Origin of the sequence: Streptomyces sp. NBC_00210 (assembly GCF_045160975.1) — a bacterium.
Classification (GTDB): Bacteria; Actinomycetota; Actinomycetes; order Streptomycetales; family Streptomycetaceae; genus Streptomyces.
This window is the reverse complement of sequence record NZ_CP108120.1, coordinates 5,976,013-6,031,820: the sequence shown is the minus strand read 5'-3', so window position 1 is coordinate 6,031,820 and position 55,808 is coordinate 5,976,013. Positions and strand designations below refer to the sequence as shown.

General features: G+C 69.6%; 54 protein-coding genes, 3 tRNA genes and 4 pseudogenes (2 of these 61 only partly in view). 36 read left to right on the top strand and 25 right to left on the bottom strand.

Annotation, left to right across the window (positions count from 1 at the left end; all coding sequences use genetic code 11):
* From OG729_RS27235 to fabF, 4 genes are all read left to right on the top strand, one after another.
* Nucleotides 1-728 carry the 3' portion of an ACP S-malonyltransferase gene (locus OG729_RS27235; protein WP_405811305.1) on the top strand. 184 nt of this gene lie to the left of the window's left edge, so 728 of the gene's 912 nt are visible here — the last part of the coding sequence; its start codon lies beyond the left edge, outside the window; its stop codon occupies nt 726-728.
* Between the two features lie 16 nt (nt 729-744).
* Nucleotides 745-1,746, top strand: a complete 1,002-nt coding sequence (locus OG729_RS27230) for a ketoacyl-ACP synthase III (RefSeq protein ID WP_360884723.1) — start codon at nt 745-747, stop codon at nt 1,744-1,746.
* A gap of 55 nt (nt 1,747-1,801) precedes the next feature.
* Nucleotides 1,802-2,050, top strand: a complete 249-nt coding sequence (locus OG729_RS27225; RefSeq protein ID WP_023542032.1) for an acyl carrier protein — start codon at nt 1,802-1,804, stop codon at nt 2,048-2,050.
* 78 nt (nt 2,051-2,128) lie between these two features.
* Nucleotides 2,129-3,391 (top strand): beta-ketoacyl-ACP synthase II, encoded by a 1,263-nt coding sequence (gene fabF, locus OG729_RS27220; RefSeq protein ID WP_360884718.1) that lies wholly within the window; start codon nt 2,129-2,131, stop codon nt 3,389-3,391.
* Nucleotides 3,392-3,493: 102 nt separating this feature from the next.
* On the opposite strand, the gene OG729_RS27215 is transcribed toward fabF, so the two are convergent.
* A complete protein-coding gene (locus OG729_RS27215; RefSeq protein WP_360884715.1) occupies nt 3,494-3,988 on the bottom strand; it encodes a DUF3145 domain-containing protein in 495 nt (164 codons plus the stop codon).
* Nucleotides 3,989-4,248: 260 nt separating this feature from the next.
* On the opposite strand from OG729_RS27215, the gene OG729_RS27210 reads away from it, so the two are divergent.
* From OG729_RS27210 to OG729_RS27200, 3 genes are all read left to right on the top strand, one after another.
* Entirely contained in the window at nt 4,249-5,166 is a 918-nt protein-coding gene (locus OG729_RS27210; RefSeq protein WP_405808439.1) for an SGNH/GDSL hydrolase family protein, read from the top strand.
* Between the two features lie 151 nt (nt 5,167-5,317).
* Nucleotides 5,318-6,595: a pyroglutamyl peptidase gene (locus OG729_RS27205; RefSeq protein WP_405808437.1), complete on the top strand. Its 1,278-nt coding sequence runs from the start codon at nt 5,318-5,320 to the stop codon at nt 6,593-6,595.
* Between the two features lie 204 nt (nt 6,596-6,799).
* The gene (locus OG729_RS27200) at nt 6,800-8,269 is read left to right on the top strand and encodes a hydrolase (RefSeq protein ID WP_360884707.1); all 1,470 of its coding nucleotides are present in this window, start codon (nt 6,800-6,802) and stop codon (nt 8,267-8,269) included.
* A 69-nt stretch (nt 8,270-8,338) separates the two neighbouring features.
* On the opposite strand, the gene OG729_RS27195 is transcribed toward OG729_RS27200, so the two are convergent.
* Nucleotides 8,339-9,124 carry an EI24 domain-containing protein gene (locus tag OG729_RS27195; RefSeq protein WP_360884704.1) on the bottom strand — a complete coding sequence of 262 codons (786 nt, stop codon included), beginning with the start codon at nt 9,122-9,124 and terminating at the stop codon, nt 8,339-8,341.
* A 172-nt stretch (nt 9,125-9,296) separates the two neighbouring features.
* Between OG729_RS27195 and OG729_RS27190 the strand changes: the two genes are divergently transcribed.
* Nucleotides 9,297-11,837 (top strand): M14 family zinc carboxypeptidase, encoded by a 2,541-nt coding sequence (locus OG729_RS27190; RefSeq protein ID WP_405808435.1) that lies wholly within the window; start codon nt 9,297-9,299, stop codon nt 11,835-11,837.
* A 112-nt stretch (nt 11,838-11,949) separates the two neighbouring features.
* Here OG729_RS27190 and OG729_RS27185 read toward each other — a convergent pair whose 3' ends face one another.
* A complete protein-coding gene (locus tag OG729_RS27185) occupies nt 11,950-12,372 on the bottom strand; it encodes an organic hydroperoxide resistance protein (RefSeq protein WP_360884698.1) in 423 nt (140 codons plus the stop codon).
* A 64-nt stretch (nt 12,373-12,436) separates the two neighbouring features.
* A complete protein-coding gene (locus OG729_RS27180; RefSeq protein ID WP_360884695.1) occupies nt 12,437-13,456 on the bottom strand; it encodes an NADP-dependent oxidoreductase in 1,020 nt (339 codons plus the stop codon).
* 89 nt (nt 13,457-13,545) lie between these two features.
* Here OG729_RS27180 and OG729_RS27175 point away from each other — a divergent pair, with 89 nt between their 5' ends.
* Nucleotides 13,546-13,980 carry a MarR family transcriptional regulator gene (locus tag OG729_RS27175; RefSeq protein ID WP_360884692.1) on the top strand — a complete coding sequence of 145 codons (435 nt, stop codon included), beginning with the start codon at nt 13,546-13,548 and terminating at the stop codon, nt 13,978-13,980.
* Between the two features lie 232 nt (nt 13,981-14,212).
* Here the strand turns inward: OG729_RS27175 and OG729_RS27170 are convergent, their stop codons facing one another.
* On the bottom strand, nt 14,213-14,914 hold the full coding sequence (locus OG729_RS27170) for a hypothetical protein (RefSeq protein WP_405808432.1): 702 nt from the start codon (nt 14,912-14,914) through the stop codon (nt 14,213-14,215).
* A gap of 142 nt (nt 14,915-15,056) precedes the next feature.
* Here OG729_RS27170 and OG729_RS27165 point away from each other — a divergent pair, with 142 nt between their 5' ends.
* Both OG729_RS27165 and OG729_RS27160 read left to right on the top strand, forming a co-directional pair.
* Nucleotides 15,057-15,617 (top strand): hypothetical protein, encoded by a 561-nt coding sequence (locus OG729_RS27165; protein WP_360884686.1) that lies wholly within the window; start codon nt 15,057-15,059, stop codon nt 15,615-15,617.
* A 281-nt stretch (nt 15,618-15,898) separates the two neighbouring features.
* The gene (locus OG729_RS27160) at nt 15,899-16,945 is read left to right on the top strand and encodes a rod shape-determining protein (RefSeq protein WP_360884683.1); all 1,047 of its coding nucleotides are present in this window, start codon (nt 15,899-15,901) and stop codon (nt 16,943-16,945) included.
* Between the two features lie 26 nt (nt 16,946-16,971).
* Here the strand turns inward: OG729_RS27160 and OG729_RS27155 are convergent, their stop codons facing one another.
* Nucleotides 16,972-17,412 carry an Lrp/AsnC family transcriptional regulator gene (locus OG729_RS27155; RefSeq protein ID WP_405808430.1) on the bottom strand — a complete coding sequence of 147 codons (441 nt, stop codon included), beginning with the start codon at nt 17,410-17,412 and terminating at the stop codon, nt 16,972-16,974.
* 70 nt (nt 17,413-17,482) lie between these two features.
* Between OG729_RS27155 and OG729_RS27150 the strand changes: the two genes are divergently transcribed.
* A complete protein-coding gene (locus OG729_RS27150; protein WP_405808428.1) occupies nt 17,483-18,103 on the top strand; it encodes a hypothetical protein in 621 nt (206 codons plus the stop codon).
* An 84-nt stretch (nt 18,104-18,187) separates the two neighbouring features.
* Here the strand turns inward: OG729_RS27150 and OG729_RS27145 are convergent, their stop codons facing one another.
* Nucleotides 18,188-19,435: an MFS transporter gene (locus tag OG729_RS27145; RefSeq protein ID WP_405808426.1), complete on the bottom strand. Its 1,248-nt coding sequence runs from the start codon at nt 19,433-19,435 to the stop codon at nt 18,188-18,190.
* Between the two features lie 130 nt (nt 19,436-19,565).
* Between OG729_RS27145 and OG729_RS27140 the strand changes: the two genes are divergently transcribed.
* Nucleotides 19,566-20,357 carry a VOC family protein gene (locus OG729_RS27140; RefSeq protein WP_405808424.1) on the top strand — a complete coding sequence of 264 codons (792 nt, stop codon included), beginning with the start codon at nt 19,566-19,568 and terminating at the stop codon, nt 20,355-20,357.
* A 194-nt stretch (nt 20,358-20,551) separates the two neighbouring features.
* Here OG729_RS27140 and OG729_RS27135 read toward each other — a convergent pair whose 3' ends face one another.
* The 3 genes and pseudogenes from OG729_RS27135 to OG729_RS27125 all read right to left on the bottom strand — a co-directional run bounded on the left by OG729_RS27135 (nt 20,552) and on the right by OG729_RS27125 (nt 23,630).
* Entirely contained in the window at nt 20,552-22,543 is a 1,992-nt protein-coding gene (locus tag OG729_RS27135) for an RICIN domain-containing protein (protein ID WP_405808422.1), read from the bottom strand.
* 465 nt (nt 22,544-23,008) lie between these two features.
* Nucleotides 23,009-23,191 (bottom strand): annotated as a pseudogene (locus OG729_RS27130) (hypothetical protein); the annotation flags it as partial.
* Nucleotides 23,192-23,234: 43 nt separating this feature from the next.
* Nucleotides 23,235-23,630 (bottom strand): molybdopterin-binding protein, encoded by a 396-nt coding sequence (locus OG729_RS27125; RefSeq protein WP_405808420.1) that lies wholly within the window; start codon nt 23,628-23,630, stop codon nt 23,235-23,237.
* Nucleotides 23,631-23,979: 349 nt separating this feature from the next.
* On the opposite strand from OG729_RS27125, the gene OG729_RS27120 reads away from it, so the two are divergent.
* From OG729_RS27120 to OG729_RS27100, 5 genes are all read left to right on the top strand, one after another.
* On the top strand, nt 23,980-25,293 hold the full coding sequence (locus OG729_RS27120) for a S8 family peptidase (RefSeq protein WP_405808418.1): 1,314 nt from the start codon (nt 23,980-23,982) through the stop codon (nt 25,291-25,293).
* A 238-nt stretch (nt 25,294-25,531) separates the two neighbouring features.
* Entirely contained in the window at nt 25,532-26,077 is a 546-nt protein-coding gene (locus OG729_RS27115) for a DUF5994 family protein (RefSeq protein ID WP_405808416.1), read from the top strand.
* 246 nt (nt 26,078-26,323) lie between these two features.
* Nucleotides 26,324-26,755, top strand: a complete 432-nt coding sequence (locus OG729_RS27110) for an STAS domain-containing protein (protein WP_405808414.1) — start codon at nt 26,324-26,326, stop codon at nt 26,753-26,755.
* Nucleotides 26,756-26,924: 169 nt separating this feature from the next.
* Entirely contained in the window at nt 26,925-27,584 is a 660-nt protein-coding gene (locus OG729_RS27105; protein WP_405808412.1) for an ANTAR domain-containing protein, read from the top strand.
* Nucleotides 27,585-27,610: 26 nt separating this feature from the next.
* Complete coding sequence (locus OG729_RS27100; protein WP_405808410.1) at nt 27,611-28,327, top strand: GAF and ANTAR domain-containing protein; 717 nt, start codon at nt 27,611-27,613, stop codon at nt 28,325-28,327.
* A gap of 45 nt (nt 28,328-28,372) precedes the next feature.
* Here the strand turns inward: OG729_RS27100 and OG729_RS27095 are convergent, their stop codons facing one another.
* Together OG729_RS27095 and OG729_RS27090 are read right to left on the bottom strand one after the other, a co-directional pair.
* Nucleotides 28,373-29,209: a DUF1206 domain-containing protein gene (locus OG729_RS27095; RefSeq protein WP_405808408.1), complete on the bottom strand. Its 837-nt coding sequence runs from the start codon at nt 29,207-29,209 to the stop codon at nt 28,373-28,375.
* A gap of 163 nt (nt 29,210-29,372) precedes the next feature.
* Nucleotides 29,373-29,642 carry a hypothetical protein gene (locus tag OG729_RS27090; protein ID WP_360884343.1) on the bottom strand — a complete coding sequence of 90 codons (270 nt, stop codon included), beginning with the start codon at nt 29,640-29,642 and terminating at the stop codon, nt 29,373-29,375.
* Nucleotides 29,643-29,839: 197 nt separating this feature from the next.
* Between OG729_RS27090 and OG729_RS27085 the strand changes: the two genes are divergently transcribed.
* The 4 genes from OG729_RS27085 (at nt 29,840) to OG729_RS27070 (ending at nt 32,940) form a co-directional block, all read left to right on the top strand.
* On the top strand, nt 29,840-30,316 hold the full coding sequence (locus OG729_RS27085; RefSeq protein ID WP_405811303.1) for a hypothetical protein: 477 nt from the start codon (nt 29,840-29,842) through the stop codon (nt 30,314-30,316).
* On the top strand, nt 30,313-31,824 hold the full coding sequence (locus tag OG729_RS27080; protein ID WP_405808406.1) for a hypothetical protein: 1,512 nt from the start codon (nt 30,313-30,315) through the stop codon (nt 31,822-31,824). The genes OG729_RS27085 and OG729_RS27080 overlap by 4 nt, the downstream gene beginning before the upstream one ends.
* A 214-nt stretch (nt 31,825-32,038) precedes the next feature.
* Nucleotides 32,039-32,185 carry a hypothetical protein gene (locus OG729_RS27075; RefSeq protein ID WP_360884340.1) on the top strand — a complete coding sequence of 49 codons (147 nt, stop codon included), beginning with the start codon at nt 32,039-32,041 and terminating at the stop codon, nt 32,183-32,185.
* A gap of 356 nt (nt 32,186-32,541) precedes the next feature.
* On the top strand, nt 32,542-32,940 hold the full coding sequence (locus tag OG729_RS27070; protein WP_405808405.1) for a hypothetical protein: 399 nt from the start codon (nt 32,542-32,544) through the stop codon (nt 32,938-32,940).
* A 360-nt stretch (nt 32,941-33,300) separates the two neighbouring features.
* Here the strand turns inward: OG729_RS27070 and OG729_RS27065 are convergent.
* Nucleotides 33,301-33,939: pseudogene (locus tag OG729_RS27065) on the bottom strand (3-hydroxybutyryl-CoA dehydrogenase); the annotation flags it as partial.
* 64 nt (nt 33,940-34,003) lie between these two features.
* On the opposite strand from OG729_RS27065, the gene OG729_RS27060 reads away from it, so the two are divergent.
* Nucleotides 34,004-35,911 (top strand): bifunctional serine/threonine-protein kinase/ABC transporter substrate-binding protein, encoded by a 1,908-nt coding sequence (locus tag OG729_RS27060; protein ID WP_405808404.1) that lies wholly within the window; start codon nt 34,004-34,006, stop codon nt 35,909-35,911.
* A gap of 63 nt (nt 35,912-35,974) precedes the next feature.
* On the opposite strand, the gene OG729_RS27055 is transcribed toward OG729_RS27060, so the two are convergent.
* Nucleotides 35,975-36,526 (bottom strand): hypothetical protein, encoded by a 552-nt coding sequence (locus OG729_RS27055; RefSeq protein WP_405808403.1) that lies wholly within the window; start codon nt 36,524-36,526, stop codon nt 35,975-35,977.
* Nucleotides 36,527-37,201: 675 nt separating this feature from the next.
* Between OG729_RS27055 and OG729_RS27050 the strand changes: the two genes are divergently transcribed.
* Entirely contained in the window at nt 37,202-38,722 is a 1,521-nt protein-coding gene (locus OG729_RS27050) for a SpoIIE family protein phosphatase (protein ID WP_360884317.1), read from the top strand.
* Between the two features lie 167 nt (nt 38,723-38,889).
* Here OG729_RS27050 and OG729_RS27045 read toward each other — a convergent pair whose 3' ends face one another.
* The 3 genes from OG729_RS27045 to OG729_RS27035 form a co-directional block, all read right to left on the bottom strand.
* Complete coding sequence (locus tag OG729_RS27045) at nt 38,890-40,035, bottom strand: NAD(P)/FAD-dependent oxidoreductase (protein WP_360884315.1); 1,146 nt, start codon at nt 40,033-40,035, stop codon at nt 38,890-38,892.
* Nucleotides 40,036-40,115: 80 nt separating this feature from the next.
* Nucleotides 40,116-40,808, bottom strand: coding sequence for a TetR/AcrR family transcriptional regulator (locus OG729_RS27040; protein ID WP_405808402.1), 693 nt, complete (start codon nt 40,806-40,808; stop codon nt 40,116-40,118).
* Between the two features lie 387 nt (nt 40,809-41,195).
* Nucleotides 41,196-41,924, bottom strand: coding sequence for a hypothetical protein (locus OG729_RS27035; protein WP_360884308.1), 729 nt, complete (start codon nt 41,922-41,924; stop codon nt 41,196-41,198).
* Nucleotides 41,925-42,005: 81 nt separating this feature from the next.
* On the opposite strand from OG729_RS27035, the gene OG729_RS27030 reads away from it, so the two are divergent.
* Nucleotides 42,006-42,131 (top strand): hypothetical protein, encoded by a 126-nt coding sequence (locus tag OG729_RS27030; RefSeq protein WP_360884305.1) that lies wholly within the window; start codon nt 42,006-42,008, stop codon nt 42,129-42,131.
* Nucleotides 42,132-42,142: 11 nt separating this feature from the next.
* Nucleotides 42,143-42,767 (top strand): annotated as a pseudogene (locus OG729_RS27025) (HAD-IC family P-type ATPase); the annotation flags it as partial.
* 360 nt (nt 42,768-43,127) lie between these two features.
* On the opposite strand, the gene OG729_RS27020 reads toward OG729_RS27025, so the two are convergent.
* Entirely contained in the window at nt 43,128-43,271 is a 144-nt protein-coding gene (locus tag OG729_RS27020; protein ID WP_405808401.1) for a hypothetical protein, read from the bottom strand.
* A gap of 46 nt (nt 43,272-43,317) precedes the next feature.
* On the bottom strand, nt 43,318-43,674 hold the full coding sequence (locus tag OG729_RS27015) for a PRC-barrel domain-containing protein (protein ID WP_360879648.1): 357 nt from the start codon (nt 43,672-43,674) through the stop codon (nt 43,318-43,320).
* Nucleotides 43,675-44,657: 983 nt separating this feature from the next.
* On the opposite strand from OG729_RS27015, the gene OG729_RS27010 reads away from it, so the two are divergent.
* The 6 genes from OG729_RS27010 (at nt 44,658) to OG729_RS26985 (ending at nt 47,056) form a co-directional block, all read left to right on the top strand.
* Nucleotides 44,658-44,831 (top strand): hydrophobic protein, encoded by a 174-nt coding sequence (locus OG729_RS27010; RefSeq protein WP_405808400.1) that lies wholly within the window; start codon nt 44,658-44,660, stop codon nt 44,829-44,831.
* Between the two features lie 118 nt (nt 44,832-44,949).
* Complete coding sequence (locus OG729_RS27005; RefSeq protein WP_175256302.1) at nt 44,950-45,123, top strand: CsbD family protein; 174 nt, start codon at nt 44,950-44,952, stop codon at nt 45,121-45,123.
* Nucleotides 45,124-45,253: 130 nt separating this feature from the next.
* Complete coding sequence (locus tag OG729_RS27000) at nt 45,254-45,874, top strand: hypothetical protein (protein ID WP_360879653.1); 621 nt, start codon at nt 45,254-45,256, stop codon at nt 45,872-45,874.
* The gene (locus tag OG729_RS26995) at nt 45,871-46,296 is read left to right on the top strand and encodes a hypothetical protein (RefSeq protein ID WP_405808399.1); all 426 of its coding nucleotides are present in this window, start codon (nt 45,871-45,873) and stop codon (nt 46,294-46,296) included. The genes OG729_RS27000 and OG729_RS26995 overlap by 4 nt, the downstream gene beginning before the upstream one ends.
* Before the next feature lie 178 nt (nt 46,297-46,474).
* A complete protein-coding gene (locus OG729_RS26990; RefSeq protein WP_360879659.1) occupies nt 46,475-46,627 on the top strand; it encodes a hydrophobic protein in 153 nt (50 codons plus the stop codon).
* Nucleotides 46,628-46,873: 246 nt separating this feature from the next.
* The gene (locus OG729_RS26985; protein WP_360879662.1) at nt 46,874-47,056 is read left to right on the top strand and encodes a hypothetical protein; all 183 of its coding nucleotides are present in this window, start codon (nt 46,874-46,876) and stop codon (nt 47,054-47,056) included.
* 516 nt (nt 47,057-47,572) lie between these two features.
* On the opposite strand, the pseudogene cas5e reads toward OG729_RS26985, so the two are convergent.
* From cas5e to OG729_RS26960, 5 genes and pseudogenes are all read right to left on the bottom strand, one after another.
* A pseudogene (gene cas5e / locus OG729_RS26980) lies at nt 47,573-47,975 on the bottom strand (type I-E CRISPR-associated protein Cas5/CasD); the annotation flags it as partial.
* Entirely contained in the window at nt 47,972-48,250 is a 279-nt protein-coding gene (locus OG729_RS26975; RefSeq protein WP_405808398.1) for a hypothetical protein, read from the bottom strand. The gene OG729_RS26975 and the pseudogene cas5e, both read right to left, overlap by 4 nt.
* 541 nt (nt 48,251-48,791) lie before the next feature.
* Nucleotides 48,792-48,865: transfer RNA gene (locus OG729_RS26970), tRNA-Ile, on the bottom strand.
* Between the two features lie 201 nt (nt 48,866-49,066).
* A tRNA-Asn gene (locus tag OG729_RS26965) sits at nt 49,067-49,139 on the bottom strand.
* A 5-nt stretch (nt 49,140-49,144) separates the two neighbouring features.
* Nucleotides 49,145-49,217 (bottom strand) — tRNA-Asn (locus OG729_RS26960).
* A 173-nt stretch (nt 49,218-49,390) separates the two neighbouring features.
* On the opposite strand from OG729_RS26960, the gene OG729_RS26955 reads away from it, so the two are divergent.
* The 4 genes from OG729_RS26955 to OG729_RS26940 all read left to right on the top strand — a co-directional run bounded on the left by OG729_RS26955 (nt 49,391) and on the right by OG729_RS26940 (nt 54,927).
* Nucleotides 49,391-49,690 carry a YtxH domain-containing protein gene (locus tag OG729_RS26955; RefSeq protein WP_360879718.1) on the top strand — a complete coding sequence of 100 codons (300 nt, stop codon included), beginning with the start codon at nt 49,391-49,393 and terminating at the stop codon, nt 49,688-49,690.
* A 35-nt stretch (nt 49,691-49,725) separates the two neighbouring features.
* A complete protein-coding gene (locus tag OG729_RS26950; protein WP_360879721.1) occupies nt 49,726-51,171 on the top strand; it encodes an FGGY family carbohydrate kinase in 1,446 nt (481 codons plus the stop codon).
* A gap of 103 nt (nt 51,172-51,274) precedes the next feature.
* On the top strand, nt 51,275-53,008 hold the full coding sequence (locus OG729_RS26945) for an ABC transporter ATP-binding protein (RefSeq protein WP_405811301.1): 1,734 nt from the start codon (nt 51,275-51,277) through the stop codon (nt 53,006-53,008).
* Nucleotides 53,005-54,927, top strand: coding sequence for an ABC transporter ATP-binding protein (locus OG729_RS26940; protein ID WP_405808397.1), 1,923 nt, complete (start codon nt 53,005-53,007; stop codon nt 54,925-54,927). The genes OG729_RS26945 and OG729_RS26940 overlap by 4 nt, the downstream gene beginning before the upstream one ends.
* Before the next feature lie 247 nt (nt 54,928-55,174).
* Here the strand turns inward: OG729_RS26940 and OG729_RS26935 are convergent, their stop codons facing one another.
* Nucleotides 55,175-55,808, bottom strand: the 3' portion of a protein-coding gene (locus tag OG729_RS26935) for a sigma-70 family RNA polymerase sigma factor (RefSeq protein ID WP_405808396.1). It continues 620 nt past the right edge of the window; the window shows 634 of its 1,254 coding nt (coding positions 621-1,254); its start codon lies beyond the right edge, outside the window — the gene reads right to left on this strand; the stop codon is at nt 55,175-55,177.

The following is a 55,808-nucleotide window of genomic DNA, read 5'->3' as shown; positions in this document are numbered from 1 at the left end:
TCCTCGTGGCCGCCGGCCTGCTGTCGGCCGCCGCGCTGGGTGACATCACGCCCGGGGCCGTCGCAGGTCACAGCGTCGGCGAAATCACCGCGGCCGCGTTCGCGGGTGTCATCGACGACGCCGCCGCGCTCGGCCTCGTACGCACCCGGGGCCTGGCGATGGCCGAGGCCGCCGCGGTCACCGAGACCGGCATGTCGGCCGTCCTCGGCGGCGACCCCGAGCACGTCGTCGCCCATCTCGAGGGCCTCGGTCTGACCGCGGCGAACGTCAACGGCGCCGGCCAGATCGTCGCCGCCGGCACCGCCGAGCAGCTCGCCGCACTCGCCGAGAACAAGCCGGAGAAGGCCCGCGTCATCGCGCTGAAGGTGGCCGGCGCGTTCCACACGCACCACATGGCGCCCGCGGTCACGACGCTCCAGGAGGCCGCGACGAAGCTCACGCCCGCCGACCCGGCCGTCCCGTACGTCTCGAACAAGGACGGGCAGACCGTCGCCACAGGCGACGAGGTCATCGCCCGGCTGGTCGGCCAGGTCGCCAACCCGGTCCGCTGGGACCTGTGCATGGAGACCTTCAAGGCGCAGGGCGTCACCGCCCTGATCGAGGTCTGCCCCGGCGGCACGCTGACGGGCCTCGCCAAGCGCGCGCTGCCCGGCGTGCAGACGCTCGCGCTGAAGACCCCTGACGACCTCGACGCGGCCCGCACGCTCGTCGCCGAGCACTCTGCCTGACAAGGAGCCGTAGAGCATGTCGAAGATCAAACCCAGCCAGGGTGCTCCGTACGCACGGATCATGGGTGTCGGCGGCTACCGCCCGACCCGGGTCGTGCCCAACGAGGTGATCCTCGAGACGATCGACTCCTCCGACGAGTGGATCCGCTCCCGCTCGGGCATTGCCACGCGCCACTGGGCCTCTCCCGAGGAGACCGTGTGCGCGATGTCCGTCGAGGCATCCGGCAAGGCGATCGCCGACGCGGGGATCACCCCGCAGCAGATCGGCGCGGTGATCGTCTCCACCGTCTCGCACTTCAAGCAGACCCCGGCCGTCGCCACCGAGATCGCGGACAAGATCGGCGCGATCAAGCCGGCCGCGTTCGACATCTCGGCGGGCTGCGCGGGCTTCGGCTACGGCCTGACCCTCGCCAAGGGAATGGTCGTCGAGGGCTCGGCGGAGTACGTGCTCGTCATCGGCGTCGAGCGGCTGAGTGACCTGACCGACCTGGAGGACCGTGCGACGGCCTTCCTGTTCGGCGACGGCGCCGGCGCGGTCGTCGTGGGCCCCGCCAAGGAGCCGAAGATCGGCCCGACCGTGTGGGGTTCGGAGGGCGACAAGTCCGACACCATCAAGCAGACCGTGCCGTGGGACGAGTACCGCAACGGCACCGTCGAGAAGTTCCCGGCGATCACGCAGGAGGGCCAGGCGGTCTTCCGCTGGGCCGTGTTCGAGATGGCGAAGGTCGCCCAGCAGGCGCTGGACGCGGCCGGAATCACCGCGGACGACCTGGACGTCTTCATTCCGCACCAGGCAAATATGCGAATCATCGACTCGATGGTGAAGACTCTGAAGCTGCCGGAGCACGTCACGGTCGCCCGTGACGTGGAAACCACCGGCAACACCTCGGCCGCCTCGATCCCGCTCGCGATGGAGCGGCTTCTGGCGACCGGTCAGGCCAAAAGCGGCGACACCGCACTCGTCATCGGCTTCGGGGCGGGTCTCGTCTACGCAGCCACGGTAGTTACCCTCCCCTAGGCAACCGGATCTTCCGGACGCCACACCCTCTGAAACAACACCGAAGGAGCGCCACATGGCCGCCACTCAGGAAGAGATCGTTTCCGGTCTCGCGGAGATCGTCAACGAGATCGCCGGTATCCCGGTCGAGGACGTCCAGCTGGACAAGTCCTTCACCGACGACCTGGACGTCGACTCGCTGTCCATGGTCGAGGTCGTCGTCGCCGCCGAAGAGCGCTTCGACGTCAAGATCCCGGACGACGACGTCAAGAACCTGAAGACCGTCGGCGACGCCGCGGACTACATCGCGAAGCACCAGGCCTGAGCCTGAGACGCGCTTGTCGCCACCTGACGGTGGCGTCGTGAATATTCAGCACCCTCTACACGTGGAGAAAGAATTCCTGTGAGCTCGACCAATCGCACCGTGGTCGTCACCGGTATCGGCGCAACCACACCGTTGGGTGGCGACAGCGCATCGACCTGGGAGGGTCTGCTCGCCGGACGCTCCGGAGTCAAGCCCCTGGAGGGCGAACGGTTCGCCGACCTCCCGGTCCGGATCGCCGCGCCCGCGGCGGTCGACCCGGGCGAGGTGCTGCCGCGCCCGCTGGCCCGCAAGCTCGACCGCTCGGCGCAGTTCGCGCTGATCGCGGCGCGCGAGGCGTGGGCCGACGCCGGCTACACCGCGCCCGCCGGCGAGGACGACAAGATCCAGCCCGGCCGCCTCGGCACGGTCATCGCCTCCGGCATCGGCGGCGTGACGACGCTGCTCGACCAGTACGACGTGCTCAAGGAGAAGGGCGTACGCCGCGTCTCCCCGCACACCGTGCCCATGCTGATGCCGAACGGCCCCTCCGCCAACGTCGGCCTGGAGGTGAACGCCCAGGCGGGCGTGCACACTCCGGTCTCCGCCTGTGCGTCCGGCGCCGAGGCGATCGGTTACGCCGTCGAGATGATCCGCACCGGCCGTGCCGATGTGGTCGTCGCCGGTGGCACGGAGGCGGCCATCCACCCACTGCCGATCGCGGCGTTCGCCAACATGATGGCGATGTCCAAGAACAACGACGAGCCCGAGAAGGCTTCCCGGCCGTACGACAAGGGCCGTGACGGCTTTGTCCTCGGCGAGGGCGCGGGCGTCGTCGTCCTCGAGTCGGCCGAACATGCCGCGCGGCGCGGCGCGAAGGTCTACTGCGAGGTGCTGGGCCAGGGCCTGTCCGCGGACAGCCACCACATCGCGCAGCCCGAGCCGACGGGTCGGGGCATCGCGACCGCGCTGCAGAACCTGCTGGACTCGACGGACCTCAAGGCGACCGAGGTCGTACACCTGAACGCGCATGCGACGTCCACGCCGCAGGGTGACGTCGCCGAGATCAAGGCCCTGCGCAAGGTCCTGGGCGACGAGCTCGACCATGTCGCGGTCTCCGCCACGAAGTCGATGACGGGCCATCTGCTGGGCGGCGCGGGCGGCATCGAGACGGTCGCGACGGTGCTCGCGCTGTACCACCGCACGGCCCCGCCGACCATCAACGTCGAGGACCTCGACGAGGAGGTCGACGCGGACATCGTGCGCGGCGAGCCCCGCAAGCTGCCTCAGGGCACGATCGCGGCGATCAACAACTCGTTCGGCTTCGGCGGCCACAACGTGGTGCTGGCGTTCCGGACGGTCTGAGTCCGCCTACGCGTGAGGCCCGCTCCCTTTCCCGGGGGGCGGGCCTTTTTCGTCCAGCCTGGCGGCGCGCGGCGGGCCGGCTGCGGGTCAGACCACCTGCTGTCAGACCACCTGGTGGAGCCAGCGGACCGGCGCGCCCTCGCCCGCGTAGCGGAACGGCTCCAGTTCGTCGTCCCACGGCTTTCCCAGCAGCTTCGCGATCTCCGCCTCCAGCTCCGTCTCCCCCTGCGCCGAGCGCGCCAGCGCGGCGCGCAGCCGGTCCTCGGGAACCAGGATGTCGCCGTGGATCCCGGTGACCGCGTGGAAGATGCCGAGCTCGGGCGTGGCGCTGTACCGCTCGCCCTCCGCCGTGGGGCAGGGCTCCGCGGTCACCTCGAAGCGCAGCATCTGCCACCCCCGCAGGGCAGAGGCGAGCTTGGAGGCCGTGCCCACCTCGCCCCGCCAGGAGAACTCGGCTCTCCACGTGCCGGGCGACGCCGGCTGGCGGATCCAGTCCAGCTGGACCCGCACGCCGAGCACGCCCGCGACCGCCCATTCGACGTGCGGGCACAGCGCGCGCGGTGCGGAGTGAACGTACAGAACGCCACGTGTCGTCACCGGGACCTCCAGTGTGGGACGAGGATCGTCTTCCCAGCGGCCTCAGTAAACAGCATCGGGAGTGAAACTCCGCAAAAGGGACAGCATGTGACGTGATGTAATTTACCGGAGCCGATGGGCACGCTGCCTCTGGGTCGACGGGGAAAAGCTACCGTGAGCAGGCGCCCGACGGGTGACGTAATGTCGGTCCCGGGACCCGTACGCACCAAGCTTTCACTCGGCAGGACGTCACGGACCGGTGATACGGAGGGGAACTGGGGATGCGGGAGACGAGTCGGACGCGCCGCTCGCGCGGTGCGGCGGCAGCCCTGATGGCGGCACTCCTCCTGTTGACCGGCACGCTCGCGGGATGTGACTCCTCGTCGGACGCGAGAGGGAACGGCGCCCCCGCCACTCGGCGGCCGTCCCCGAAGCCCACCCCCCTCTGGGACCGCAGCCCGGACTCGATCGCCGCGGTCGGCGACTCCATCACCCGCGGGTTCGACGCGTGTGTCGTGCTCTCCGACTGCCCGGAGGTGTCCTGGGCGACCGGCACGGACACGACGGTACGCAGCCTGGCGCTGCGGCTGATCGGCGCGCCCGCGGTGGCCGAGCGCAGCTGGAACTACGCGCGCTCCGGCGCGGACGTGGCCGATCTGGCCGAGCAGATGACGCAGGCGGCGGCGAAGAAGCCCGAGTTGGTGACCGTGATGGTCGGCGCGAATGACGCCTGCGCGGACTCGGAGGAGCGCATGACGCCCGTCGACGCCTTCCGCCGGTCCTTCGAGGGCGCCCTGAAGGAGTTACGGCGTACCGCGCCGAAGGCCCAGGTGTACGTGTCGAGCGTGCCGGATCTCAAGCGGCTCTGGTCGACCGGCCGCGGCGATCCGCTGGGCAGGCAGATCTGGAAGCTGGGCATCTGCGCGTCGATGCTGGGCAACGCGGACGACGAGAGCCCGAAGGCCGAGCTGCGGCGGACCCGGGTGCATGAGCGGGTGGTGGCGTACAACGAGGTGCTGAAGGATGTCTGCGGGAAGGACATGCGCTGCCGGTACGACGGGGGTGCGGTCTTCGACTTCCGGTTCAGCGGCGACCAGTTGAGCCGCTGGGACTGGTTCCACCCGAGCAAGAACGGCCAGGGCCGACTGGCGGAGATCGCCTACCGCAACATCACGGCGGCGACCGCGCCGCGTGCATGACCCACCGGGAGGGTGACCGCGCCGCCCGGGGAGAGCGGTACGAGCACCTGGCCGTCCTCCTCGGCTGCTGGGGCTGCTGTGTCTCAAGTGGCACGGTAGCCACGGCCGTTGTCCCAAGGTGATACTTCCGCCACCCGACGGAAGGATTCACGTGTCCCGGATACGCGCTCGCCTGGACGTAGTTGGCGTCGCCCTCGTCGCCCTTGCCTTCGCGGCACCGCCGCTCGCCGCCGCGGATCCGGCGCCGCCCTCGGGGGCGGCGTCGACGTCGGGGGCGGCGTCGACGTCGGCTCCCGCGGTCACCGTCGAGGAGGCGCGGCTCGACAAGGCCGTGCCCCAGGAGATCCTGCGGCGCAGTGGATTCGACACGGTGGTACCTCGGTTCGCGGAGGCGCTCCAGGGGGCGTCGTCGTACCGGCAGGCCGAGCGGGCCGTCTTACGCCATGGCTCACGGCTGTGGGACCGGGCCGTCGACCGGGCCCAGGGCCGCGGGCCCGCGCGGGGCGATCTGAGCCGGGACGACGACCGGCCGCTGTACTGGGCACGGCTCGGCATGACCCGTGAACTGCATGCCTGGCAGCCCGAGTTCGGACTGACGGGAACGGAGCGTGCGCGACTGCTCGACCGGCTTGAGCGTTCTTCGCGCGGCCAGGACTCGATGAACCTTCCGGCGGGGAAGGGCATCAAGCGCATTGTGATGACGGGCTTCGACCCCTTCACGCTGGACCGTGACATCCGCATCAGCAATCCGTCCGGGGCGACGGCGCTGGCGCTGGACGGTACGTGGATCCGTACGGCGGACGGACCGGCGAGGATCGAGACGGCGGTCTTCCCCGTGCGCTGGCAGGACTTCGCGGACGGCACGGTCGAGCGGACCCTGCGTACGCAGCTGCCGAAGGCGGATCTGTTCACGACGGTGAGCCAGGGGCGGGTGGGCCGGATCGACATCGAGCGCACGAATGGTGCGTGGCGGGGCGGGTTCGGAGACAACGAGAACGTCTCGCGTACGGAGACGGTGCCGGTCAGCGACCCGGCGTCGCAGCCGCAGTGGACGACGACAACGCTTCCGTACCGGGCGATTGCGGCAGCGAGCACAGGGCGCTTCCCGGTGTACGACAACACGACGGTGACGGAGATCCCGGCGGGCGGAGCGGACCCGGTGGTCCGCCCCGACGGCCCGACGGCAGGCTCGACGGCGCGCGCCGGTGGCGGAGGCGACTACCTCTCGAACGAGATCGCGTACCGGGCGACGCTGCTGCGTGACCGGCTGGGGCTGACGATCCCGGGGGGTCATGTGCATACGCCGGTACTGCAGTTCGGCGCGGGGAACACGACTGGGATCACGGACCCGGAGTTCGTCCAGAACCGCCTGGACATCATCGCGCAGGTGCGGGAGATCATCCGGGTGGCGGCGGAGTCGACTGCCTGACGGCCCTGAACGGGGGTCGTCCCACCTGCCGTTGAGGTGCGACGACCCTCGGCGCGCGACCGCGTCGCCCGAGCATTGCCCGGCCTCCAGCCTGCCATGTACCGTTCAAGCGCGCGTTGCCCGGTAGTACGACGGGCGAAGTTCTACGCGCGCAGAATCGGCGCCCGCACCGCCTCTCCCCCACCCCTCATGGAGGTATGCCGGATGCTCGGATCCAGAGAGCCCAGAAGAAACAGACGTGCGCTCAGCACCGCCATCGCCGTGTTCGGCGCCCTGATCGCCGGAACCGCCGTCCAGACCGGCACCGCCGCTTCCGCGACCCCTGCCGCCACCGCCGCGCCCGCCGCCACTCCCCACCGCATCCTCTTCGACAACACCAAGGCCGAGACCGCAGGCAACGCCGACTGGATCATCGGTACCAGTCAGCCCGACCCGCTCGCGCAGGACTCGACACCCACCGCCGAGACCGACTGGACCGGTGCCCTCTCCGCCTGGGGGGTAGCGCTCCAGAAGACCGGCAACCACCAGCTCAAGACGCTGCCTTCGGGCAACACCATCACCTATGGCACCACCGCCGCACTCGATCTGCAGAACTTCGACACCTTCGTGCTGCCAGAGCCGAACGTCCTGCTCAGCGCCGCCGAGAAGACCGCCGTCATGAAGTTCGTACAGAACGGCGGCGGGCTCTTCCTGGTCTCCGACCACACCGGCGCCGACCGGAACAACGACGGCTACGACGCCGTCGAGGTCATCAACGACCTGATGAGCAACAACAGCGTCGACAGCACCGATCCGTTCGGCTTCTCCGTGGACACGCTCAGCGTCGGCACGGACAACCCGCGCGCCATCAGCGACACCACCAACCCGGTACTGAACGGCTCCTTCGGCAAGGTCACCGGCAGCATCATCCGCAGCGGTACGACCGTCACCCTCAAGCCGGCCGACAACCCGGCCGTCAAGGGCCTGGTCTACCGCACCGGCTACTCCGGCAACACCGGCGCCTTCTTCGCCACCAGCACCTTCGGCAGCGGCCGGGTCGCGGTCTGGGGCGACAGCTCGCCCATCGACGACGGCACCGGCCAGTCCGGCAACACCCTCTACGACGGCTGGAACGACACCGCGGGCACCAACGCGGCCCTCGCCCTCAACGCCACCGAGTGGCTCTCCGGCGGCACAGGCGGAGGAGGCGGGGGCGGCACCTGCACCGCCGCCCAGCTGATCGCCAACCCCGGCTTCGAATCCGGCAGCGCCTCATGGACCGCCAGCAGCGGCGTCATCACCAACGACACCGGCGAGGCGGCCCGTACCGGCTCCTACAAGGCCTGGCTCAGCGGCTACGGCTCCGCCCACACCGACACCCTGTCCCAGTCGGTGACCATCCCCGCCGGCTGCGCCGCCGCCACGCTCAGCTTCTATCTGCACATCGACACGGCCGAGACCACCACGAGCACGGCCTACGACACCCTCAAGGTCCAGGTCCTGAACAGCGGCGGCACGGTCCTGTCCACACTCGCCACGTACTCCAACCTCAATGCGGCGAGTGGCTACACCCAGCGCAGCTTCAGTCTCGGCGCGTACGCCGGACAGACCATCACCCTCAAGTTCACGGGCACGGAGGGCTCGCAGCTCCAGACGTCGTTCGTCATCGACGACACCGCGCTCAGCGTGAGCTGAGCCCGGCCACGGTCTGCCTCACCCTGAGGAACGCCTCGGGACCGAGGCCTGGCGGTCGCCGGTATTTGGTCAGTCTTTGGTCAAGCTGTACGGGGCCGGGTGGCCGTCGTCGCTCTCAGGCGGCGCCACCAGGTCCCGCACCATCAGCGTCGCCCCCGCCACCGCGCCCGGCATCAAGAAGACCGCGACGAACGGCACCAGGAAGGCGAGCGTCAGCGGGATGCCGAAACCGAGCGTGAGCATTCTGCGGCCCCGCAGCAGCCCAAGACGCTCCTTCAGCTCGACACCGCGCCGCTGAAGGGCGACCGCGGTGAGCTCTTCGGCCAGGAAGAAGCCCGAGACGCAGAAGCCGAGCGCCGGGACGACGGTCTGGCCGACGACCGGGATGAAGCCGAGCGCGAAGAGCAGCACTCCGTACAGCACCACGCGCAGCACGACCCGCAGGGAGTCGCGTGCGGAGATCCACAGCTCCCGCCAGAGCGGCAGCCCCGACTCGGGGACCTCGCCGCCCTCGCTGCGGTCGACCTGCTCGGACAGTGACTCGTAGAAGGGCTGGCCCACCAGCAGGGTCACCGCCGTGAAGGTGATCACCGCGAGGAACAGCCCGAAGGCGAAGACCAGCACGGTCAGAGTGCCGCGGACCAGCCCCTGCCAGGGCGAGGACCAGTCGTCGGCGAACGGTGTCGCCCAGGTGGTCAGGTCGTCGGCGCCGTAGGCGAGGGAGAGGAGCGCGGCGGTGTACAGCACCAGGGTCACCAGCCCCGGCAGCAGCCCGAAGCCGAACCACCGGCCGTGCCCGGCCACCCACCGCTGGCCCTTCACCAAATAGCCGAAGCCCACCCCGAGATCACGCATACGGACCACCCTATCGGGGGTGGCCTGATCCGCAGCCATGAGGCCGGTGGCGGCGGCTCGCCGAACCGGGTGTCACGTTCAAGCCCCCCTTGTTGTTCTGGAGTTGAACCGGTAGACCCCTGCGTACTGATCGTTGTGCTGATCGACTACGACACTCCGGAGGCACGTACGCATGGGTACCCCCAGACCCGTCCTGGCCGTCACCGCCGCGCTCGTCGGTGCGCTGCTGCTCGCGCCGGGACCCGCGACCGCGGTTCCCGGCGCGCCCGGTCGCGACGTGCCGCATCCCGTACGCGAAGGCGGCGGGCGCGACACCACGGCTGCCCGGGCTCCGCTCTCGGCCACGGCCGATGCACTGCGGACCAGGGCGCCCGAGCTCACCAGGAGCGGCGGCTATCCGCGCCGTACCGTCCTCGATGCGCCGCCCGTGAACCCGGCCGACAAGTCGATCAAGCTGGGGCTCGCGCCGTACCACTCGCTCGCTCCTCGGCTGAACGCCCTGCAGAAGCTCGGCGACCGCGTCAGCGTCGAGGTCGCCGGGCACTCCGCCGGCGGGCACGAGCTGTATCTCGTCACCGTCACCGCGCCCGAGAGCTCGCGCCAGGCGCGTGAGCAGGAGCGGATGCGGGAGCGGATCGAGAACGTTCCGGCCGCCGCCGCCAAGGACCGGCGGATCAAGTCCTCGTACAAGACACCGGTGTTCATCAACAACAACATCCACGGCAATGAGTGGGAGGGCACGGACGCAGCGCTCAGGCTCATCGAGCAGCTGGCGAAGGCGAAGGACCGCACGACGGCCGAGCTGCTGTCGAAGAACCGCATCTATCTCAATGTGACGGCGAACCCGGACGGCCGTATCGCCGGAACGCGCGTCAATGCCAACGGCTTCGACCTGAACCGTGACTTCATCACCGGCTCCCAGCCCGAGGCGCGTGCCATCCGGCAGATCGCCATCGACAAGCAGCCCGCCGTCATGCTCGATCTGCACGGGTACGTCAACGGCACGCTGATCGAGCCGACGACTCCGCCGCACGGCGAGAACTACGAGTACGACCTCTTCCTGAAGAACGCCTACGCCAATGCCCTGGGCATGGAGAAGGCCGTCAACGGGCTGGGGTACACCCCGGCGAAGGACGGCGTCGAGCCCGCCGTCATCCCCTTCCGGGACCAGAAGGAGGGCTGGGACGACTGGCCGCCCATCTTCACCCCGCAGTACATGCCGTTCCAGGGCGCGGTGGCCGCGCACACCATCGAGTTCCCGATGGCGGTCAACAACGAGGAGTACGACTCCCTGCCGGTCGCCGAGCTGCGCCGCCGGGCCGCGATCAACACGGGCATCGCGGGCGCGGCGATGCGCGCGACGCTCGACTACACGCGCACGCACCGCACTTCGGTGATCGCCGACCAGATCGAGACCTTCCGGCGGGGCGCGGCGGGCGAGGCGCAGCGGCCGGTCTCCGAGAAGACCGTGCCGGGGGTGCCGGGCATCGGTCCCGAGGACGTGTACACCACGACCTTCCCGCGCGCGTACGTCATCCCGGCCGGTCGCGGGCAGAGGTCGGCGACCGCGGCGGCCCGTCTGGTGGACCATCTGGTCGTCAACGACGTGCGGGTCGAGCGGGCGGTGCTGCCCTTCCGGCTCGCGGGCCGCAGCTATCCGGCGGGGTCGTACGTCGTCGACATGCACCAGTCCAAGCGCGGCATCGCCAATGTGATCCTGGCCGACGGCCGGGACATCAGCGCGGACGTCTCCACGATGTACGACATCTCGGGCTGGAGCCTGGGCCTGCTGTGGGGCGCGACGGTGGAGAAGGCCGCCGGGGGCGAGCTCCATGTGGTGAGCCGTCCGGTCCATGCCGCGTCGCCCACCGGCCATGTGTCCCCGTTCGGGGATCTGCGGCTGCGGCTCGACGACCCGAAGGAGCTCGCTGCCGTCAACTCCCTACTCGCGCAGGGGGTTTCGGTACGGCGTGCGGCGGACGGGTCCGCCATCGTGCCGGCGTCGGCGCGGGAGCGGGCAACCGTGCTCGCGGACCGTTTCGGGGTCCGGTTCACGGCCACGAAGGAGCGCGGTGTCGCGCCGCTGAAGCGGACCCGGGTCGCCGCCGCGGTGACGGCGGGCGAGCAGTTCGCGCTGCGCGAGATGGGCTTCGAGGTGCTGCCGGTGTCGACGGAGGCCCTCAACGCGGGCTTCGACTGGTCGAAGGCGGATGTGCTGTATGTGTCGGCCGGTCTTGAGTACGGAAAGCTGACGCCCGCCGCCCGCAAGGCCTTCCTCGGCAGCGGTGTCGGCGTGGTCGGACTCGGCTCGGACGGTGCCGCGTTCAACGCGGCTGCCGGGCTGCTCGCGGCCAAGGCGGTCGTCGGCAACGGCGACGCCAACGGTGTGGTGCGCGTGGCCAACGCCGGCGGTGCGATCACCGGCGGCGCCCCGGCGCACACCTTCGTGTACTCGCCGCTGTGGTTCACGGACCTCGGCCCGGGTGTGCGCGCCGACCAGTCGTACGGCGCGGGCAACCCGCTGGTCGCGGGCCACTGGCGGGCGCTGGACGACGGGACGGGCGGCCCGAAGGACGCGGCGGGCCGTGCGTCGATCGTCAGCGGCAGGACGGCGAAGGGCGCGCCGGTGGTGCTGTTCGGCACCGAACCGCTGTTCCGTGACCATCCGAAGGGCGTGTTCGCGCAGGTGGGCCGGGCGCTGCTGACGCACTGAGGACGCGCTGATCACACACTGAGTTCACGCTGATCACGCGCTGAGGGCCGCACCCCGGGCGGGGTGCGGCCCTCTCGTACGCAGTGCCGGTCGGACTCCTGCGCCGTGCCGGTCAGACCGCGAGGTCGACCGTGATGTTGCCGCGGGTCGCCTTGGAGTAAGGGCAGACCTGGTGGGCCTTCTCGATCAGGTCCTTGGCGGTGGCGGCGTCCACGTTCGGGATGTCCGCGGAGATCTTGACGATGATCCCGAAGCCCTCGTCGTTCTTGCCGATGCCGACCTCGGCGGTGACCGTCGAGCCGGATATGTCGGCCTTCTCCTGGCGGGCGACGACACCCAGCGCACCCTGGAAGCAGGCACTGAAACCGGCGGCGAAGAGCTGCTCCGGGTTGGTGCCCGCACCGGAACCGCCCAACTCCTTCGGCGGGTTGACGACGACATCGAGCTGACCGTCATGGGTGGCGACGCGGCCGTCACGGCCGTTCTGCGCGGTGGCCACGGCGGTGTACAGGACGTCGGACTGCTGGATGGACATGAAGAGATTTCCTTCTGTGGTTCACCGCGGCTCGCGCCCACGACCGCGGTGGCTGGGGACGAGACTACTGGGTGAGCGAAACGATCATCTTCCCGGTGTTCTCGCCCCGCAGCAGACCGGCGAAGGCCTCGTAGCCGTTCTCGATGCCCTCGACGACGGTCTCGTTGTACTTGAGCTCGCCGGAGGCGATCCAGCCCGCGACATCCTGGACGAACTGCGGCTGGAGGGCGGCGTGGTCGCCCACGAGCACGCCCTGCAGGCGCAGCCGCTTGCCGATGACCATGGCGAGGTTGCGCGGTCCCGGGGTGGGCTCGGTGTTGTTGTACTGGGCGATCATGCCGCAGATGGTGGCACGGCCGTGCACGTTGAGCGAGGAGATCGCGGCCTCGAGGTGGTCCCCGCCGACGTTGTCGAAGTAGACGTCGATGCCGTCCGGGGCGGCTTCCTTCAGCTGCTCCCCGACCGGGCCGTTCTTGTAGTTGAAGGCCGCGTCGAAGCCGTACTCCTCGACGAGGAGCTTGACCTTCTCGTCCGAGCCCGCCGAGCCGATGACGCGGGACGCGCCCTTGAGCTTCGCCATCTGGCCGACCTGGCTGCCGACCGCGCCGGCCGCGCCGGAGACGAAGACCGCGTCCCCCTCCTTGAAGGAGGCGACGTCGAAGAGACCGGCGTAGGCGGTGAGGCCCGTCATGCCCAGCACGCCGAGATAGGCGGAGAGCGGGGCGAGGGAGGCGTCGACCTTGGTGGCGTGCTTGGCGGGCACATCGGCGTACTCGCGCCAGCCGAGGCCGTGCAGGACGTGGTCGCCGACGGCGAAGCCCTCGGCGTTGGATGCGATGACCTCACCGACCGCGCCGCCGTCCATGGGCTGGTCGAGCTGGAACGGCGGGACGTACGACTTCACGTCGTTCATCCGGCCGCGCATGTAGGGGTCGACCGAGAAGTGCAGATTGCGTACGAGGATGCGGCCCTCGGCCGGCTCGGACACCGGCGCCTCACGCAGAGCAAAGTCCTCCGCCGTGGGCCAGCCATGCGGACGGGCGACGAGGTGCCATTCACGGCCGGATGCGGGAAGTGCGGACATGCTCGTTCCTCCTAGAAAAGCTTCACTAACTGAAACAACCATGCTCCTAGATATTTCATGTTGTCAAGTATCCGGGTATCCTGGTACCCATGGCCACACCACGAACTGATCCACTGACCGTCGAAGTAGTCGAACTCATCGGCACCGTCGTGGCCCGCTACCACACGGAGTACGAGCAGGCGGCGGCCAAGCACTCACTGACCGGGGCGCAGGCGCGGGTACTCGGCCTGCTGACTCTGGAGCCGATGCCCATGCGCCGGGTCGCGCAGCAGCTGAAGTGCGAGCCGTCGAACGTCACCGGCATCGTGGACCGGCTGGAGGCACACGGCCTGGTGGAGCGGCGGCCCGATCCGAACGACCGCAGGGTGAAGCTGGCCGCGCCTACGGAGGAGGGAGCCGAGACCGCACGGAAACTGCGGGAATCGCTGGACTTCGCGCGCGAGCCGCTGGCGGAACTGTCCAAGGAGGAGCGGACGGTGCTGCGGGACCTGCTCAGACGGATGCTGGGCGAGCAGACGTCGTAGCCTCTCGGCCCCTTCTGCTCGTCGTATGCACCACCGGTTAGGTCCTGTCCGGTCGATCAGGCCGGATCAGTGAGTGGGGGTCCCCCCACGCCCCCAGGGCGTAGGGGGAGGGTCTGGTGCGTGCAGATGCAAGGCGGAGGAAGGAGCCCACGCGGAGCGTAGGCGACTGACGACAACGCAGCAGATGCGCGTGCCAGGGCACGCGAGCCCGGCAAGATCGGCCGGACAGGGCCTAGATGCACCAGAAGAGGAACTGATTGCAGGTCTCTGTGGGGGTGGGGGTCGGCGCCGGCTGCGAGGGCGGCTGCGAAGGGTCCGCCGTGCCCGTCGCGCTCGGCTGCCCGGTGGTCGACGGTTCCGCGCTGCCCGAGGGCCCGCCCCCGGAGGGGCCGGCGGACGGGCCGCCACCGGCCGGTCCGCCGGCCCTCGGCTTCCCGGAACCGCTGCCGCCCGGGCCCTTGCCGGTCCCGGTGCGCGTGGGGCGCGCGGAACTCGACGACGTGACGGCCGGTTCGGTCACCTCGTCGGGACCCGGAGGAGTCACATCGTCGTCCGTCGGCTCCGGGGCGGGCTCCGTCTCGACGCTCGGGTCCTCTTTCACGGCGGTGGCCGCGCCCTCGTCGCCCGGATTCTCCAAGGCCAGTTCGGCCAGGCTCAACGCGCCCGCCGCGAGCACCAGGCCGACCGTGCCGAACAGCACCTTGCGGCCACGCCGCTTACGGCCCCGGCGTCCGGCCGGGGGCTTGCGGCGCGACGGGGGCTGACGGCGGGAACGCCGATGGCCCGCGGGCTCGGACACCTCGTCGAGTTCGTAGACGTGGTCCGCCGCGGGCGCACTGGGGCTGAGATGCCGCAGCTCCTCGACCGGGGTGCCGCAGCCTGCGCAGGCCAGCGCGCCGTTGAGGTGCCGTCGACACTGGTGGCAGTAATCCATGGCGTCCGCAGGCTATGCGGCGAGGAGTACGAGAGGTGGATGAGATTGTGAGGATGTTGTGCGGAACCTTCACTTCCGCAGCGAGTCAGCTTCGTACGGTTGACGGCGCGTTCGAACCACACGGCCGGGCAGAATGTCGCGCATGACCGCAGCCGCGCCGTTCGGGCCCCTCGACTTCCAGCTGGTGTTGCTGCGCCGGATGGCCGACCATCAACCGGATCTCGTCGAGGACGCCCGTGGGGAACTCGGGGTCTCGGTGGCGCAGATGCGCGAGGCCAACCGCCGCTGGCAAGGGATGGTCCGGGCACCCAGGAGCCGAGGTGCGCTCGCCCGTTACCGTTCGGTGCTCGGCGAGCCGGAACGGGTCGTCCGGCGGAAGATCGGCGATCTGGAGTGCGACGCGCTGCTGTGGCCGGTGCCGCTCTGGCCGGATCTGCGCTTCGAGGTGCTGGCCGCGGACGGCGGGGCGGTGTGGAACGAGTGGCTGGTCCGCGCCCCGGGGGCGGCGGGGCCGGAGCTGTGTACGGCCGATGATCTGGTGCCGTGGTCCTGCACGGTGGACGAGGTGGCGAAGGCGTTCCCGCCGGCGAGGCCGATGGAGGGCTCGGCGCCGACGCGATGGCAGTTGGAGATCACGCTGCCGGGCGGGGAGCGGTGTGTGGCGGAGTTCTGCTGGGGCCTTCTGCAGAGGCGGCTGAACTGAGCCGGCGGGAATCCCCCCGGCCGAAGTCCGCATGAGATTGAGGGCACCGCGGCCGCAGGTCGCGCGCCCAGCGACGGCGGGCACCGCAGCCGCGTGCCAGGCGACGGCGCTCGCCCACGGACACGGCACCGAACGCAGGCGCAGGCGCATGCGCCGCCCCCGAACGGCTGAACAGATCTGGCGGTGCGTCAGCTCCGTACCCCCGACCGGCTCACCCAGCGCGCGCACCTCCCGTGGCGATCGCACGATGCGAACAAGTACCGCACTCGGGAGGATCTGCCGTGACCGTCAGCCTTGAGCAGTTGCGCCGTTGCCATGTCGCCGTCGACCTGGGAGCAGCGAGGACCAGGGTCTTCGTGAAGGGGGCCGGGCTCGTCGTCGACGAGCCGAGCGTCGCCGCCGTCAACACCCGCACCGGCGCGCTGATCGCGGTCGGAGAGCTGGCCGAGAAGATGACGGGCCGTACGCCCGACTACATCCGCGTCGCCCGCCCCATCTCCGGCGGCACCATCGTCGACATCGACATGGCCCAGCGGATGCTCCGTCACCTCCTCGGCGAAAAGCTCCGCCGCCAACTGCGCCGCAAGCCGCGGCTGCGCGCCGCCGCCTGCACCCCGCACGACAGCGACCCGCTCGCCGAGCGCGCCGCCGTCGAGACCCTCGTCGGCCTCGGCGCCCGCCGGGTCGAACTGGTCGACACCCTGATCGCCGCGGCCGTCGGCTGCGGACTGCCCGTCGAGCAGCCCACCGCGACCATGATCATGGTGTGCGGCGCGGCGACCACGCAGGTCGCCGTGCTCTCGCTCGGCGCGATCGTCACCGCCGAGCGGATCCCGGTGGGCGGCAACGCCATCGACCATGCGGTGATCCAGCACCTGCGCCATCAGCACGAACTGATGCTGCCAAGCCAGTCCGTACGCCCCCTCCAGCTGGCGCTGCACGGCAACGGCCTCACCACCCACGGCCCGGCCTCGACCGAGATCCACGGCCGGGACGTGGCCACCGGCCTCGCCCGCTCGGTGCGTGTCGACACCGCCGCCGTACGGAACGCGATCCACACCCCGCTCACCTCCGTGCTCGACGGCATCGGCAAGGTGCTGCGGGACTGCCCGCCGGACCTGGTCGCCGATCTCGCCGACCGCGGGATCATGATGGTCGGCGGAAGCGCGCTGCTGCCGGGCCTGGACCAGATGCTGCGGGATGCGACCGGAATGCCCGTGAACATCGCCGAACGGCCCGACATCTGCGCCGTGCTCGGCCTCGGCTCGATGCTGGAAGGCAAGATCCAGTCGATGGTCCTCGATCCGCTCGTCGAGAGCAGCTGCTGACGGGACCCCGGCACACTGCGGCACGCTCAGATCGCGGGCGCCCCGGTGGCGGCCCGCAGGGCGATCCGGGTCGATGACTGGGCGACGCCGGCCTCGCGTTTGAGAGTGCGCAGCAGAGCGTCCAGTTCGGCGGGGTCGGCGGCTCTGGCCCGTACGAGATAGTCGTGCGCGCCCGTCACGTGGACGACCTCGGTGATGCCGGGCAGCTTGAGCACGACCCGCTCGAACTCCTCGTTCGTCGTGTCGAGCCGGAGCGTGATGTCGATGAAGACGACGAGACCCGCGCGGGTGTCGGCCGTGGGGTCGACGAGCGTGGTGAAGCCACGGATGACTCCGTCGCGGAGCATCCGGCGTACCCGGTCGGCGGCGGCGTTCGCGCTGAGGCCGACCCGGACGCCGAGATCGCGGTACGAGATCCGCGCATCCTGGCGCAGCACACCGAGGATTTCACTGTCGAGGCTGTCCATACCGCGATTGTCGCAGTACGAGCCGTAATTCGACCGCGTGAGCAGCGGCCGGGGCCCGACAGTGTGCGCCATGAGTGAGATGTGGACGACGGCGATGGCGGGTGCGGCTGCGGGCCTGGGAGTGGCGATGCCCGTGGGGGCAGTGGGTGTGCTGCTCATACAGGAGGGCATGCGCGACCGTCGCGGTGCGGTGGCCGCCGCGGCCGCGGTCGCCGTCGTGGACTGCGCGTACGCCGCCGTGGCGACCGCGCTCGGCCCCCTCGTCGCCTCCGCGCTCTCCGGCGTCGAGGCCTGGGTCCGGCTGGTGTCGGCCACCGTGCTGGCGGTGATCGCGGTGCGCGGGCTCGTGGCCTCGCGGCATCCGGGACCCGTCGCCGAGGGTGGGAGCGACGGCGCCGGACCGGTGCGCACGTTCACCCGGTTCGCCGCGCTCACGCTCATCAACCCCACTACCGCGCTCTACTTCGCCGCCCTGACCACGGCTCAGGGCGCGGCCCTGGTGACCGGCGCGGCCGGGGCCGTATTCGTCGGCGGGGTCTTCCTCGCCTCCTTCGTGTGGCAGCAACTACTGGTCGCGGCCAGTGGTTTCGCGGGCGCACGCATCTCGGACGCCGCCCGCGCCTGGACCTTCCGGCTCGGCTACGGCCTGGTGGCGGTGTACGCGGTCAAGGTCGCGCTCCCTCTTCCCTGAACCACTGCCGATCGGCGGCCGGCGCGAGCGCTGAAGCTGAAGCGTCAGCCATGGCGTCGGCTATGGCATCGGCTATGGCATCGGCTATGGCATCGGCTTGCGGGCGTCGTAGCGCGCGAAGTCGCGCCAGCGCAGGGCCAGCAGGGAAATCGCCAGCACACAGGCGATGCCGCCGCCCGTCACTGTCACCGTCGGCGAGGTCAGATCGGCGACGCTGCCGGCCAGGAAGTCGCCCAGGCGCGGGCCGCCCGCGACAACGACGATGAAGACGCCCTGGAGACGGCCGCGCATCTCGTCCGGGGCGGCGGTCTGCATCATCGTGTTCCGGAAGACCATCGAGACGGTGTCCGCACAGCCGGCGACGGCGAGGAAGAACAGCCCGAGCCAGAGGTTGCGGGTGAGCCCGAAGACGGCGATCGCGCTCCCCCAGGCGCCGACGGCGAGCAGTACCGCAAGACCGTGCCGGCGGATCCGCCCCTGCCAGCCGGAGAACACCCCGCCGAGCAGCGCGCCCAGGGCCGGGGCGGCGACCAGCAGTCCGGTGGTGCGGGCGTCGCCTCCGTACCAGAGGACGGCGACGGCCGGGAAGAGCGCGCGCGGATGGGCCAGGATCATTGCGCAGAAGTCCGAAAAGAAGGTCATCCGCAGGTTGGGCCGGGTGGCGAGGAAGCGGAGCCCGTCCAGTACGGACGCCTTCTTGGCCCCTGCCGCGCGTTCGGGTCGCATGGAGGGCAGCCGCCACATCGCGTACAGCGACGCGGAGAAGGCGACGGCGTCGATGAAATACGCGGTCTGGTACCCCGCGAACCCGACGATCAGCCCGCCGAGCATCGGCCCGAGCAGCGTCCCCGAGGTCATGGTCATGGAGCTGAGCGCATTGGCGGCGGGCAGCTGCTCGGGCGGTAGCAGCCGCGGGATCATGGCGCTGCGCGCCGGGGAGTTGACGGCGGCGCAGACGGCTTGCAGCGCGACGACGGCGTACAGGAACCAGACGTGCCCGAACCCGATGAACGCCCCTGCCGCGAGGGCGGCGGACAGTACGGCGGAGCCGCTCGAACTGACGAGCCCAAGCGTGCGCCGGTCGACGGTGTCTGCGATGGCCCCGCCGTAGAGCCCGAAGGCGACGAGCGGGACGAGCGAGCAGAGCCCGACGAGCCCCACGGCGAAGGTGGAGCGGGTGATGTCGTACACCTGCAGCGAAATGGCGAGGGCGGTCATCCCCTGCCCGACCCAGGAAATGGTGCTGCCGAACCAGAGCCGCCGGTAGTCGGCGGAGGTACGCAGTGGCGTGAGATCGGCGAGTATCCGGGGGCGGGCGGTGTCTGTCGGCATGCGGCGCAGTATATGAACGAGTCTGGAGGCGACCCCTTACATCCCCCGCACCGCACCCGGTTCGCCGCGCGCCCCCGCATTCACCCGAATAGCGTGAAAGGGACGCACCCCCAACCAGGAGGTTCGACCCATGGCCGTTCACCCCGAAGGCACGCCCTGCTGGACCGACGCCATGTTCCCCGACCTGGGAGGCGCCAAGCGCTTCTACGGTGAGTTGCTCGGCTGGACGTTCGGCGAGGGCTCGGAAGAATTCGGCTACTACACACAGGCGTACTCGGACGGTAAGGCCGTGGCCGCCGTCTCACCGCAGATGCCCGGTATGGAGAGCGTCCCGGCCGCCTGGAACCTCTACTTCGCCACCCCCGACGCCGACTCCACCGCAGCGAAGATACGGAAGTACGGCGGAACGCTCTCCATGGAGCCGATGCAGGTCGGCGAGTTCGGCACCATGGTCACCGCCCGGGACCCCAGCGGCGCCTACTTCAGCGCCTGGCAGTCCGGCAGCCACGAGGGCTTCGAGAAGACCGGCGAGCCCGGCTCGTACGCATGGGCCGAGGTCACCACGCGTGACGCCGACAAGGCGGACGACTTCTTCCCCGCCGTCTTCCCCTTCGAGGTCCAGAAGATGACCGGCGACCAGGTCGACTTCGCGGTGTGGAACATCGGCGGCCAGCCGGTCGCGGGCCGGCTCAAGATGACCTCCGACTTCCCGCCGGAGGTGCCGCCGTACGTCAATGTCTACTTCGCCGTGCAGGACTGCGACGCCGCCGTCGCCACGGTCAACAGGCTCGGCGGGAAGCTGCACTTCGGCCCGATGGACAGTCCCTTCGGACGCATCGCCGCGGTCTCGGACCAGCAGGGTGCCGCATTCTCCGTGATCGATCTGCAGACGACGGTGGGCGACATGCCCCAGTTCACCTGACCGGTTCGCCGGACCCGGTCTTCCTGACCCGGTTCACCTGACCGGTCCGCCTGCCCGGTTCACCCGGCGAGTGCGTCCGGAAGTGCACTCGCCGGACGCACGAGGTGAGGCCTCGTCCAGAGGTGGCGCGGCCTCACCTCGTGCATTCCCCCGGTACCGCCTCACCACAGTGCTCGGTCCGGGCCCCGCACTCGTCATCCCTCGGCACGATCGGTCTCCCCCGCGCGGCGGAGCATCGCCGGGCTCGGCAGATCCCGTCCGGCCGGGAGCCGATCCGCCGCGTCGGCAGGGCGCAGCCGGAGCGCGGGCTCCTCGGGCGGGCCGTCGGAACCGTCGTCCGCCCCCGACCGGTCGTCGCCGACGCGTCGGGTGTCTTGCCGCCGATCCTGCCCGTACGGATCATCGCCGTACGGATGGTCCCCGCTCCGGTCATCGCCGTACGGATCCTGGCCGTAGGGACCGTCGTCGCGTGGTTCCGGCGTCCCACCCGACTCCTCCGGCGGCCGCGAGGACACCGCGGACGTCGGCATGACATTGACCTCCTTGGTCGCCGGTCTGCCCGTGTCCGCGCTCGGCCTGATCTTGGGGAAGACGGAGGCAACGTTGTCGGTGGCCCAACGCTGCGCCATCGACCCGTCCCGGACCTTGACGACCACGCGCGACCCGATCTCCGCGGAGGCGGGGACGACGGCGAGATCGTCGTTCCAGCGCGGGATCACATCGCCCTGGATGGTCAGGTCGTAGCGCACGTCCGACGCATTGACCGCCGACGAGTCCGTGCACGGGCCGAGGACCGTCACACCGTCCAGCGCATGGGAGTTGAGGCACAGGTCGACCGCGGCCGCGCTGCGCAGCAGCCCGTCGTTCTCGTACACCCACTCCTGCGTGACGGAGGTCGAGCAGTCCGCCATCGCCACTTCCGCGCCGAGCTGCGCCCTGCGGTCCCTGATATCGAGGCAAAGACCGGTGGCGACATTGCGCAGTCGGGTGCTCAACGGGCCTGTCGGAAGCCCGGCGGTCGTGGTCGACGGCTCAGGACCGGGGCTGGACGGTTCCCGGGATCCGGGCCCGGGCATCGCGGTGACGGAGCCGCTCGGGGCGACCGGCCCGGCGTGGCTGCCGTCGTCGGGCCAGAGCGCCATGACGACGGTCGCGACAACGAGCAGACCGGTCACGATCCCGAGGCCGGTGATGACGGCCCCGCGCCCGCGCTGGGGCAGCGAGGGCCCGCGGCTCTGGAAGGGGCGGCCGGGGAAGTTGATACGGGGCAGCGCGCGCGGGCGGCCGCCCCGTGAGTGCCGCCCGGCGCCGCGCACCGCGTTGCGCACACCGGCCGCCCGGGCCTGCGAGCGCGCGTTGTTGCGGGCGGGCCGCGAGTCGAGGTAGGGCTGGGCGGCCCGGCCGAGCACGCCCTCGGCGAGCAGCAGGGCCAGCCGGCCGTCGACGTGGTTGAGCTGTTCGGCGGCGAAGCGGCAGTGCTTGCACTTCGCCAGATGCGTCTGGATGTCGGGTATCAGGGTGCCGCCGCGGCGCAGGGATACGTCGAGGAGACGGCTGTAGTGGCGGCAATCCTGGTCCGGCGCGGTCTCCAGATGGACCCGCAGGCAGCCCGCGCGGAAGATGTCACGCGCCTGTTCGAGCTGGGATGCCGCGCTACGGGGATCAATGGCCAGCAAACCCGCCGGTACGGATATGCCCTCGGCCTCGACCTCGGCATGCCAGAGCAGACATTGGGCGGGCCCCGGCATTGCCTGGAAAGCCCGTGCGACGAGTGCGCGATTCTCCGGGATGGTGAACATGTCGACCGGAACTGAACGTCCGGTGTCCGGATTCTGGAGTTCGGATAGCGCGGTGATGCGCTCGTCCACCGCCCACGCCTTGCCGATTTGACGGGCAGTCACCAGAAGCAGCGGCCGAAGAGCGGCCGTCGTGCGGGCCTGCCGCAGATTTTCCAACAGCTTGCTGCAGGCGGCCGTTGCGAGCATGGCGGCCGCCTTGGCCGAAGGAGTGCAGATCGTTGCGTAGTCGAACGCCGGTTGCCAGTGCCTCGCCAGCAGCACTGCTACGGGACGGGCGTCGTCCTTCCCCTCGCTGGTCCGCAGTGTCGCAGCGAGACCTTCGTCGGGGTCCTGGGAGCTGAGACCGGCATGAGGAGGGACGGGTCCCGGAGTACGGGGATTCTGCATAGACGTCTATCCATCCAGGGCATTGCGGTGGGGGGTTGAGCGGGGGTTCCGGTCCCCGGCCCGGGTTAACGGGACCGAGGATTTCTGTCGCTTGAAAGGGTGCGTACGTGGTCGCTTGGTCTATACCGCAGCCTTTTCGAACGAGTGAACAAAAATCACCTTGTTCGGACGGGAGGAAGCTCACCCTTACACAACTCACAGCCGTGGAACAAGAGTTCCGGATCGGTGACCATTCGGAGCCTTGCAAGAAAATGGAAAAGGCAGCTCGCCTCTTGTTCAGAGTTGGCCGGTTTCCTGAGTGGAGCGGGAGTGCGCAGCTCACGTCACTGTGTCCCCTTGTCGACTATCGACACAGGGCCGTACACCTCGGCCGTACCGGAATGCCGAACATTACGGACCCGTAAGTAATTTGACGTCGAGTCAGTTACTGGTGAGTTTTCTTTGGAACGGCCGGACGCTGTCGGTTCACAGCGTCACAATGACCGTTTCCGTCGCCTTGGCACTGGTCCATACGGAAGTCCCGTCGGCGAGGCCCGGTTCGGCGGCCGCCTGCCGAGTGCGCGGGCTGCCGGTGGGCTTGTCGCGGTGTACGGCGACCGCCTCCGGCGCGATGATCGCGAGGAGCGCGGGCAGGGCGAGCGCGACGGGGGCGCGGGTGCCGCGGCTGCGAACGAAGGCGTGTGTCCGCTGCTCAGGTGCGGTCGATGTGCACGCTGGTCGACTTCACGCGGGCGGTGGCCTGCATGCCGACTTCCAGTCCCAGCTCTTCGACGGCCTCCCGGGTCAGCAGGGAGACCAGCCGGTGCGGACCCGCCTGAATCTCGACCTGCGCCGCGACATCACCGAGCTTGACGGCGGTGACGATGCCGGGAAAGGCGTTGCGGGCGGAGGTGTAGGAGACCTCCTCCTCGCCCGTGCTGCCCTGGGCGACCTCCACCGAGAAAGCGGCCAGATCACGGCCGTCGATGAGGCGGCGGCCGCTCTCGTCGCGATGGGTCGCGACCCGGCCGGCGTCGGCCCAGCGGCGCGCGGTGTCGGCGCTGACGCCCAGCAGACGCGCCGCCTGACCGATTGTGTAGGACTGCATATGCGACAAGGTAGGCAGTATTGGCCAGCATTTACAAGCCATGGAGCGCCGCTTCATAGCAAATGCCAGACCGATTGGACGAAAGTCCGAAAACACCGTCAGACCACCTTTGCCCCAGCACCTACGGGCGGCTCATGAGCCTGAGCAGCCGCACCGGCTCGGACCCGCAGGACCGGGCGTCGATGCCGGCCGAGGGGTGAGGCGCGACGGCGAGGGCCGGGCAGGGCAGGGCAGGGCTACATGGTTGACAGAGGGTCAGAGAATCCCCTGGTCACCGTATGTCGGGCTGTCACACCGCCGCAAACCTGCTAGCTGTGGGCGCGATAGCGAACCGAATATTCCGGGGTAAATGCCCCGGAAGTGCCGGGTTGGCTCGCCCCCTCACCGCCCTCACGAAAGGTCCGGGATGCCCAAATTTTTCGGCGCCGCCCTCCTTGCTCTTGCCCTGCTGACTGCTTCACCGACCTCTACCGCGGCCCAGGAGTCTGCTCACTCCGGCCAGATCCCCGGCCGGTACATCGTGACTCTCAATGACACAGCCACCCGCGGGGACACCGAAATGGATGCGGCTGTGGACGAGGCTGTCGAGCAGGCCGCCACCATGGGTGCGGTGGTGCACCACGTCTACCGCTACGCCCTCCACGGTTATGCGGCATCCATGACCCCGAACGCCGCGGCCACGCTCGCCGACGACCCGCAGCTTTCGGTGCAGCCCGACCGGTGGGTACACGCCACCGCCCAGACGGTCCCGACCGGTGTGCGACGGTCGAAGGCCGACCTGAGCTCCACCGCTGCCATCGACGGCAAGGACACCCGGGTCAATGCAGACGTCGCGGTCATCGACACCGGAGTCAATCTGAACCACCCGGACCTGAACGTGTACCGGGCCGGCGGCAAGAACTGCACGATGCCCCTGCTGGCCCCCGAGGACCTGCACGGTCACGGCACCCATGTCGCCGGAATCATCGGCGCCCTGGACAACGGCACCGGAGTGGTCGGGATGGCACCGGGCGCCCGGATCTGGCCGGTGCAGGTGCTCAATGCCCTCGGCATCGGCAGCACGTCGGACGTCATCTGCGGCATCGACTACGTCACCGAGCACGCCGACCAGATCGAAGTCGCCAACATGAGTCTTGGCGGCGAGGGCACCGACGACGGCAACTGCGGCATGACCAACGGCGATGCCGAGCACCGGGCGATCTGCGATTCGGTCGCCAAGGGCGTCACCTACACCGTCGCGGCGGCCAACGACCACGCCGACGCCAAGAACATCACCCCCGCCGCGTACGACGAAGTGATCACCGTCAGCGCCCTGGCCGACTTCGACGGCAAGCCCGGCGGCCTCGGCCGGCCCACGTGCCGCAGCGACCAGGACGACACCTTCGCCGACTTCTCCAACTACGGCGCCGACGTCGACCTGATCGCGCCGGGTGTGTGCATCCTCTCCACCTTCAGAAACGGCGGCTACGCCACGCTGTCCGGCACGTCGATGGCAGCACCTCACGTCGCGGGCGGCGCAGCTCTGTACCGAGCCACCCACCCCAACGCGTCGCCCCAGGAAGTCAAGGCGGCGTTGCAGGCTGCCGGCAGCGACGACTGGACCTGGCCCTCCCAGGACGGCGACGCCACCAAGGAGCGCCTCCTCAAGGTCTCGTCCTTCTGATTCGTCGGACATGACCGTGGGCGCGCCCCCGTGGGGGCGCGCCCATCCGTGTCGACGCTCAAGCCATGCCCGACGGCGTAGCCCAAACCACTGCCCGACGGCCGACCCGATGGGCACTGCCCGGGAGTACCCTGGAGTTACCGAGAACACTTCGCACACCAGCCACCAAGCTCGTGTCGTTCTCGGCGAATCACGACACCGGGCCGGCCCATGACCGGCCCGGGGCAGGGTCCGCGTCATGACCGCGACCATTCTGCATACGCCCGCGGTCGATGACCGGGCCTCTTCTTCGTTGTCTTCTTCGTTGCCGCTGCGACTCATACTGGCGCCGGCTGGTACCTCGCCGGCTCTTCTCGACGGTGCGTGGTGGCCCCGCTCCCGCGACCTGACGGTGGAACTTCCCGCGCTCACAGCCGTACTGGACCCGCTGTGGGGGCGGATCACCCGCGTCACGGTGAACCCCACGTTCTGGCCTGTCATCCCGCGCAAGGTTTCCGTACACGGGCACATCGTCCATGTGGGCTGGTTCAAGGCCGAACAGGACCCGCACAAACTGCTGCTGCTCTCCTACACCGCCGGCCGCTGGGACCTGCTGGTGATCCCACCCGAGACCAGCCCCGCCACAGCTGCCCGGTTGATGACCACAGCCACTGACCCGTTGCACAGTCTCACAGCGAGCGGCTTGATCCAGGAGGCGGAGCTCTTCCGGATCGCGGCCGAGGCCGACTGGGACTCGACCCGGGAGACGGTCTGGGATTCCGAAGGCGGCCATGGGGCCGCCTGAGGCCGCGCCGTCGCACCTTCACGCCCGGAAGCAGGACCCTTTGCTCGAGATACCGCCCGACGACGACTGTTCGGCGCCGTCCAGGCCCTGAGAATGGGCGGCTTCCGGCCGCCTGTCGGACCGGGCCGAGGACTATGCTGACGTGTGGACGTCCCGGACCCCGGCGGCCTGTGGTTGCTCAACACGAGGGCTGCGACGAGCGAACCCTCAGTCCGGTCACCCGCCGCATCACCTGGAGAGAGCTGGGTGGGTCACCACCGCACCCGCTGCCCGGATGGTCTTCCGAACCGAGGCGTCATGCCCCTCCCGCAACTGAACGTCTACCGTCACGACAGAAGGAAACGGGCGCTGATCACCCTGGCCGGTGAAATCGACCTGGATACAGTGCCTTTGGTGCGCGAATCGCTGGACAAGTGCCTGCGCGACGGCATCCGCACCATCGACATCGACCTCACCGCTGTCACCTTCTGCGACTGCAGCGGCCTCAACGCCTTCCTCCACGCGTCACACCAGACGATGGCAGCCGGTGGGGCCCTCCAACTGCACAACCCGCCGCCGCTGGTGGCTCGGCTCGTCGATCTCACCGACACCGGTTTCCTGTTCCTCGCCCCGTCCGCTCCGACCTTGCCGCGTCAGCCGGCTCCGATCGCGTCTGCCCTCGCGGGCGGTGTGCTGTGATGGCCGCCCGGTCCCGGCAGAGGCGGCCGCGGAACCGCGATGGTCATGCCCGGACTCAGTGGCCGGGGTGATACCTCGAAGCCGGTCGGCCCGGATCCGGGTGCTGGTGGCCGAACAGGCGGCCCTGCGTGGTGCCCGGGTCGGCGTGGTGGATGTGTGTACGGCGGCGGTGGCCGCACTGCCGGTCGGCGGAGCCGGGGTGTCCGCGATGTCCCGGACCGCAGCCAGCCATCCGTTGTGCAGCACCGACGACATCAGCGAGCAACTGGAAGAGCTTCAGCTCACACTGGGCGTGGGGCCCTGCGTGGATGCCTTCACGCACGGCTCGGCCGTCTTGACGCCGGATCTTCGGACCGGTGAACTTCAGGGCCGCTGGCCCGTGTTCGCCGATGCGGCCCTGAAAGCAGGAGCGCTCGCCGTCTTCGCGCTCCCCCTGCACATGGGGGCGATCAGTCCCGGAGTTCTGGACCTGTACTCCCGCGTGCCGGTCCGGTTGAACGCGGAGGAGCTCGCCGATGCGTTGGCTTTCGCGGATATCGCGACTCTGATCCTGCTCGATGCGCAGATCGACGTGACGGGCGCGCCGACCGGCGCAATGCTGCTGGACATGCGCCAGGAGGACCTGAGCGCGTACCGGGCCGAGATCGATCAGGCCGTCGGCATGCTCACGGTCCAACTCGGCGTCGGTATCGAAGAAGCCTTCGTCCGGCTCCGTGCCTACGCCTATGCGCAAGGGCGCAGACTCGCCGAGGTGTCCGCAGACGTGGTCGCCCGCCGCATCCGCTTCTCCCCGAACACAGATCCAGATCCAGCTGACGACGATGCCTAGACCAGTCTCGACAGAGGGTGTCCACAATGAATCAGCAGCTCCTCGCCAAAACCTTCGTCGAACTCGCCGACAACCTGGTCGCCGACTTCGACCTGATGGACTTCCTGCGCCTGCTGACCGACCGGTGCGTCGGCATGCTCGGCGCCGGCGCGGCCGGCGTTCTGCTCGCCGACCGGGAAGGCGAACTGCGGGTGATGGCTGCTTCCGACGAACAAGTACGCCTGCTCGAGCTCTTTCAGCTCCAGAACGACGAAGGCCCCTGCCTGGAATGCTTCCGCACCGGCGCGCCCGTAACAGTCCCCGACCTGCGCACAGAGGCCGATCGCTGGCCGCGCTTCGTCGCGCGGGCCCAGCACAGCGGGTTCGCGGCAGTCCAAGCCCTGCCGATGCGGCTGCGGGACGAGGTCGTCGGCGCCCTCAACCTCTTCCGCACCCATCCCGGCCCCTTCGACCCGGTCGGCACACCCATCGCCCAGGCCCTGGCCGACGTCGCCACCATCAGCCTGCTGCAACAACGTTCCACCCACCGCAGCACCGTTCTCAACGAACAGTTGCAGACCGCGCTGAACAGCCGGGTACTGATCGAGCAGGCCAAAGGCAAACTCGCCGAACGCCAGGGCATCGACATGGAACAGGCCTTCACCGCACTGCGCGGTTACGCCCGCGCACACAACCGCCGCCTGTCCGACCTCGCCCGCGCCTTCATCGACGGGACCGAACCCCTCACCGGCCTGAGCCCCTGACCAGGGTCGCCCGGTCCCACTTCGACCGCCGCCGCCGGTGAACGGTCACAGACGGCGCCAGCGCGCCGAGGCGAAGGAGAAGACGCCGAAGAGAATCAGTCCGACCGCGACGGCGACCAGGAGCCACGGCCCCATCGGGGTGTGCGCGAAGCTGCGAAGCGTCGCGTCCACGCCCTTGGCCTCGTGCGGGTCGAAGCGGACGGCCGCCACGAGGATGAAGATCCCGGCCGCGGCGAACACGGCGCCGCGCGCCGCGCCCCCGCCCACACCCAGCCCGGTCACGACCTGCCGCGTGCGGCGGCTCATGGCGCCGGTGTCCAGCTGCCGCAGGAAGCGCCGCAGCGCCGCCCGTACGGCGAGTACCGCGCCGATGCCGGTCAGGACGCAGCCCGCGGCACCCACCAGCACACGTCCGTACGGCAGTTCCAGCGCCGATGCCGTCCAGTCCTGCGACTTCGCATCGCCGCTGGAGCCCTGGCCGCTCCCGGCGGCAAACGCGGCAGTCGCCCAGCAGACCGCGGCGTAGAAGAGCGCCCGGCCACCGTCCAACAGCCGGGAGGCGGCCTTCCGCCGCCGCCCCCTGGCCAGTACCGCGCAGGCGCCCCGCCAGAGCGCCATGCCGCCGAAGCCGACGACAAGCGCCCACAGCATCACCCTCCCGAAGGGCTGCTCCCCGACCTGACGGAGCGCGCCCTGTCGATCCGCCTCCTCGCCACCGCTCCCCAGCGCGATCCTGACGGCCAGCGCGCCGATGAGGACGTACACGACGCCTCGGGCGACGAAGCCAGCCCGCCCTGCGGCGGTCAACGTCTGCTTCTCCGCGGAGCGACGGGCCGTGAATCTCGAGGACCAGCCCCGACCGTGTGCGTGAGACGACGTCACGATCCCTCCCTCAGTGTGGGCGTGCGGTGCGCGTCCTGAGCTTCCGGGTGCCCCCGGCCGAGGGGCTGATGCATGCTCGTGGACGGCATTCGCGAGCACCGCAACAGTGGCGGCCTGCCCGGAGATCTCCGGGCAGGCCCACTGGGGCCTGAGTTTGGCGTTCTCACCTGTGACGATCGTGGTCCCGGCGGTCCTGGCGATCCCAGCGGCCTCGGCGCTGCCGACTGTAGCGCCGGTCCCAGCGGTCCTGACGATCACGGTGATCCCGATACTCCCGGTACTCGGAGTCGCCGCCACGGCCCCAACCCCCGGCACCACCCCGGCCGTAGTGCACGAGGCCGAAGATGAGCGCGGCCGCGGCCATCCACCAGATGGGGTTGAGCAGGCCGAGGCCGAGCAGGGCCACGACGAGAATGAGAAGCAGGACGAACATGGCAGACCCTCCCGGAGCGGAACTGGACATCGCTGCCGGGGACTGGGGCCTCACTGAACAGCGTAGTCCTGCTCCAAGGTTGGGGACAGCGCCCCCGCCGACTCGCCTCAAACCCAGAACTCACCTGGCCTCATGGTCGGTTGACAGCAGACGTGGCCCGGCGTTGACTCCGCACCCAGAACGTCTCCGAAACCGTCCTGGAGGCCGTTGCCCGCGCCCTGCAGCTGGACGACACCGAACGCGCCCACCTCTTCGACCTCGCGCAGCCCACCGCTGCCCGTGCCCGCCGTAAGCGGCCGCTCAGCCCGCAGCGGGTCCGCCCCGTCCTGTACCGGGCTCTGGACGCCCTCGCCGTCCCCGCGATGGTCCTGGGGCGGCGCATGGACATCCTGGCCGCCAACCGGCTCGGCTCCGCCGTCTTCACCGACTTCCAGGCCAGGCCCCACCGAGAGCGCAACTTCGCCCGCTTCGTCTTCCTCGACGAGGCCGCCCACAAGTTGTACGCCGACTGGGAGAAGGCCGCCGGCGACTGCGTGGCCACACTGTACCTGTACGCCGGACGCCATCCCGACGACCCGCAACTCAACGAGTTGATAGGGGAGTTGTCTCTCCGTAGCGACGACGGCGAAATCCACGAGCCATTCGGCCAGGATCCGGACAGGATGCCCCTGTGAACCATGTCCTGTGCGGGCTCGCCGCCAATGCGGCCCTGCCGTCCGAGCTGGTCGACCGGCTGATCGCGGTCGCGGACGCCGACATCGCTGCGGACCTCGCTGATCGCGCGGACCTCAGCCATGGGCAGGCGGTTGCGCTGGCCTCGCGCGTTGAGGAGACCGCTGTGCGGCTTGCGTACGAGGGGCGACTGACCGCTGCCGACGTCGATCCAGTGGCACAGCCGCACGCGGCGCTCGCCTTGCTCGACGAGCGTGCCGGCAGCCCGGAGTCGGCACGCCTCTTCGCGGCAGATCCAGTCGTCGAGCGCCGGGAGAAGCTGGCCGCCTGCTCCGACCTCCCGCCCGATGTGGCGCAGACGCTCGCCGCCGACTCGGACGTACGGGTCGTCGCGGAGCTCGCGTTGTGGACGACGCCGGATATGGCCGCCCGGCTTGCGCGGCATCCGCATGCCGAGGTCCGTCGCGCGGTGGCGGCCAACGAGGCGACGCCCCCGGCCGTACTGGCGGCCCTGATCACCGGCGAGGGGCTGCCGCCCGCCCAGCGGTGCCTGGTCTGCGACCGCGAAGAGACGCCGTTCGTGCACGATCCGCAATGCCCGCGGCTCGACTGCGACCTGCTGCCGGGCGCCTCCTGCGACGGCTCCCACGAGTCCACCCTGCACGACATGCAGCAGGCGGCACTGCGGAACCCGGCCACACCCACCACTGCCGTCGTCGGCTTCGTCGACCATCCTTCAATGCTGTTGCGCTGTGCGCTCGCCGCCCGCCCCGACCTGCCCTCGGAGGTGTGCGGACGGCTCGCCGCAGATGCCACTCCAGGTGTCCGCGCCGACCTCGCCGAGAATCCCGCGATCGACGACGCTCTGATCCGCACGCTGGCCGGCGACCGTGGCCACGACGTGCAGCGCAGGCTCGCACACAACCCACACGTGCCGCTCGACGTGCTCACCTACTTGGTCGGCACTACCAAGATCGGCTCGACCCTGCTGCCGCGGATCGCCGCCGCCTCTCCAGCCGAGGCCATGCAGCTGGCCAAGTCGCCGAATCCGGCCATGCGAATGCTCCTGGCCGAACGGCGCAATCTGCCGGCCGAGATCCGCGACGCGCTGGCCGCCGACCCCGATGCAAAGGTGGTCAAGTCCATCGCGCCACACCCGGGCCTCTCCGAAGCCCAGCTGCGCGACATGGTCGACCGGCACGGAGTCCGGGTCGTCGCCAAGGTGGCGGCCAACCCGGACGCGTCGTCGGCACTGCTGGAGGACCTGGCCCGGCACGAACCGCCCGTGCAAAAGGCGTTCCGCGAGGTCGCCCGGCACCGCAATGCGACAGCCCCGTCGCTGCTCGCCTGCCTGGCGGACAAGCAGGCAAGGCTCATAGCCGCCGGCCACCCGGCCCTGCCGCCGCCGGTCATGGTCGAACTGCTCGCCGACGACGATTGGCGAGTGGTGGAAGCGGCAGCTGCGAACCCGTCGCTGCCGCTTGCCGTGATGTCGGAGCTGGTGCCTTAGCCGAGCGGGAGGCATACCTCCGGCACAGCCCGCCGACCTGCTATACGGGCCACTCGAACGACACCCAGGTCGCGACGCCAGGCGCTGCCCCCAGCGCCAAATGAAGCGCTCAGACACTGCCCCGTCGACGCCCACTCCGAGCCGGTTTGAATATTTATGCGATGTCTGTCATAGTTTTGCCATGCATTGCCCTCTACCCGAGGAACATGACCTGATGAACTCTGGAGCCCACCCCTACGCTCCTGCCCCCCGCGCGAACATCGCCCTGGCTCGCGACTGCGACGAGTGCCGCGGCTGGGGAAGCGTGGTGAGCGATGGCCATTACGAGCTCTGCCCCGCCTGCCAGACCGACAGCACCTGACCGCCTGCGCCACGCCACGTCGGCGGACACGCCGGATCGACGCATACAACTCCCCCTACAACATGGCGTGATGGCCACTATCACCAAGAGCATCCCGGTGCCGCGTCGGCAAGAACCTGGTACTGCCAAAACTCGCGAATAGAGCCACCTGAAAGTACCGGTTCGCCGCCGACCTTGATCAGTACGCATCAGGAAGCGATGACGGGCCGGCGCGTCCCGAGGCGGCGCCGGTCCCACCCACCCCGGTCAGCACGGGCGTCACGTGAGTTTTGTCCGGAATCACCCTGCCCGGGCGCCCAGGCGTCTATGTAGCTTCCCAGTGCGCCGGGACCGGCGCGCAGAAGTCAGGGGGAAACATGCGCATCCGCTCACACACCATAAGAGTGCTGACCGCCGCCGTTTTGATGGCCGGCGGACTGGCTGCCGCAACAACTGCGTCAGCCACCGCTGCGCCCGCCACAGCCCAGTCCTGCTACGGCAGCGCCAAGAGCTACGCCACGGACTCCTACAACCAGTGGCCCGCCTTCCCTTCCGGGTGGGCCTACGCCACGTCCAACTGCGCCGACATCAACGTGAAGCCCAGCAGCGGCACCAATGTGAGGACCTGCTTCGCGACCTCGAGTGGCAGCTACTACTGCAACGCATACCGCTGGATCGCCGGCGGCACCTGGGGACTGGCGGCCACCGACGTCAAGGACGGCACCAAGTTCCACCTGCAGTTCGATCGATACAGCAGCGGGCTCGTCGCCTACTGACCTGGCTCAGGCGCTCGTCACCAGGGCTGACATCCATGCATGAAGAGATCACGGAGCGGCAGGCGGACATCACCCGTCTGCTGCTCCACCACATCCAGGCCCCCTCACCGGCATCGAGTACCTTCGGGGCGTCCTCCCGGCCCTGGCACCCGCCGAAGCCATCCGCATCGTCACCGGCGCCGGGTGACCCGGACTCGTCGACACCTGCGCCGACAACGTCGTGCACCTCGACGGGCCCCCACCGAGGACTGCCGGGCGGGAGGGAAGTGCGACGGGGCGCGGAGCAGCTCGGTCGACTGCTCCGCGCCCCGCTCCACAGCAGCCGCGGGCCCCTGAGCCCCGGCGGCGAACCCGGGCCCCTCAGCCCCGGTCGTATGTGTGGAACCCTCGGCCCGTCTTGCGTCCGAGCAGGCCCGCCTCCACCATCCGCTGCAGCAGCGGGGGCGGAGCGTAGAGGGGTTCCTTGAACTCGTCGTACAACGACTCCGCGATGGCCGCGACGGTGTCAAGGCCGATCAGGTCGGCGAGCTTGAGCGGGCCCATCGGGTGAGCGCAGCCACGTTCCATACCCGCGTCCACGTCGGCGGCGGTGGCGAAGCCGGACTCGGCCATGCGGATCGCGGAGAGGAGGTACGGGACCAGCAGGGCGTTGACGACGAAACCGGCCCGGTCCTGGGAGCGGATCGTGGTCTTCCCGAGGGTGTCGCGGGCGAACTCCTCGACGGCCGAGACGGTCTCCGGCGCGGTGTGGAGGGATCCGACGACCTCGACGAGCGGCAGGACGGGTACCGGGTTGAAGAAGTGCAGCCCCAGGACCCGGTCGGCGCGGTGCGTTGCCATGCCCAGGCGCATGATCGGGATGGACGAGGTGTTGCTGGTCAGAATCGCGTCCGGATCCTCGACGATCTTGTCCAGGGCGGCGAAGATCTCGGTCTTCGCGTCGGTGTTCTCCACGACGGCCTCGACGACGAGCTGCCGGTCGGCCAGATCGTCGAGAGCTGGCCGAGGAACTGCTGACCGCGCTGCTGCGACCGCGTTCGTACCGGGGCCTTCGCTCTCCGAAGTGCTGGAGGCTCAAGGGCGGTTGTCCGCCGCCACGGTGAGTGTCCTGGGGCTCCGGCTCGCCGAGGCGCTGGAGGCGGTCCACCGGGCGGGACTGGTGCACCGCGATGTGAAGCCGGGCAACGTGCTGCTGGCCCCGGACGGGCCACGGCTGATCGACTTCGGCATCGCACGGACGCCGGAGGGTACGGCGCTCACGTCCAGCGGCGTGATCGTCGGCTCGCCCGGATTCCTGTCGCCCGAGCAGGCGCAGGCGCGCGCCGGCGAGATCGGCCCGCCCAGCGACGTCTTCTCGCTGGGCTGTCTCCTGGCCTTTGCCGCCACGGGCGTACGGCCGTTCGGCGGCGGTGCGGCCGCCGGCATGCTGCTCCGCACAGTCCACGAGGAGGCGGACCTGCCCGGGCTGCCGGACGCGCTGGAGCCGCTCGTACGAGCGTGCCTGGACAAGCATCCGGCACGGCGGCCGACCGCCGCCCAGGTCCGCGAGGCGCTGGACGAGATCGCCCCCGACGACCGGGAGCGGTGGCTTCCCGAGCCGGTCACGCGGCTGATCGCCGACCGGTCCGCGGCTGTGCTCGGCATGGTGGCGATCGAGCCGACCCGGGTGCCCACACCGGCCGGCACGGTGTCACCGGCAGCCGCGACGGTGACGTCCCTGGTCGATCCGGAGTCCCGCGCACCCGTTGTGGGCCGCCGTGGTTTCCTGCGCATCGGCTTCACGTCCGGAGCAGTGGCGGCCGGCGGCGGAGCCTGGTGGTGGAGCACCCGTGGCGGCAGGAAGACGGGCGGCGGCGCCTCGGCCTCCTCGGCATCCTCGGCCTCGCGGCCTGAACTCGTCGTGGCCTTCCAGGGGGATCTGTCCGGCGCCGCGAGGGACTACGGGCGCGCGCAGCTCAACGGCGCCCGGCTGGCCGTCGAGCGGGTCAACGCCGAGAGGAGCCGCCCGCTGCGGCTGAAGCTGCGCCCGTACGACGACGGGGGCGAGCCCGAACGCGCCCGGGACCTGGCCCAGCGGCTGACGGCGGACGAGGGTGTCCTCGGCGTTCTGGGTCCCACCACCGACGCTTGTTTCCTCGCCGTGGAGGAGATCTACTCCAAGGCCGTGATGCCGGTCCTCTCGGTTTCGGTGGGGGTCGCGCCACAGGTCAGACAGGACAGCGCGTCCACTCTCCGCTCGCATGCGGCGCTACGGCCCACCGATCAGCTGCTCGCCGCCCCGTGCATCGCCTATCTCACCCGCTCCGTCGACGCACGCAAGGTGTTCCTCGTGGACGACCAGGCCGAGGGCGACTTCGCCTGGGCCCTCTGCGACCAGCTCCAACGGGTGCTGCGACAGGAGCGGAGGGAGGCGACCGTGACCAGTGTCACCGCCGGGACGCTCGACTCCGCCGCGCTCGCCGGCAAGGTCATGGCGGATCGCGCGGACGCGGTCGTGTTCAGCGGAAGCCAGGAACGCGCGGCCGCCTTCGCGTCCGCGCTGCGCAAGGCCCGGTTCACCGGAGCCCGGGTCGCGACCCAACGGGCCTTCGGCACGCGGTTCCTGAAGTCCGCGGGCGCCGCCGCCGAGGACTGGGTGTTCGCCACCACCTTCATCGATCCGACGTCCACGCCGACGGCCCGCTCCTTCACTGCGGCGTACCGCGCACGGTTCGACGAGCGCCCCGGCTGGTACGCGGCGGAGGCGTACGACGCCGTGCTGTTCCTGGCCGCGGTCTGTACGAGAAATGGCTCTCCCCTGGCGGAACGGGGCGCGATCGTGCGCCGCATGCACGAGGTCGACTACCGCGGCATCAGCCGGACGATCGAGTACACCACGGGCAAGGACTACAACAGCGACGCCATGTTCCTGTTCCGTACCGTCGACGGAGAGTTCGACTTTCTCGGGCAGTACGAGGAAGCGGTCTCGTGAGCCCGACGCATCGACGGAGGTGGGGCGGATGGGGCCCCGGTGAGCGGGGCGTCGTCGCGGTCCTCACAGCGCCGGGAAGACCGCGGCGAAGAAGAGCCACAGCAGCACGGCCCAGAACAAGGCCGCGGTGAGCGAAACCAGCAGGGAGCTGCGCCACTTCAGCACCAGGAAGGGGAACATCACCAGGGCGGCCCAGTGCCCGGCGACGTCGATGAACACCCGGGCCGCCTCGGCCAGCGTCCTCGCCCGGCCTTGCGCGAGATAGCCGATCAGGCGTTGGGACGTGAAGCCGTAGAGGCCGAAGACGATGGGGAAGAACCAGAACGGCGTGATGTCGATGAGCAAGCTTTCCGACAGGTCGTTGAACATCACGAGGTAGATGACCGCCGCGGCCGTCAGGCCGCCCAACAGGGCGACCAGGTAGAGGGGTTTGAGCGCCGCCGCCTCGGGCGGACCCGCCGACGGGACCACCGGGGCGGCGTACGGCACGTCCGGCTGCGGCACGCGGACGACCTGGTGGCAGTGCGGGCACCGCACGTCTGTGCCGCTCTGCCCAGGCGGCACGGACATGAGGTGGCCGCACGAGGCGTGAAACTCGATCTGTCTCTCGTTCACAGGCGGTCTCCTCAGAAGATTTACGCGGCTGAAGCAGGTCAGCAGCGCGGACATGGCACAGCCGACGGACGGCCGACCCGTCCCGGATCATGAGGACGCGCCCGCCCGGTGGCCCGGTTCCCGCGTCCCGTTGCCTTGATATCGCCACCGCCCCAGCCGACACAGCCCGCAGGCCAGATCGTTTCTGCACCTGCGGCGCCCGGTGAGGCGGGTGGGACTCGAACCCACGGCCGACGGATTACGAGTCCTTTGGTGATCCCTACGACCGTTGCCCTCTGCTCAGATCTTGGGCGTTTACGCAGGTCAGCGGCGGTACTGCTAGTGGCTCCCGATCGCGCTTCGAAGGTCCATGCAGATGCCAGTCGGGCATGGCCACACCCGCGCGCAGCGGAGTGCCCTACCGATGAAAACGACCCAGCCCTCTTCGCCCGAGAGTGGAGCCGCGAGGCATCTTCCCAGGTCAGCCGCATGGGCAACGATCCCTGCCGCGCCTGAGTCGGCTCGGGAGCCACGCATCTGCTCGCGCATCGGGTAGCCCGGGAAGCCGAGGCCGGGGGGTGCGTGGCCGGCGGGTGCGGGGAGACGATGGAGTAGCCCGGAGCGAAGGGCGACAAGGCGCGGGCCCGAGCCGCGGCAGGCAGCACGTTGCGGCGGCGGGCGGAAGGGGTGCCTGGGATGAGTCCAACCGGATCCTTCGGGGACGACCTGGGACGAACTGGGGCCGCCTCCGCCGCGTCAGGTGGTCTGCTGGACGTGCTGGGCGTCGCCGCCGTCCTACTCGATGCCGAAGGCAGGATCGATCTCTGGAGCCCTCAGGCCGAGGACCTGTTCGGCTACAGCGCCGAGGAGGCAGTCGGCCAGTATGCGGGCCGCCTGCTGGTCCCGGAGGAGCACCTGGAGGTCGTACTGGACGTGTTCGCCCAGGTCATGGAAGAGGGCGGCAGGTGGGCCGGCGTCTTCCCCGTCCGACACAAGGACGGCAGCGCGCGGCAGGTGGAGTTCCGCAACATGAGGCTGCAGGACGACCAGGGGGACTACTACGCCCTGGGCCTGGCTACGGATCAGGCAACGCTACGGCAGGTCGAACGGGACCTGGCACTGTCCGCCCGACTGGTGTCGCAGTCGCCGATCGGACTGGGTGTACTGGACACCGACCTTCGGTACGTCTCGGTCAACCCGGCGGAGGAACGGATGAACGGCGTACCTGCCGCCGAGCATGTGGGCCGGCACGTCCATGAGGTGCTGCCCTTCTTGGACGAGTCCTTCGAAGCGACGATGCGCAAGGTTTTGGCCACTGGCACCCCAGTCTCGGACCAGTACACCGTCGGCCGCACCCCAGCCGACCCCGACAACGAGCATGCCTGGTCGATCTCTTTCCACCGGCTCGAAGCGCCCAACGGGAAGGTGCTGGGGGTGGTGACCTCCAGCGTGGACGTCACCGAGCGGCACCGTGCCGTCCAGGAACAACGCCGCACCGTTCTCACCCTCCAGCGCAGCCTGCTGCCCCACCCGCCACCGCAACGGCCTGGGCTGGCTGTCGCCTCCCGGTACCAGCCCGCCCAGGCAGCCAGCGAGATCGGCGGCGACTGGTTCGACGTCATCGCGCTCGGCGGCGACAAGACCGCCCTCGTCGTCGGAGACGTCATGGGCAGCGGCGTCGGCGCCGCCGCCAGCATGGGCCAGCTCCGCACCGCCACCCGCACCCTGGCCGGCCTCGACCTCGACCCCGCCCAAGTCCTCCAGCACCTCGACCACATCACCGAGGACCTGGAGCAGGACACGATCGCCACCTGCGTCTACGCCATCTACGACCCGCACAGCGCGCAGTGCCACGTCTCCCTCGCCGGGCACCTGCCGCCCGTCCTCCTCCATCCGGACGGCAAGCGCGAACTTCTGGACCTGCCCACCGGTGCACCGCTTGGCGGCTGTGGAGTGGCCTTCCACGCGACCTGCCTCGACTTCGTGCCGGGCGACCAACTCGTCCTCTACACCGATGGCCTGGTCGAGACCCGCGACCAGGCCATCGACGCACGCCTGGACGCCCTCCTCGAATTCCTCGACGACCCCGATCGCTCGCTGGACGACACCTGCGACCTGCTTCTGCACTCCCTGCGCCACCCGGGAGATCACGACGATGTAGCCCTGCTCATCGCCCGGGCCGGGCCCTGTCCAGCGGGCGAGGAGACCGCAGCCTGACCTCGCCTCCCACCGCCGCCGGCTCCGGCCCCACATCGTCCGCGGCTACTTCGGTGGCCCCCACGTCCGCTACAACCTCGACCTGTTCCGCTTGCTTCGCTCTGATGGACATCGGGTCGTGGTGCCCGGACATCCTGGGTGGTGGTCTCCCTGGGGTGCTGGTCAGGTCAGCCCGTCTGCTGGTGGTGGGAGGCGAACATGGCGAGCAGGCCCTTGGGCGCGTCCTCGGCGAAGCAGAAGGTGAGGCCGGCAGCTGAGCCGGCCGCAGCGGCTTCGCTGCGCGGGAACATCGCCTTCTCGTAGCCGGCGAGTGCGGCCTCTGTGTCGCCGGGGTGCGCGGCAAGGGCCTGTCCGAGTTCGGCGCCGTCCTGCATGGCGAGGTTGGCGCCCTCGCCGGCGAACGGTGACATCAGGTGGGCGGCGTCGCCGAGCAGGGTGACGCCGGGGACACGGTTCCAGCGGTGGCCGACCGGCAGGGTGTGGATCGGACGCGGGACCAGCGTGGTGTCGGCGTCGGCGACCAGTGCCTTGAGGCTGTCGTCCCAGTCGGCGAAGTGCTCCAGTACGGCCTGCTTGGCGGCGGCTGTGTCGGTGAAGTCGATGGTGGACACCCAGGTCTCGGGAGCCTTGAGCGCGGTGTAGACCTGCAGGGTTCCGTCAGGTTCGCAGTGGGTGAGGAAGCCCTTGCCCTCACCGAGCGCGAAGAGCATGCCGCTGCCGGCGACGGCCGCGCTCCGCGGGTGGCGGGCATCGGCGTCCAGCAGATCCGCCTCGACGATGGAGACGCCGGTGTAGGCGGGGCGAGCGTCGGAGACCAGCGGGCGCACCTTCGACCAGGCTCCGTCGGCCCCAACCAGCAGGTCGGTGGTGAAAGTGGTGCCGTCGGCGAGGGTCACCTCGTGGCGGGGGGCTTCGAGGGTACGTATCGCGGTGGCTTTGGCGCCCCAGCGGACGGTGCCCTCGGGCAACGAGTCGAGCAGGAGGTCGCGCAGCCGGCCGCGGTCGGTCTCGGGGCGGGTGCCGTCGCCCTCGTCGGGTTGGTCGAGGTGGACGGTGGCGTGCTTGTCGAGGACCCGTACGGCCTGCCCACCGGGGAGGACGAGCTCGAGGAACTCCTTGTGGAGGCCGGCGGCGTGCAGGGCGGCCTGGCCGGACTCCTCATGGATGTCGAGCATGCCGCCCTGGGTGCGGGCGTGGCGGGACGCGTCGAGGTCGTAAACGGCTGCCTTCAAGCCGTTGACATGCAGTACGCGGGCCAGAGTCAGACCGCCGAGACCGGCGCCGATGATGGCAATGGGGTGGTGCACGGACATGGAAAACACCTTCGATGCGGTGGGGACACAGGGACGTTGTGCGGGCGGGCGGCATCCGCCCGGCCGCACGGACCGTCGATTCAGTCGTCGGTTCTGGGGGTGTGCAGCGCGCCGTTGATGAGCATGCGGAAGATCCATTCCAGGCGCGCCTCGGGGGATCCGGAGAGCAACTCGCTGCCGAGCGCGGCGATGCGCGGGTGCGTCGTGGCAGAGGCGCCCAGAAGCGCCGCGGTGAGCGCGTCGTGCTCGTCCTGGGCGTCGACGGCGCGGTCGCGGGTGGACTGCTCGGCCGCGGTCGCGGTGGCCACCTGCAGCAGTACGTCCACACCCCACGCCGCCTGCGCGTCCGGGACCCCGCCCTCATTCAGCAGTGCCAGCAGTGCTTCGACCAGCGCGAGGTAGTTCTTGCCCGACGGGCGGGCCACCAGCGCCGACTGGGCCAGGGTGGGGTGCTCGAACAGCACCACCGTGTACGAGGTGAGGACGGACACGAGTCGCGCTCGCCAGTCGCGGGCGGCCTTGGCCTGGCGCAGGTCCACCTCGCCCAGCAGCTCCTCGAGGATTGCCGCGTGCAGCTCGGCGGTGTTGCGGACATACACGTACAGGGAGGCCGGGCCGGTGTCGAGCTCCTGGGCCAGGCGACGCATGGTCACTCGCTGCAGGCCCTCGGTCTGCATCAGCTGGACAGCGGTCGCGATGATCCCGTCGTAGGTCAGGGCGGGCTTGGCGGGCCGTTCACGGCGGCTACGGGGTTTCGGGGTCTGAGGCGTCACAGCCACAGCCTAACCGAACATGTTCGCAACGAACATGTTCGTAGGCGACGGCCAGTCTGCCAGGGGACACCAGCGCGAAGCCGAGGGCGTCCCGGTCCGGCTGACAGATCTCCAGCTCGTCGGGCGCCGGGTCGCCGGGATCCACCAGCCAGTCGATCCGGCGCTCCTGGCCCGGGATCGTTCCACTGCGTCGCGCGCGCCCGCCGCCAGCAGTGGTTGCCTCCCGCTCTGCGGCACGGACTGTCCGGGCTCGGCGAGCACCAGGTGGCATCTGGGCCGGGTAACCCGACCAGGCCTACCGCCGGGTCGGCGCGTAGTCCCCGACAGAAGGCATCGCTCCACCTGCACCGGGCCCGGGACCCGGCGGGCGGAGCAGCTTCGCCGGACCTAGCGGGCGAGCGACCCGTTCTGGGCGTCGGATGCGGTCTGCCACGCCCGCATGCCTGCTAGGGACGCCTCCTTGGCCTGCCGCCACTTCATGGCCGCCTGCTGGGCCGGGGGCACGTCCATGTCGCGAATCATGCGCCGACCTGCCGTGAACACGGCGAAGGCCGCCATGGCCATGCCGGCGCACGCCACCATGGCTCCGGCTGCGGTGAGCACGGCACCGGTCGTGACGAGCCGGGTGTCGATCTCGATCGTCCGCTGGGACTGGTGGTGGTGATGGTTCATGACTCCACCATCCAACGGGGGGAACCATCTCGCATCCCAGACCAACGGCTCAGGACGCCGTACCACCCAGGTGGCGGTACGTGTAGCCGTGGCGTCGGGCGAGGAGGCGATCGGGTCCGGCTTCATGATCGACACCGCGACGACAACCCTTCCGGTACGCCCGCACGGGGTCGGCGTCACAGGTGCCGGCTTCGGCGGCTGGTCCTCCATCGTTGCCCCCGCCGTGGACGACCGCGTCACCGCCGTCGTCCCGATGCGCCCGGCCGGGGGCGCCCGCAGCAGCGGTGTCGTCCCGTCCGGCAGCTGCTGGTCCTGGTCCGCGCCGCCCTCCACCAGCGCCTCGGCGACCGCTTCGTCGTACGCCGTCACGGCCGCGCACAGCACCGGGAGTCCGTCCTCACCGGCCGTGTCGGGATCCGCGCCCTCTTCCAGCAGCGCGCGCACCGCGTCGGCGTTCCGTGCCCGTACCGCCGATACGAGTCTGCTGTCCCGGCCTGCTCGCCGACCGCACCCGCCTGGTGGCTCATGTCGATGCTGTCCGCACGCACCTTCCGCGCCGCCGTCATCCCCGACCAAGCCGCGCTGGAGGCCCGGCTCACCGCCATGACACTCAACGCGCTGACCGCACGGGAGCGGTCCGCCGAACCGTAGGCCGCCGCGCGGCAGAACTGGCCCGGGCCCGCGACGCGGCCGAAGCCGAGGGCCGCACAGTGGTCTTCGTCGCCTGGGATGGACAGGTCCGCGGGCGCTGGTGGTCCGCGACACCGTCAAGGCGACCAGTGCCGAGGCGGTCGCCGACCTCAAGCGGCCCGGGCTCACCCCCTCCTGCTGACCGGCGACAACACGGCGCTGGCCCGGGCGGTCACTGCTCAGGTCGGTGTCGATCAGGTCATCGCCGAAGTCCACCCCGAGGACAAGTTCGCCGAAGTCCAGCCGTTGCAGCAGGCGGGCCGAGTGGTGGCGATGGTCGGTGACGGCGTCAACGACGCAGCCGCCCTCGCCCAGGCCGACCTCGGTCTGGCGATGGGCACCAGCGCGGCGATCGCCGCCTCCGAACTCACCCTGGTACGCGGCGACTTGAGAGCCGCGGCCGACGCGATCCAGCTGGCACGCCGCACCCTTCGTACGATCAAGGCCAATCTGTTCCGGGCGTTCGCTTACAAGATGCCGCTGGCCGTCCCCGGAATGCTCAACCCGATGATCGCCGGAGCCGCCATGGCTTCCTCGTCCATCTTCGTCGTCTCCAACAGCCTGCGGCTGCGCCGCTTCCAGCCCCTGCACCGCTGACAGGGGGCGGAGCTGCTGGTGCGGCCTGATGTCGGGAGCACCCTCCCCGGTTTTTGGGCCGTCCCGGCCCTCATCGACTCCACCCGGGCAGCTGGCATCTGGACGATCCGGTCCGGGATCTTCCCCGAGAACGCCGCCAGCATCGCGTGCACGAGCGTCGCCAGTTTGGTTACTCGGAAACGTCTCCGCAGGCCCCCGCGCATATCCGTTCCTGGCAGCACGACCCGGCATCCGGACCGGCCTTCGCCCTGCCGCACGTCGGCACGACCACCCTGCCGCCGCGCCGGCGCAGGAGCATGCGGCCACCCGGCGGCATCCGGCGAGGCCGGCGCTCGGCGGACAGCGTGGTGATCCTGCGCGTCAGCGGGCCGGGCGTTGGCGTGAGCGCAATGCCGAGCGAATAGCGAGGTACGCCATACCGGCCACGAGGAGCAGTACGCCGATGGAGAGCAGATAGAGCATGCCCTCGACGACCACGCCGATGATGCCCAGCACTACGGCCACGACGAGCACGACAAGGAACAGATGCCTCCTTCGTAGGAGCGGGCGCTCAGCGCCGGGCGAGTTGGCGCTCGCCGCCGGTGCCCGGCTGGTAGGTCAGGCCGTAGTGCTTGAAGATCGCTTCCTCCTCCTCGGCCGGCAGGATGTCGTCCGTGCCGATCGAGGGGCACTCCTTCACCAGCGCCTTGTCATGGGCGACCTTGACGTAGCCGGGTCCGACAGTCGCGCCCTCCAGCGGTACAAAGACCAGGCGGTGCCGGGTGGGCAGACCGGTCTGAACGGTCGCCATGGCCGGCTCGTCGGTGCTGGTGTTCACATAGATCGCTTCCAGCATGCCGATCTTGTGTCCGTCGCGGTCAATGACATCGTGGCTGCGCCACTCTCGGATATCGCCCACGTGGATCATCCTGGATCCCTCCCGGAGGCCCGACCGCTCGGGGCGTGCTCGCCGACCGTTGGTCGCGCATGACCCCGGGCCTGTGACCTCAGCACTTCTCAGTGTGCCCCCATCCGCTACCCGAAACCAGCGCGCACCCTGTGAGTGCCCCTGGGCGCCGCACCGGTCCAGCCGGTGCACCCGGCGCCGGGCAGACGGGGATGGGCTTCCCTGCGCTCCCGACCGTTGGATTGACCTCTGCGCAGCCTCCCCAGCCAAGTGGAGAGCCCAAGGGCGACGGGGAAGAAACCGACCCTCTTTGCACGAGCTCCTCGGAGCGGAACAGGTCATGGCATCCGGGGGCTGGGGACTCTCCGGCCAGACCAGTCCTGCGTGTACGCCGCAAGACAGCCCTGCCGGGCGTCAGATGGCCGCCTGACGCCTGTTCAGGGATCGCGTCGACAACTAGCTTGTGTGGTGCGGCCCGGGCCCCCGGCAGCGTCGATCAGTTACCGCGCTCCCTCGGGGGCGCACCTTGCGCATCGATGCCGGAACCTGCCTCGTCACGAGCGTGGTCGCCCCGCAGTCGCCGTCGCTACGCGATCCCGGCGCAGCCTCGATGCGCCCCAAGCGGGCACCGTTTCCGCTGCCCGCGGCGTCGCACGTATCCGACAACTGGCGGTACACATGTACGCGCTGATCGTTCCGGCTGCAGTCCCCTTCGTCCTGCTGGGCACGGTGATGGGCCTGTCCTGGTGGGAGGACCACGTCCTGCCACCGGCCAAGGAGCCGACGGAAGCCCCGAGGCGACCTTCACACCCGAGGCCCCAAACCCTACTTCGCAACTCCCCAGTAACACTGGCCCGTTGACAGGGGTCGCCGACCGGCGTTGACTGACACCGACGGCGTAGGGCTGTGGTGCTCCGGATTCCCCGGGCAAAGCCTTCACCTTCGCTTCGCCCAGCCCCCGCGGAACGCAGGACATGTCCCTGTGACCGCGTGGAGGCGCAGCCATGCTGCTCTGGATTCTTCTTCTGCTGATCCTGGCTCTGTTCGGGTTCGGCTTCACTATGCAGATCCTTTGGTACGTCGCGGGAGTACTGCTGGTCGTCTGGATCGCCGGGTTCGCCATGCGCGGCCGGGGCAGCAGTCGTGGCGGGCGTCGATACGGCCGAAGCCGCGGGTAATCCGTACCAGGCCGCCGCCCCACCCGCGGGAATGGCGAGTTGTACGTCAGTCACACGCGGGAGCCCCACCCAGACGGGTACGCGGAAGCCTCACCCCATAGACGAGTAGAGGACAGTCATGAGCTTCGAACAGAAGATCAGGAACAAGGCACAGGAACTCAAGGGCTGGATCACAGAAGGCATTGGCCGAGCCACCCGCAACACGCGGCTGAAGAGGCAAGGGAAGACCGACCGAGTCGTGGGCAACCTGAAGCAGTCCGGCGCCAAGGCCAAGGACGCCTTCAGGCGCTGACCACCACCGCCCGGGGAGTGGCCACGTCGCGTGGGCCTCATCCGGCAGGCACCGATACGGGGCACGAACGACAGGGGCTGATGGAAATGCAGCAGAGCGACCTTCGAGCCGAGAGCCAGAGAGGGCGGCCATGTTCACCGCCGTGATCATTACCGTGGCCGTCATTGTCGTGGCCGCCGCCCTCTTCGCCGGACTCGGCCGGGGCGGTGGCGGCCGCGAGTTGAAGCGACGATTCGGCTCCGAGTACGACCGTGCCGTCGCCCGCCACGACGGCGACACCAAGGCGGCAGAGCGGGAACTCGACGAGCGAGTGAAGCGGCACGGTTCCCTCAAGGAGCAGCCGCTGCCGCACGAGGCCCGCGAGCAGTACGTGGCCCAGTGGGCCGGAATCCAGGAGCAGTTCGTGGACGCGCCTCAGCAGGCGGTCACCGAGGCCGACGCAGTGTTGGCGCGGCTGGCAAAGGACCGGGGCTTCCCCGACGGCGAGCAGTTCGAGGAGCAGGCGGCCGCGATCTCGGTGCACCACGTCGACCATGTCGAGGGCTACCGCAGGGTGCACACGGCGGTGCGTGGCCAGGGCGGCACGGAAGAGATGCGGGAGGCCATGGTCGAGGCCCGAGGTCTCTTCGACGCACTGATCACAGAACAGCCGGCCGACTCGGACCGACGCCGTCAGAAGTCCCGTGACGACCGCGGCCACGCACCGTGGACGCCCGGCCGCCACCACACGAAGGGCAGTGGCACGCGATGACGTACAACGCGGAACACGCACAGCAGCCCCAGGCCAAGAACCCGGTTCCCGCTGCGCAGACCGCCCCGCCCATACCTCGCCCCGAACCGGCTCGGCAACCACGCGAGCCGGCCATCAGCACCGAAGGCCCCGCCCGCACCCCGGGCTCGGAGCAGCAGTTGCTCCCGCAGGGAGCACGGGACGAGGTGGCCATCCGCCTCCAGCAGGCCCTCAACAACTTCGTCGAGAGCCCACGCCAGGCGGTGGAGGACGCAGACAGCGCTTTCGACGAAGTCGCCACCCACCTCACCGAGGCACTCGCCGAACGGCGGCGCGTCCTGCGAGCGAGCTGGCAGGGCCAGGACACCAAAGCGGAGACAGAGGAACTGCGACTCGCACTACGGCAGTACCGGGAGATCACCGAGCGGCTGCTGCGCATGTGAGTGGTCGACGCGCAGAACTCCCCGGTCCTACTGGCCCGTTGATAGCAGACGTTGCCCAGCATTGACTGACGATGACGCAGGGCTACGACGCTTCGGACTCTCCGGGCGAAGTCCTCGTCGTCCCGTTCGCCGGGACCCCGCGGGACGCTGGAAATTTCCCGCACCTGGAGGCCCAGCCATGCTGTTGTGGATTCTTCTTCTCCTACTGATTCTGCTCGGGTTCGGCATCCCGATGCTGATCCTGTGGTACGCCGCGGTCCTGCTCCTGGCCATCTGGATCCTCAGCTTCGCCGTCGGCGGCGGTAGCCGATCCGCCCACGGCCACCAGTGAAAGCCGACGTCAGGAGGCTCGTCCGGGCCAGGTCAGCGGACCGGCAGCGCGAAGCGCAGGATGCGCCCGCAAATCAAGGAGGCACGGTCGTTCAGGCCTCCAGCGTTGCCGCGCCGGGCGCGGACTCGTCTGCACCACCGGTCCATGATTCGCACGAATGCTTGACCCTCAGCAGGGAAGACGACCGATAGCGGCGCAGCCACCGGGATCACGTGTGGTTCGCCGTCCATGGGCAGGAGAAGTCAGATGCTGGCATTCGCGGCCGCCGTGCTCTTCGTCATCGCCTTCGTCATTCACGTCACCGAGACGTCGACCGAGGTGATCTTCAGCCCGACGAGTCTGATGCTTGTCGGGCTTGCCCTCCTCGCTGTGCACTCGGGCGGCGTGGGGTCTGGATGGTCCCCCAGGGGCCGCGGACGCCGGCGCTGAGCGAGGTTACGACTTCAAGACTCGCTATCCGTTCCACCCCCGCGATCACCTTCCCGCGGACATCTGCGCGATGTCGGTGACGCTCCCGTCATGCGAAGCCACCTCCTCGGATGTTCCGCAGCCTGCCGTGCCCGGGCGGCCGTCGTCGGCCGCACTTCGTGCCGGGTGTCCAAGTACCGTGCAGTGCAACGGATATGCACGCCCCGCCCCTCGTCTTTGCACCGTCCAGGCTCTGAGAATGGGCGGCTTCAGGCCACCCTCTTGGACCGGCTGAGGACTATATCGGCTGCTCGACACAGGCAGCTGCGGGGGACGTACCAGCACACAGCGGAGAGCCTCACCGACGGGAGCGGCCCGCCCTCTTTGACCGGGGGTGTAGCCCCACGAATTTCCTCACGTTAGCTGCCTACCTCGAGGGTGGCGCAATGCGCCTCCACCGGGTTCGACACAGGGGCTGCACCACTACGCCTGCGCGCTGACCGGCTGACCGGCTGACCGGCAAGATCCACTGATCTCCACCAGGTCTCGAGGGCCGGCGACGGCGGCTACGAAGACGGCGTCCTGCAGGTAGTAGCGGGTAGTGATGTGGGTGTGCTTCGCGGGGGATGTGGGCTCTTGAATGCCCTTGGCGGAGAAGCCTCCTTGTGGCAATGGGCGGCCTCGGTAGTCGCTGACGGTGTGGTAGTCGCGCAGTAGCGTTCCGGGCTGGTCGACGCGTACTCCAAGGCGAAGCGGGACGAGGTTGTCGAGGGGCTCGCCACGTTCTCGTCCGGCTGCGGCAGCGAGGTACCGATGACGCCGGATTTGGTGGGCTCGGAACGGGTCTCGCGGAGGCGCTTCTGTCATGCCATGCCTACAGGGGTCCTGCGAGACGCAGCAGCAGAACGGTCTGCTCCTGCTGGGTAGCGGGGCCGGTCATCGGGCGTCCTGCTCGACGGCTTCGGTGAGTTGGACGCGCAGGGATGTGAGGAGTGCCGGCAAGGGCTGCGGCGTGTCGAACGCCGTCTGCAGGGCGGTTGCGATGATGGCCTGGTCCTCGAGGTCGAAGGTGTGACACAGGCCGGTGTCGAGGGGGTGCCTCCAGGCTCCGCGGGCGCGGGCGTAATCGCGAGCCAGGCTGCGTGCGGAGGCGGCGGCGATGCCGGGGGCGCACCGCCGCACTTCCTCGGAGCGAGCGAAGCCATCAGGGTGCATCAGGCGCTGAAGATCCCGGAGAGTGCGTTTAGGGACGGGCTGGCCATCGTGTACGCCCATGCGGCGAGCTACGGCGACCTCTGGGCGGTGGGCGCCCTGCTTCGGCACGACGGCGAAGTGCTGCGGGAGACCAGAGCCCCCGTGCGCTCTCCCGAGCAGGCTGCGGGGCCGCAGAGAAGTGGCTGCGCGAGCACTGCACCGAAGGCAGCTTGCAGCTGGTCCGAGTCGAGAATCTGCACGCGGCTGTACTTGCGGATCAGCGGCAGCACCTCACCTTGGTGCGCTTCGTGATCGGCCGCGTCACTGCATCCGATGTACCTGGCTGGCTGGAGCCAGCCCAGAAGGGCGACTGCGCGGACGAGCGACAGGGCCAGGAAGCCGCGTAGGAACACGCGGTTGAGGCGTGTCGTTGCCGCCTCTCTCCACACACTGTCCACACACTGGGTGGACAACGGCAGAAGCGGGTCGTCACGATCACCAACAAGATCCGTCCGACCAGCGAAGACGCTGGTCAGATCGTTTCTCCACGCGTAGCGCGCAGTGGGGCGGGTGGGACTCGAACCCACGGCCGACGGATTATGAGTCCGCTGCTCTAACCGGCTGAGCTACCGCCCCTAACGGCGCGTCGCGCACAAATGTGCGCGCCGTCTGCCGCAGCATAGCCGCTCATACGATCTCCTGCCTCGGATGGTCGGCAACGCACAACCATGAGGACTGCGCTGCCCCCTGCCCGGTTCCAGAAGTCGCGAAGAAGATCGTCGGAGCACGTCCAGGACACATGAAAAAGGACCCCGAGGGGCCCTCTTCCGATAGCTGCTCCCCCGGCTGGACTCGAACCAGCAACCCTCCGGTTAACAGCCGAATGCTCTGCCAATTGAGCTACAGGGGATCGCGCTCCCCCGACTGGACTCGAACCAGTAACCTGCCGGTTAACAGCCGGCTGCTCTGCCAATTGAGCTACAGGGGATTGCTGCGTGTGCACCGAACGTACCTACCCGGGGCGTCCCGGAGGGCGTGTGCTCGCTGCGACACATACATTAGCGCAAGCAGGGGGGTGCTCCGCCAATCGGTATGGGCCCGGGTGATCACGGGCCACGACGGGTAGGCGGCCTGCACCGACGCAAGGGAAGGGTGGCAGTCATGCGGTACAAGGTCACGTTCGTCCTTGGACTCGCCCTCGGCTACGTGCTCGGCACTCGGGCCGGGCGCGAGCGGTACGAACAGCTGAAGAAGTCCGTGCGCGAGTTCTCCCAGAATCCCGCTGTGCGCAATGCCGCCGAGGCCGCGGCCCAGAACGGCCGCCAGGCGGCGGGCAAGGCCTTCCACGCCGTGAGCGACAAGGTCGGGGACCGGGTGCCCGACTCCGTGGCCGAGCGGGTGCGCTCCTTGCGGGAGCGGACCGCGAGCGGTGAGGACGACTGGGGAACCACCAACACGTGACGTGATACCCCCGCCGGTGCGGCAGAATCTTTGACATGGGGATAGTCGCCGGCTTGGACAGTTCGTCTGGATTCACGCGCATCGTGGTCTGTGACGCGGACACGGGTGCCGTGCTGCGCCAGGGATACGCGCCGCACCCCGTCGAGGCCAAGGCCACCGAGATCGATCCGCAGGCGTGGCTGCTCTCGCTCGGTGACGCGGCGGCCGGCGGGCTCCTCGAAGGCGTGCAGGCCATCGGCGTCTCCGCACAGCAGCACGGCCTGGTCACGCTGGACGCGCAGGGCAATCTCGTACGGCCCGCGCTGCTCGGCAACGACAAGCGGGCGCAGGTCGCCGCCGCCGATCTGATCGATGCGCTGGGCGGGCGGCAGGCCTGGGCCGAGGCCGTCGGCTCGGTGCCGCAGGCCGCGCAGCCGGTCGCCAAGCTGCGCTGGATGGCGCGCTCCGAACCCGATGCGGCGCAGCGCGTCGCGGGAGTCATGCAGCCGCACGACTGGCTGGTGTGGCAGCTGCTCGGCCGGCCGGCCCGCAGGACCACCGACCGCGGCGGCGCTTCGTGCACCGGCTTCTGGTCGGCGGGTACCGGCTCGTACCGCACCGATCTGGTGGAGCTCGCGCTCGGGCACCAGTGCGCGCTGCCCGAGGTGCTCGGACCTGCCCAAGCGGCGGGGACGACGCCCGAGGGACTGCTGATCTCCGCCGGGACCGGCGAGACGATGGCGGCGGCGTTCGGGCTGGGCGTCGCGGTCGGCGACGCGGTGGTGTCGCTGGGCGCATCGGGCTCCGTGATGGCCGTGCACCATGAGGCGCTGGCCGACCCGAGCGGGCTGATTACGTCGTTCGCCGATGCGACCGGGATGCACCTGCCGGTGGTGCACACGCTCAATGCCGTACGGGCGCTGCGCGGCGCGGCCGAGCTGCTGGGGGCCGAGGGACTCGACGAGCTCTCCGCGCTGGCGATGAAGTCGACGCCCGGTGCGTCGGGGCTTGTGCTGCTGCCGTATCTGGAGGGCGAGCGTACCCCTCAACTGCCGCACACCGCAGGGACGCTGAGCGGTCTGCGCCGTGAGTCGATGAAGCCCGAGCATCTGGCGCGGGCCGCCTTCGAGGGCATGCTCTGCTCGCTCGCGGACGCCATGGACGTGCTGCGCGGGCGCGGGGTCGAGGTACGCAGGGTCTTTCTGCTGGGTGCGGCCGCCGAACTGCCCGCCGTGCAGGCCGCGGCGCCCGCGATCTTCGGGGCGCAGGTCGTGGTTCCGCAGCCCGCCGACTATGCGGCGCTGGGCGCGGCCCGGCAGGCCGCATGGGCGCTCGGCGTCTCGCAGGGGACGCTGTCGCCGGCCGCTCCGCCGGCCTGGCAGGGCGCGGCCGCGCAGATTTTCGAGCCGGGTGACGAGCTGGCGGTGGGTCAGGCGGTGCGCCAGCAGTACGGAGCGACGCGGGACCAGATCCACCCCGGGGCGTTCAACCCGCCATCCTGACCCATGACATCTTGACCCTGCCTTGAATTAATGGCTTGAGGTTCCAGGGGTGGAGTGTCGGAAGATTGGGGTGACCCCAGATCTTGCCGACGAGAGACAGCGTGTGCTGATACGACTACTACGGACTCACCTGAGTCCGTACAGACAACCCATCGCCCTGCTGGTGGTGCTCCAGCTCCTGCAGACCAGCGCCACCCTCTATCTGCCCACCCTCAACGCGAACATCATTGACAACGGTGTTGTCGAGGGGGACACCGGCTACATCCTCCGGGTCGGCGCTCTCATGATCGCCGTCAGCATCGTCCAGGTGCTCTGCAACATGGGAGCGGTCTTCTACGGAGCGCGGACGGCCGCCGCGCTCGGCCGCGATGTCCGGGCCGCCGTCTTCGACCGGGTGCAGAGCTTCTCCGCCCGGGAGGTCGGCCACTTCGGGGCGCCGTCGCTGATCACCCGTACGACCAATGACGTCCAGCAGGTGCAGATGCTGGCCCTGATGGCGTTCACGCTGATGGTGTCGGCGCCGATCATGTGCGTCGGCGGCATCATCATGGCGCTCGGCCAGGATGTGCCGCTGTCGGCGGTGCTGCTCGCGGTGGTGCCGGTGCTGGGCATCGCGGTGTCGCTGATCGTCAAGAAGATGCGGCCCCTGTTCCGCACCATGCAGGTACGTCTGGACACGGTGAACCGGGTGCTGCGGGAGCAGATCACCGGCAACCGCGTCATCCGTGCCTTCGTCCGTGACGAGTACGAGAAGGAGCGCTTCCGCGGGTCCAACACCGAGCTGACCGATGTGTCCCTGTCCACCGGGCGGCTGATGGCGCTGATGTTCCCGACCGTGATGACGGTCGTGAACGTGTCGTCCATCGCGGTCATCTGGTTCGGTGCCATGCGGGTCGACAGCGGCGCGATCCAGATCGGCGCGCTGACCGCGTTCCTCGCGTATCTGATGCAGATCGTGATGGCCGTGATGATGGCCACCTTCATGTTCATGATGGTGCCGCGCGCCGAGGTCTGCGCCGAGCGGATCGAGGAGGTGCTGGGCACGGATTCGAGCGTGGTGACGCCGGCCGAGCCGGTGCGGCAGCTGCGCCGTCGCGGGCATCTGGAGGTGCGGGACGTGGAGTTCCGCTATCCGGGTGCGGAGGAGTCGGTGCTGCGCAGCGTCGGCCTGGTGGCCAGGCCCGGCGAGACGACCGCGATCATCGGGTCCACGGGCAGCGGAAAGTCGACGCTGCTCGGGCTCGTACCGCGGCTGTTCGACGTGACCGGCGGCGAGGTGCTCGTCGACGGCGTCGATGTGCGCGAGCTCGATCCCGTCCTGATGGCGAAGACGGTGGGGCTCGTTCCGCAGAAGCCGTATCTCTTCTCCGGGACGGTGGCCACGAATCTGCGGTACGGCAAGCCCGGCGCGAGCGACGAGGAACTGTGGGAGGCGCTGGAAGTGGCGCAGGCCGCCGACTTCGTACGGGAGCTGGAAGGCGGGCTGAACGCGCCGATCGCGCAGGGCGGCACCAATGTCTCCGGCGGCCAGCGGCAGCGGCTCGCGATCGCCAGGACGCTGGTGCAACGCCCGGAGATCTATCTCTTCGACGACTCCTTCTCCGCGCTGGACTATGCGACGGACGCGGCGCTGCGCGGGGCGCTGGCCCGGGAGATCACCGAGTCCACGGTGGTGATCGTCGCCCAGCGGGTGTCCACCATCCGTGACGCGGACCGCATCGTGGTCCTGGACGAGGGGCAGGTCGTGGGAAGCGGACGCCATCACGAGCTGATGGAGAGCAATGAGACCTACCGAGAGATCGTGCTCTCGCAGCTGACGGAGGCTGAGGCCGCATGAGCGGGCCGGGCGGACGGATGATGATGGGCCCCGTCGAGCGGTCCATGGACTTCAAGGGCTCGGGCAAGCGGCTGCTGCGGCAGCTCGCTCCCGAGCGTATGACGCTGTGGGTGATGCTCGCGGCGGGTGTGCTGAGCGTCGCGTTCGCGGTGGTCGGGCCCAAGATTCTGGGGCAGGCGACCGACCTGGTCTTCGCCGGGGTCGTCGGCCGGGAGATGCCGGCCGGGACCAGCAAGGAACAGGCGATCGCCGGCCTGCGGGACAAGGACCAGGGCGGGCTGGCCGACATGCTGTCCGGCGTGGGCTTCACGCCCGGCGACGGCATCGACTTCACCGCCGTGGGCCATGTGCTGCTGGTGGCGCTGGTGGTGTATCTGGCCGCGGGTCTGCTGATGCTGGTGGCGACGCGGCTGTCGATCCGGGTGATCAACAGGACCGTCTACCGGATGCGCGAGGACGTACAGGCGAAGCTGTCGCGGCTGCCGCTGTCGTACTTCGACCGGGCCAAGCGGGGCGAGGTGCTCAGCCGGGCGACCAACGACATCGACAACATCTCGCAGACGCTCCAGCAGACGATGGGCCAGCTGATCAACTCGCTGCTGACCATCGTGGGCGTGCTGGCGATGATGTTCTGGATCTCGCCGCTGCTCGCGCTGGTCGCGCTGGTGACGGTGCCGGTGTCGGTGTTCGTGGCGACGAAGATCGGCAAGCGCTCGCAGCCGCACTTCGTGCAGCAGTGGAAGTCCACGGGCAAGCTCAACGCCCATATCGAGGAGATGTACACCGGCCATGCGCTGGTGAAGGTCTTCGGGCGGCAGGACGAGTCGGCCAAGGACTTCGCCGAGCAGAACGAGGCGCTGTACGAGGCGGGGTTCAAGGCCCAGTTCAACAGCGGGGTCATGCAGCCGCTGATGTTCTTCGTGTCGAACCTCAACTATGTGCTGGTTGCGGTCGTCGGCGGGCTGCGGGTCGCGTCCGGCGCGCTGTCGATCGGCGATGTGCAGGCGTTCATCCAGTACTCCCGGCAGTTCTCGATGCCGCTCACCCAGGTCGCTTCGATGGCGAACCTGGTGCAGTCGGGTGTCGCCTCGGCCGAGCGGGTCTTCGAGCTGCTGGACGCCGAGGAGCAGGAGGCCGACGAGCCGACGGGCGAGCGGTCCCGGCGTCCGCTCGGACAGGTCGCGCTCGAGAAGGTCGCCTTCCGCTACGACCCGGACAAGCCGCTCATCGAGGATCTCTCGCTGAGCGTGGAGCCGGGCCACACGGTCGCGATCGTCGGTCCGACCGGCGCGGGCAAGACGACCCTGGTGAATCTGCTGATGCGGTTCTACGAGGTCACGGGCGGCCGGATCAGCCTGGACGGCGTGGACATCGCGAAGATGTCCCGGGAAGAACTGCGGTCCGGGATAGGGATGGTCCTCCAGGACACCTGGCTGTTCGGCGGCACCATCGCGGACAACATCGCGTACGGCGCCTCCCGCGAGGTGACCCGGGCGGAGATCGAGGAAGCGGCGCGAGCAGCGCACGCCGACCGTTTCATCCGTACGCTGCCCGACGGCTACGACACGGTGATCGACGACGAGGGCTCGGGCGTGAGCGCGGGCGAGAAGCAGCTGATCACCATCGCGCGGGCGTTCCTGTCCGACCCGGTGATCCTGGTGCTCGACGAGGCCACCAGCTCGGTTGACACCCGTACCGAGGTGCTCATCCAGAAGGCGATGGCGCGGCTCGCCCACGGCCGTACGAGCTTTGTCATCGCGCACCGGCTCTCCACGATCCGGGACGCGGACGTGATCCTGGTGATGGAGAACGGCGCGATCGTGGAACAGGGCACGCATGACGAGCTGTTGGCCGCGGAGGGGGCGTATGCGCGGCTGTACGCGGCGCAGTTCGCGCAGGCGGTGGTGGAGGTGGAGTAGGCCGGGGGCGGTGCGCGTGCGGCGGGCCCACGCGGCGGAGCCGCAAAATCGGGCACAGCCCCGCCCCGCCCCCACCCAGGGCTTCGCCTGGGCGGAGGCGCCCCCGGCGCAGCCAGGGGGAGTACCCCCATCCCGAACAGGGGCGAGCCCCAGACCCCGTACGCCCTTCGGGCGTTGTCCTCAATGGCCGGACAGGCTTGATTTCCGCCGGCGATTGAGGCGTGGGGTCCGGGGGCGGAGCCCCGTGTCAGTCCAGGTAGCCCCGCAGCTGGTCCGCGAACGCGTGGTCGCGCAGCTTGTTGAGGGTTTTCGACTCGATCTGGCGGATGCGCTCGCGCGTCACCCCGAAGATCCGGCCTATCTCTTCGAGCGTGCGCGGCCTGCCGTCCATCAGCCCGTAGCGCAGCTGCACCACCTTGCGCTCGCGCTCGCCGAGGGTGGAGAGCACCGCCTCCAGGTGCTCACGCAGCAGCAGGAAGGCAGCCGACTCGACGGGGGACGCGGCATCGCCGTCCTCGATGAGGTCGCCGAGGGCCACATCGTCCTCCTCCCCCACCGGCGCATGCAGCGAGACCGGCTCCTGGGCGAGCCGCAGCACCTCGCTGACCCGCTCGGGCGCCAGGTCCAGCTGGACCGCTACCTCTTCGGGGGTGGGTTCGTATCCGCGCTCCTGGAGCATCCGGCGCTGGACCCGTACGACCCGGTTGATCAGCTCGACGACATGGACCGGGACCCGGATGGTGCGTGCCTGGTCCGCGAGCGCCCGGGACATGGCCTGGCGGATCCACCAGGTGGCGTACGTGGAGAACTTGTAGCCGCGGGCGTAGTCGAACTTCTCAACTGCCCTGATCAGGCCCAGGTTTCCCTCCTGGACGAGGTCG

Excerpts from the sequence above, each read along its gene's own strand:
- OG729_RS27230 (WP_360884723.1), top strand. The coding sequence starts at position 745 with ATGTCGAAGATCAAACCCAGCCAGGGTGCTCCGTACGCACGGATCATG.
- OG729_RS27225 (WP_023542032.1), top strand. The coding sequence starts at position 1,802 with ATGGCCGCCACTCAGGAAGAGATCGTTTCCGGTCTCGCGGAGATCGTC.
- OG729_RS27210 (WP_405808439.1), top strand. The coding sequence starts at position 4,249 with ATGCGGGAGACGAGTCGGACGCGCCGCTCGCGCGGTGCGGCGGCAGCC.
- OG729_RS27200 (WP_360884707.1), top strand. The coding sequence starts at position 6,800 with ATGCTCGGATCCAGAGAGCCCAGAAGAAACAGACGTGCGCTCAGCACC.
- OG729_RS27195 (WP_360884704.1), bottom strand. The coding sequence starts at position 9,124 with ATGCGTGATCTCGGGGTGGGCTTCGGCTATTTGGTGAAGGGCCAGCGG.
- OG729_RS27190 (WP_405808435.1), top strand. The coding sequence starts at position 9,297 with ATGGGTACCCCCAGACCCGTCCTGGCCGTCACCGCCGCGCTCGTCGGT.
- OG729_RS27185 (WP_360884698.1), bottom strand. The coding sequence starts at position 12,372 with ATGTCCATCCAGCAGTCCGACGTCCTGTACACCGCCGTGGCCACCGCG.
- OG729_RS27180 (WP_360884695.1), bottom strand. The coding sequence starts at position 13,456 with ATGTCCGCACTTCCCGCATCCGGCCGTGAATGGCACCTCGTCGCCCGT.
- OG729_RS27175 (WP_360884692.1), top strand. The coding sequence starts at position 13,546 with ATGGCCACACCACGAACTGATCCACTGACCGTCGAAGTAGTCGAACTC.
- OG729_RS27170 (WP_405808432.1), bottom strand. The coding sequence starts at position 14,914 with ATGGATTACTGCCACCAGTGTCGACGGCACCTCAACGGCGCGCTGGCC.
- OG729_RS27165 (WP_360884686.1), top strand. The coding sequence starts at position 15,057 with ATGACCGCAGCCGCGCCGTTCGGGCCCCTCGACTTCCAGCTGGTGTTG.
- OG729_RS27155 (WP_405808430.1), bottom strand. The coding sequence starts at position 17,412 with ATGGACAGCCTCGACAGTGAAATCCTCGGTGTGCTGCGCCAGGATGCG.
- OG729_RS27150 (WP_405808428.1), top strand. The coding sequence starts at position 17,483 with ATGAGTGAGATGTGGACGACGGCGATGGCGGGTGCGGCTGCGGGCCTG.
- OG729_RS27145 (WP_405808426.1), bottom strand. The coding sequence starts at position 19,435 with ATGCCGACAGACACCGCCCGCCCCCGGATACTCGCCGATCTCACGCCA.
- OG729_RS27140 (WP_405808424.1), top strand. The coding sequence starts at position 19,566 with ATGGCCGTTCACCCCGAAGGCACGCCCTGCTGGACCGACGCCATGTTC.
- OG729_RS27135 (WP_405808422.1), bottom strand. The coding sequence starts at position 22,543 with ATGCAGAATCCCCGTACTCCGGGACCCGTCCCTCCTCATGCCGGTCTC.
- OG729_RS27125 (WP_405808420.1), bottom strand. The coding sequence starts at position 23,630 with ATGCAGTCCTACACAATCGGTCAGGCGGCGCGTCTGCTGGGCGTCAGC.
- OG729_RS27120 (WP_405808418.1), top strand. The coding sequence starts at position 23,980 with ATGCCCCGGAAGTGCCGGGTTGGCTCGCCCCCTCACCGCCCTCACGAA.
- OG729_RS27115 (WP_405808416.1), top strand. The coding sequence starts at position 25,532 with ATGACCGCGACCATTCTGCATACGCCCGCGGTCGATGACCGGGCCTCT.
- OG729_RS27100 (WP_405808410.1), top strand. The coding sequence starts at position 27,611 with ATGAATCAGCAGCTCCTCGCCAAAACCTTCGTCGAACTCGCCGACAAC.
- OG729_RS27090 (WP_360884343.1), bottom strand. The coding sequence starts at position 29,642 with ATGTTCGTCCTGCTTCTCATTCTCGTCGTGGCCCTGCTCGGCCTCGGC.
- OG729_RS27075 (WP_360884340.1), top strand. The coding sequence starts at position 32,039 with ATGAACTCTGGAGCCCACCCCTACGCTCCTGCCCCCCGCGCGAACATC.
- OG729_RS27070 (WP_405808405.1), top strand. The coding sequence starts at position 32,542 with ATGCGCATCCGCTCACACACCATAAGAGTGCTGACCGCCGCCGTTTTG.
- OG729_RS27050 (WP_360884317.1), top strand. The coding sequence starts at position 37,202 with ATGAGTCCAACCGGATCCTTCGGGGACGACCTGGGACGAACTGGGGCC.
- OG729_RS27045 (WP_360884315.1), bottom strand. The coding sequence starts at position 40,035 with ATGTCCGTGCACCACCCCATTGCCATCATCGGCGCCGGTCTCGGCGGT.
- OG729_RS27030 (WP_360884305.1), top strand. The coding sequence starts at position 42,006 with ATGTCGATGCTGTCCGCACGCACCTTCCGCGCCGCCGTCATCCCCGAC.
- OG729_RS27015 (WP_360879648.1), bottom strand. The coding sequence starts at position 43,674 with ATGATCCACGTGGGCGATATCCGAGAGTGGCGCAGCCACGATGTCATT.
- OG729_RS27010 (WP_405808400.1), top strand. The coding sequence starts at position 44,658 with ATGCTGCTCTGGATTCTTCTTCTGCTGATCCTGGCTCTGTTCGGGTTC.
- OG729_RS27005 (WP_175256302.1), top strand. The coding sequence starts at position 44,950 with ATGAGCTTCGAACAGAAGATCAGGAACAAGGCACAGGAACTCAAGGGC.
- OG729_RS27000 (WP_360879653.1), top strand. The coding sequence starts at position 45,254 with ATGTTCACCGCCGTGATCATTACCGTGGCCGTCATTGTCGTGGCCGCC.
- OG729_RS26995 (WP_405808399.1), top strand. The coding sequence starts at position 45,871 with ATGACGTACAACGCGGAACACGCACAGCAGCCCCAGGCCAAGAACCCG.
- OG729_RS26990 (WP_360879659.1), top strand. The coding sequence starts at position 46,475 with ATGCTGTTGTGGATTCTTCTTCTCCTACTGATTCTGCTCGGGTTCGGC.
- OG729_RS26985 (WP_360879662.1), top strand. The coding sequence starts at position 46,874 with ATGCTGGCATTCGCGGCCGCCGTGCTCTTCGTCATCGCCTTCGTCATT.
- OG729_RS26975 (WP_405808398.1), bottom strand. The coding sequence starts at position 48,250 with ATGCACCCTGATGGCTTCGCTCGCTCCGAGGAAGTGCGGCGGTGCGCC.
- OG729_RS26955 (WP_360879718.1), top strand. The coding sequence starts at position 49,391 with ATGCGGTACAAGGTCACGTTCGTCCTTGGACTCGCCCTCGGCTACGTG.
- OG729_RS26950 (WP_360879721.1), top strand. The coding sequence starts at position 49,726 with ATGGGGATAGTCGCCGGCTTGGACAGTTCGTCTGGATTCACGCGCATC.
- OG729_RS26940 (WP_405808397.1), top strand. The coding sequence starts at position 53,005 with ATGAGCGGGCCGGGCGGACGGATGATGATGGGCCCCGTCGAGCGGTCC.